52 protein-coding genes (1 of these 52 cut by a window edge) are annotated in these 56,680 nt (G+C 70.4%); 9 read left to right on the top strand and 43 right to left on the bottom strand.

Annotated elements, in window-relative coordinates:
• Positions 1-73: 73 nt before the first annotated feature.
• From AC0HS0_RS13660 to rpsP, 4 genes are read right to left on the bottom strand one after another with little or no spacing between them, the layout of a single operon-like run.
• On the bottom strand, positions 74-469 hold the full coding sequence (locus AC0HS0_RS13660) for a hypothetical protein (protein WP_472964601.1): 396 nt from the start codon (positions 467-469) through the stop codon (positions 74-76).
• 4 nt (positions 470-473) lie between these two features.
• Positions 474-1,142 carry a ribosome maturation factor RimM gene (gene rimM, locus AC0HS0_RS13665; RefSeq protein ID WP_472964602.1) on the bottom strand — a complete coding sequence of 223 codons (669 nt, stop codon included), beginning with the start codon at positions 1,140-1,142 and terminating at the stop codon, positions 474-476.
• A 1-nt stretch (position 1,143) separates the two neighbouring features.
• A complete protein-coding gene (locus AC0HS0_RS13670; RefSeq protein ID WP_055920003.1) occupies positions 1,144-1,374 on the bottom strand; it encodes an RNA-binding protein in 231 nt (76 codons plus the stop codon).
• Between the two features lie 4 nt (positions 1,375-1,378).
• The gene (gene rpsP / locus AC0HS0_RS13675) at positions 1,379-1,861 is read right to left on the bottom strand and encodes a 30S ribosomal protein S16 (RefSeq protein WP_472964603.1); all 483 of its coding nucleotides are present in this window, start codon (positions 1,859-1,861) and stop codon (positions 1,379-1,381) included.
• Positions 1,862-2,082: 221 nt separating this feature from the next.
• Here rpsP and AC0HS0_RS13680 point away from each other — a divergent pair, with 221 nt between their 5' ends.
• From AC0HS0_RS13680 to AC0HS0_RS13695, 4 genes are all read left to right on the top strand, one after another.
• Positions 2,083-3,234, top strand: coding sequence for a glutamate--cysteine ligase (locus tag AC0HS0_RS13680; protein ID WP_472964604.1), 1,152 nt, complete (start codon positions 2,083-2,085; stop codon positions 3,232-3,234).
• A 60-nt stretch (positions 3,235-3,294) separates the two neighbouring features.
• Positions 3,295-3,972, top strand: a complete 678-nt coding sequence (locus tag AC0HS0_RS13685) for an SGNH/GDSL hydrolase family protein (RefSeq protein ID WP_472964605.1) — start codon at positions 3,295-3,297, stop codon at positions 3,970-3,972.
• An 89-nt stretch (positions 3,973-4,061) separates the two neighbouring features.
• Complete coding sequence (locus AC0HS0_RS13690) at positions 4,062-4,718, top strand: SGNH/GDSL hydrolase family protein (protein WP_472964606.1); 657 nt, start codon at positions 4,062-4,064, stop codon at positions 4,716-4,718.
• Positions 4,719-4,794: 76 nt separating this feature from the next.
• Positions 4,795-5,487 (top strand): SGNH/GDSL hydrolase family protein, encoded by a 693-nt coding sequence (locus tag AC0HS0_RS13695; RefSeq protein WP_472964607.1) that lies wholly within the window; start codon positions 4,795-4,797, stop codon positions 5,485-5,487.
• Between the two features lie 16 nt (positions 5,488-5,503).
• On the opposite strand, the gene ffh is transcribed toward AC0HS0_RS13695, so the two are convergent.
• From ffh to ftsY, 3 genes are all read right to left on the bottom strand, one after another.
• Positions 5,504-7,072, bottom strand: coding sequence for a signal recognition particle protein (ffh, locus tag AC0HS0_RS13700; RefSeq protein WP_472964608.1), 1,569 nt, complete (start codon positions 7,070-7,072; stop codon positions 5,504-5,506).
• A gap of 68 nt (positions 7,073-7,140) precedes the next feature.
• Complete coding sequence (locus AC0HS0_RS13705; protein ID WP_472964609.1) at positions 7,141-7,641, bottom strand: DUF2004 domain-containing protein; 501 nt, start codon at positions 7,639-7,641, stop codon at positions 7,141-7,143.
• An 8-nt stretch (positions 7,642-7,649) separates the two neighbouring features.
• Entirely contained in the window at positions 7,650-8,525 is an 876-nt protein-coding gene (ftsY, locus tag AC0HS0_RS13710; protein WP_472964610.1) for a signal recognition particle-docking protein FtsY, read from the bottom strand.
• 30 nt (positions 8,526-8,555) lie between these two features.
• On the opposite strand from ftsY, the gene AC0HS0_RS13715 reads away from it, so the two are divergent.
• The gene (locus tag AC0HS0_RS13715) at positions 8,556-9,326 is read left to right on the top strand and encodes a CHAD domain-containing protein (protein WP_472964611.1); all 771 of its coding nucleotides are present in this window, start codon (positions 8,556-8,558) and stop codon (positions 9,324-9,326) included.
• Between the two features lie 43 nt (positions 9,327-9,369).
• On the opposite strand, the gene smc is transcribed toward AC0HS0_RS13715, so the two are convergent.
• The 6 genes from smc to AC0HS0_RS13745 form a co-directional block, all read right to left on the bottom strand.
• Positions 9,370-12,909, bottom strand: a complete 3,540-nt coding sequence (smc, locus tag AC0HS0_RS13720) for a chromosome segregation protein SMC (protein WP_472964612.1) — start codon at positions 12,907-12,909, stop codon at positions 9,370-9,372.
• 122 nt (positions 12,910-13,031) lie between these two features.
• Positions 13,032-13,745, bottom strand: a complete 714-nt coding sequence (locus AC0HS0_RS13725) for an ABC transporter ATP-binding protein (protein ID WP_472964613.1) — start codon at positions 13,743-13,745, stop codon at positions 13,032-13,034.
• Positions 13,732-14,646: an ABC transporter ATP-binding protein gene (locus AC0HS0_RS13730; RefSeq protein WP_472964614.1), complete on the bottom strand. Its 915-nt coding sequence runs from the start codon at positions 14,644-14,646 to the stop codon at positions 13,732-13,734. The genes AC0HS0_RS13725 and AC0HS0_RS13730 overlap by 14 nt, the downstream gene beginning before the upstream one ends.
• Positions 14,643-15,803 carry a branched-chain amino acid ABC transporter permease gene (locus AC0HS0_RS13735; RefSeq protein ID WP_472964615.1) on the bottom strand — a complete coding sequence of 387 codons (1,161 nt, stop codon included), beginning with the start codon at positions 15,801-15,803 and terminating at the stop codon, positions 14,643-14,645. Before AC0HS0_RS13735 ends, AC0HS0_RS13730 begins: the two co-directional genes overlap by 4 nt.
• Positions 15,800-16,810 (bottom strand): branched-chain amino acid ABC transporter permease, encoded by a 1,011-nt coding sequence (locus tag AC0HS0_RS13740; protein WP_472964616.1) that lies wholly within the window; start codon positions 16,808-16,810, stop codon positions 15,800-15,802. The genes AC0HS0_RS13735 and AC0HS0_RS13740 overlap by 4 nt, the downstream gene beginning before the upstream one ends.
• A 112-nt stretch (positions 16,811-16,922) precedes the next feature.
• Positions 16,923-18,143 (bottom strand): branched-chain amino acid ABC transporter substrate-binding protein, encoded by a 1,221-nt coding sequence (locus AC0HS0_RS13745; RefSeq protein ID WP_472964617.1) that lies wholly within the window; start codon positions 18,141-18,143, stop codon positions 16,923-16,925.
• A 182-nt stretch (positions 18,144-18,325) separates the two neighbouring features.
• Between AC0HS0_RS13745 and AC0HS0_RS13750 the strand changes: the two genes are divergently transcribed.
• Positions 18,326-19,420: a GNAT family N-acetyltransferase gene (locus AC0HS0_RS13750; RefSeq protein WP_472964618.1), complete on the top strand. Its 1,095-nt coding sequence runs from the start codon at positions 18,326-18,328 to the stop codon at positions 19,418-19,420.
• Between the two features lie 10 nt (positions 19,421-19,430).
• Here the strand turns inward: AC0HS0_RS13750 and AC0HS0_RS13755 are convergent, their stop codons facing one another.
• The 12 genes from AC0HS0_RS13755 to AC0HS0_RS13810 all read right to left on the bottom strand — a co-directional run bounded on the left by AC0HS0_RS13755 (position 19,431) and on the right by AC0HS0_RS13810 (position 30,726).
• A complete protein-coding gene (locus AC0HS0_RS13755; protein WP_472964619.1) occupies positions 19,431-19,721 on the bottom strand; it encodes a type II toxin-antitoxin system RelE/ParE family toxin in 291 nt (96 codons plus the stop codon).
• Positions 19,718-19,951: a type II toxin-antitoxin system ParD family antitoxin gene (locus AC0HS0_RS13760; RefSeq protein ID WP_472964620.1), complete on the bottom strand. Its 234-nt coding sequence runs from the start codon at positions 19,949-19,951 to the stop codon at positions 19,718-19,720. Before AC0HS0_RS13760 ends, AC0HS0_RS13755 begins: the two co-directional genes overlap by 4 nt.
• A gap of 27 nt (positions 19,952-19,978) precedes the next feature.
• Positions 19,979-20,890: a bifunctional DNA-formamidopyrimidine glycosylase/DNA-(apurinic or apyrimidinic site) lyase gene (gene mutM, locus AC0HS0_RS13765; RefSeq protein WP_472964621.1), complete on the bottom strand. Its 912-nt coding sequence runs from the start codon at positions 20,888-20,890 to the stop codon at positions 19,979-19,981.
• Positions 20,868-21,581, bottom strand: coding sequence for a ribonuclease III (rnc, locus tag AC0HS0_RS13770; RefSeq protein WP_472964622.1), 714 nt, complete (start codon positions 21,579-21,581; stop codon positions 20,868-20,870). The genes mutM and rnc overlap by 23 nt, the downstream gene beginning before the upstream one ends.
• Before the next feature lie 28 nt (positions 21,582-21,609).
• Positions 21,610-21,813: a 50S ribosomal protein L32 gene (gene rpmF / locus AC0HS0_RS13775; RefSeq protein WP_055919953.1), complete on the bottom strand. Its 204-nt coding sequence runs from the start codon at positions 21,811-21,813 to the stop codon at positions 21,610-21,612.
• A gap of 2 nt (positions 21,814-21,815) precedes the next feature.
• Positions 21,816-22,340: a YceD family protein gene (locus AC0HS0_RS13780; protein WP_472964991.1), complete on the bottom strand. Its 525-nt coding sequence runs from the start codon at positions 22,338-22,340 to the stop codon at positions 21,816-21,818.
• Positions 22,341-22,399: 59 nt separating this feature from the next.
• The gene (locus tag AC0HS0_RS13785) at positions 22,400-24,706 is read right to left on the bottom strand and encodes a transglutaminase TgpA family protein (RefSeq protein ID WP_472964623.1); all 2,307 of its coding nucleotides are present in this window, start codon (positions 24,704-24,706) and stop codon (positions 22,400-22,402) included.
• Entirely contained in the window at positions 24,654-25,964 is a 1,311-nt protein-coding gene (locus AC0HS0_RS13790; RefSeq protein ID WP_472964624.1) for a DUF58 domain-containing protein, read from the bottom strand. Before AC0HS0_RS13790 ends, AC0HS0_RS13785 begins: the two co-directional genes overlap by 53 nt.
• Before the next feature lie 32 nt (positions 25,965-25,996).
• Complete coding sequence (locus AC0HS0_RS13795) at positions 25,997-27,091, bottom strand: AAA family ATPase (protein WP_472964625.1); 1,095 nt, start codon at positions 27,089-27,091, stop codon at positions 25,997-25,999.
• Positions 27,092-27,104: 13 nt separating this feature from the next.
• Positions 27,105-27,587, bottom strand: a complete 483-nt coding sequence (coaD, locus tag AC0HS0_RS13800) for a pantetheine-phosphate adenylyltransferase (protein WP_472964626.1) — start codon at positions 27,585-27,587, stop codon at positions 27,105-27,107.
• 119 nt (positions 27,588-27,706) lie between these two features.
• Positions 27,707-29,920, bottom strand: coding sequence for an ATP-dependent DNA helicase RecG (locus AC0HS0_RS13805; RefSeq protein WP_472964627.1), 2,214 nt, complete (start codon positions 29,918-29,920; stop codon positions 27,707-27,709).
• The gene (locus AC0HS0_RS13810) at positions 29,917-30,726 is read right to left on the bottom strand and encodes a hypothetical protein (RefSeq protein ID WP_472964628.1); all 810 of its coding nucleotides are present in this window, start codon (positions 30,724-30,726) and stop codon (positions 29,917-29,919) included. Before AC0HS0_RS13810 ends, AC0HS0_RS13805 begins: the two co-directional genes overlap by 4 nt.
• Positions 30,727-30,809: 83 nt before the next feature.
• Between AC0HS0_RS13810 and rsmD the strand changes: the two genes are divergently transcribed.
• Complete coding sequence (rsmD, locus tag AC0HS0_RS13815) at positions 30,810-31,427, top strand: 16S rRNA (guanine(966)-N(2))-methyltransferase RsmD (protein WP_472964629.1); 618 nt, start codon at positions 30,810-30,812, stop codon at positions 31,425-31,427.
• A gap of 92 nt (positions 31,428-31,519) precedes the next feature.
• Here the strand turns inward: rsmD and thiL are convergent, their stop codons facing one another.
• On the bottom strand, positions 31,520-32,515 hold the full coding sequence (gene thiL, locus AC0HS0_RS13820) for a thiamine-phosphate kinase (RefSeq protein WP_472964630.1): 996 nt from the start codon (positions 32,513-32,515) through the stop codon (positions 31,520-31,522).
• Positions 32,516-32,541: 26 nt separating this feature from the next.
• Here thiL and AC0HS0_RS13825 point away from each other — a divergent pair, with 26 nt between their 5' ends.
• A complete protein-coding gene (locus AC0HS0_RS13825) occupies positions 32,542-33,105 on the top strand; it encodes a DUF3515 family protein (RefSeq protein ID WP_472964631.1) in 564 nt (187 codons plus the stop codon).
• A gap of 1 nt (position 33,106) precedes the next feature.
• Here the strand turns inward: AC0HS0_RS13825 and AC0HS0_RS13830 are convergent, their stop codons facing one another.
• The 16 genes from AC0HS0_RS13830 to AC0HS0_RS13905 form a co-directional block, all read right to left on the bottom strand.
• Positions 33,107-34,204 carry a D-alanine--D-alanine ligase family protein gene (locus AC0HS0_RS13830; protein WP_472964632.1) on the bottom strand — a complete coding sequence of 366 codons (1,098 nt, stop codon included), beginning with the start codon at positions 34,202-34,204 and terminating at the stop codon, positions 33,107-33,109.
• Entirely contained in the window at positions 34,101-35,258 is a 1,158-nt protein-coding gene (locus tag AC0HS0_RS13835) for an NAD(P)H-dependent glycerol-3-phosphate dehydrogenase (protein ID WP_472964633.1), read from the bottom strand. The genes AC0HS0_RS13830 and AC0HS0_RS13835 overlap by 104 nt, the downstream gene beginning before the upstream one ends.
• Positions 35,251-36,030: a lysophospholipid acyltransferase family protein gene (locus tag AC0HS0_RS13840; RefSeq protein ID WP_472964992.1), complete on the bottom strand. Its 780-nt coding sequence runs from the start codon at positions 36,028-36,030 to the stop codon at positions 35,251-35,253. Before AC0HS0_RS13840 ends, AC0HS0_RS13835 begins: the two co-directional genes overlap by 8 nt.
• Positions 36,031-36,100: 70 nt before the next feature.
• The gene (gene murA / locus AC0HS0_RS13845; protein ID WP_472964634.1) at positions 36,101-37,471 is read right to left on the bottom strand and encodes a UDP-N-acetylglucosamine 1-carboxyvinyltransferase; all 1,371 of its coding nucleotides are present in this window, start codon (positions 37,469-37,471) and stop codon (positions 36,101-36,103) included.
• Positions 37,468-38,067, bottom strand: a complete 600-nt coding sequence (gene leuD, locus AC0HS0_RS13850) for a 3-isopropylmalate dehydratase small subunit (protein WP_472964635.1) — start codon at positions 38,065-38,067, stop codon at positions 37,468-37,470. Before leuD ends, murA begins: the two co-directional genes overlap by 4 nt.
• Positions 38,067-39,551 carry a 3-isopropylmalate dehydratase large subunit gene (leuC, locus tag AC0HS0_RS13855; protein WP_472964636.1) on the bottom strand — a complete coding sequence of 495 codons (1,485 nt, stop codon included), beginning with the start codon at positions 39,549-39,551 and terminating at the stop codon, positions 38,067-38,069. Before leuC ends, leuD begins: the two co-directional genes overlap by 1 nt.
• A 183-nt stretch (positions 39,552-39,734) precedes the next feature.
• Positions 39,735-40,262 carry an FHA domain-containing protein gene (locus AC0HS0_RS13860; RefSeq protein WP_472964637.1) on the bottom strand — a complete coding sequence of 176 codons (528 nt, stop codon included), beginning with the start codon at positions 40,260-40,262 and terminating at the stop codon, positions 39,735-39,737.
• 31 nt (positions 40,263-40,293) lie between these two features.
• Positions 40,294-42,639: a transglutaminase domain-containing protein gene (locus tag AC0HS0_RS13865; protein ID WP_472964638.1), complete on the bottom strand. Its 2,346-nt coding sequence runs from the start codon at positions 42,637-42,639 to the stop codon at positions 40,294-40,296.
• Complete coding sequence (locus tag AC0HS0_RS13870; protein WP_472964639.1) at positions 42,636-43,958, bottom strand: DUF58 domain-containing protein; 1,323 nt, start codon at positions 43,956-43,958, stop codon at positions 42,636-42,638. The genes AC0HS0_RS13865 and AC0HS0_RS13870 overlap by 4 nt, the downstream gene beginning before the upstream one ends.
• On the bottom strand, positions 43,955-44,917 hold the full coding sequence (locus AC0HS0_RS13875; protein WP_472964993.1) for an AAA family ATPase: 963 nt from the start codon (positions 44,915-44,917) through the stop codon (positions 43,955-43,957). The genes AC0HS0_RS13870 and AC0HS0_RS13875 overlap by 4 nt, the downstream gene beginning before the upstream one ends.
• Positions 44,918-44,972: 55 nt before the next feature.
• Positions 44,973-50,228, bottom strand: a complete 5,256-nt coding sequence (locus AC0HS0_RS13880; RefSeq protein WP_472964640.1) for an Ig-like domain-containing protein — start codon at positions 50,226-50,228, stop codon at positions 44,973-44,975.
• A 145-nt stretch (positions 50,229-50,373) separates the two neighbouring features.
• Entirely contained in the window at positions 50,374-51,084 is a 711-nt protein-coding gene (locus AC0HS0_RS13885) for a hypothetical protein (RefSeq protein WP_472964641.1), read from the bottom strand.
• Positions 51,081-52,742: a protein kinase domain-containing protein gene (locus AC0HS0_RS13890; RefSeq protein WP_472964642.1), complete on the bottom strand. Its 1,662-nt coding sequence runs from the start codon at positions 52,740-52,742 to the stop codon at positions 51,081-51,083. The genes AC0HS0_RS13885 and AC0HS0_RS13890 overlap by 4 nt, the downstream gene beginning before the upstream one ends.
• Positions 52,739-53,953 (bottom strand): FHA domain-containing protein, encoded by a 1,215-nt coding sequence (locus AC0HS0_RS13895; RefSeq protein ID WP_472964643.1) that lies wholly within the window; start codon positions 53,951-53,953, stop codon positions 52,739-52,741. The genes AC0HS0_RS13890 and AC0HS0_RS13895 overlap by 4 nt, the downstream gene beginning before the upstream one ends.
• Positions 53,954-53,960: 7 nt before the next feature.
• Positions 53,961-54,770 (bottom strand): PP2C family protein-serine/threonine phosphatase, encoded by an 810-nt coding sequence (locus AC0HS0_RS13900; protein ID WP_472964644.1) that lies wholly within the window; start codon positions 54,768-54,770, stop codon positions 53,961-53,963.
• The gene (locus tag AC0HS0_RS13905) at positions 54,767-55,873 is read right to left on the bottom strand and encodes a TerC family protein (protein ID WP_472964994.1); all 1,107 of its coding nucleotides are present in this window, start codon (positions 55,871-55,873) and stop codon (positions 54,767-54,769) included. Before AC0HS0_RS13905 ends, AC0HS0_RS13900 begins: the two co-directional genes overlap by 4 nt.
• Positions 55,874-56,057: 184 nt before the next feature.
• Here AC0HS0_RS13905 and AC0HS0_RS13910 point away from each other — a divergent pair, with 184 nt between their 5' ends.
• Entirely contained in the window at positions 56,058-56,270 is a 213-nt protein-coding gene (locus AC0HS0_RS13910; protein ID WP_472964645.1) for a KTSC domain-containing protein, read from the top strand.
• 10 nt (positions 56,271-56,280) lie between these two features.
• On the opposite strand, the gene AC0HS0_RS13915 is transcribed toward AC0HS0_RS13910, so the two are convergent.
• Positions 56,281-56,680, bottom strand: partial view of a VOC family protein gene (locus AC0HS0_RS13915; protein WP_472964646.1) — the 3' portion only. It continues 89 nt past the right edge of the window; 400 of the gene's 489 nt are visible here — the last part of the coding sequence; its start codon lies off the right edge, out of view — the gene reads right to left on this strand; its stop codon occupies positions 56,281-56,283.

Genomic DNA, 56,680 nt, shown 5'->3' on the forward strand with positions numbered 1-56,680 from the left:
AACTCCCACTCTGGCCCGGAGGTTCTCGCTATGTCACGGATGCCAGATCAAACAACGTCCCTGGGCACTACAGCTAGGAGCGCAGGAGGTCCGCGCCCGTACGCAGCGCGACCGGTGCGCCGGCATACCGCTCGGCGACGTCGGTCACGAGCGCGTCGCCGTGGAGGACCGTGAGCGCGACGTACTCGGCGGCGAAGGTGTCCGCCCAGCCGAGCTCGCCGGCGAGGCGCCACGCCGTCTTGCGGAGGACGCGGTCGCCCAGCAGCCGGACCGGCAGCCGGTCGACCGCGGCGAGGAGGGCGCGGGCCGAACGCTCCTCGCGGGCGCCGGAGCGGACGTCGCGATGCAACGCCGCCAGCACCTCCGAGCGCAGCAGCGTCGGCGCGAAGAGCGTGTCGCCGGACGCGGGGACGTAACCGGCCTCCGCGAGCTCGATGGCTGCGGAGGCGTCGATCACATAGGCGGTCACTGCGTCAGCCTTCGCCGTTCTCGGGCCCTGGGTCGGGTTCGGACGACGTGTCATCCGGCTCGCCTGCGTCTTGAGCCGCCGAGGCGGGCTCGTCGTCGTCCGGGAGCTCTTCGAAGAGTCCGGCGGGAGGCGTGAGCGTGACGGTGCCGGCGGCCAGGTCGACCTCCGGCACGATCGCCGAGACGAACGGCACGAGGACCTCGCCGTCGGGCGTGCGCACGACCAGCAGATCCTGTGCGGGCAGATGGTCGACACGAGCGATCGTCCCGACCTCGACGCCATCGCGGCGCGCGCTGAGCCCGACCAACTGGTGGTCGTACCAGGCGTCCTCCTCTTCGGGGAGCTGACGGACGTCCTGACTCACCCACAGGATCGCTTTGACGAGCGTCTCCGCCTCGGTGCGGTCGTCCACGCCGACGAAGAACGCGACGGGATGACCGTTGTACCAGCGGAGCTCGCTGAGCTCGAGGGTCTTGCCGTGCCACTTGGAGGCTGTGGGCACCTGGAGGGTGAAGACCGCTCCCGGCACGAACCGGCGCTCCGGCTCGTCCGTGTAGAGCTCGACCTTGATCGCGCCTTTGAGGCCGTGCGCCTTGGTCAGCCGGCCGACGCGGAGCTCGGTCTGATCCGGCCGCGGAGCGACCTCCTTGCGGGGCAGCTTGTGCTCGGCCACCTCAGTCGTCGACGACGTCGACGCGGACGCGTCGGCCGTCGGCCAGCGCGGCCACGAGAGTGCGGAGCGCTTTGGCCGTGCGGCCGGAGCGGCCGATGACCCGGCCGAGGTCCTCGGGGTTCACGCGAACCTCGAGGACCTCGCCACGCGGGGAGCCCTTGGCCACCACATGCACGTCGTCCGGGTGGTCGACGATGCCTTTGACCAGGTGCGTGAGCGCGGGTGCGAGCAAGGTGTTACGCCTTCTCGCCGTCGGCCTCAGCGGCCTCTTCGGTGATCTCTTCGGCCTCGGCGACGACCTCGGCCTCTTCGGCCTCCTCGGCCTCGACCTCGGCCTCGACGACGGCCTCCGCCTTCGCGGCGGTCTCGTCCTTCTTCGGCTTGAGGACCGGCTTCTTCTTGTCGTCGGCGACGAAGCCGACCTTCTCGTCGGCGGTCTTCACAGTCGAGACGGCGTTCTTGTCACCCTTGAACTTGCCCCAGTCGCCGGTGAGCTTGAGGAGCACGAGCACCTGCTCGGACGGCTGGGCGCCGACGCTGAGCCAGTACTGCGCGCGGTCGGAGTCGACCTCGATGCGCGAGGGCTCCTCGGTCGGGTGGTACAGACCGATCTCCTCGATGACGCGACCGTCGCGCTTGGTGCGCGAGTCGGCGACGACGATGCGGTAGTACGGAGCGCGGATCTTGCCGAGGCGCTTCAGACGGATTTTGACAGCCACAATTCTCCTGTGTTGACGTCCGGGACCCCGCGGGGCTCCGGTGGATTCGTTGTCGAACTGACTGCCGTGGGCGTGGGGGCACACGCGGCAGGAGGTCTATTGTTCGTCCGAAGTGCCGGATAGAGGGTCGGGCACGTCGAACTCAACTAGATATTCTGTCAGAAAAGCGCCCGCAAGTAACAATCGGCACAGTGAATTAACGGACGGATGGGACCACCCGGATGCAGATCCACTTCGCAGAGTCCGAGCGCTCGACCGTCGGGATCGAGTGGGAGCTTGCGCTCGTCGACGCCTCCAGCGGCGATCTGGTGCAGATCGCGGACGATGTCCTGCGCGAGCTCGGCACTGCCGACGGTCGGGAGCACCCGCAGATCACCCACGAGCTGCTGCTGAACACCGTGGAGCTGGTCAGCCGCGTGCACCGCACGGTGCCGGCCGCGATCACCGACCTCCAGGAGCTGCTGGCGCTCACCCGGGAGGTCACCGATCCTCTCGGCGTCGAGCTGATGTGCGCGGGGACGCATCCTTTCGCGCAGTGGTTCGACCAGAAGATCACGCCCAACGAACGCTACGACCGACTCCTCGACCGCACGCAGTGGTGGGGCAGGCAGATGATGATCTGGGGCATCCACGTGCACGTCGGCATCGACGAGCGCGACAAAGCCCTGCCGATCGTCAACGGCCTCCTGACCTACTACCCGCACCTGCAGGCGCTGAGCGCGTCGAGCCCGTACTGGGCGGGCGCGCGCACCGGCTACGCGTCGAATCGCGCGCTGATGTTCCAGCAGCTCCCCACTGCGGGCCTCCCCTGGCAGTTCGGAACCTGGGCCAACTACGAGGAGTACGTGCAGGACCTGGTCACGACGGGCGTCGTCGAGGACCACAGCGAGGTCCGCTGGGACATCCGGCCCTCGCCGAAGTGGGGAACCGTCGAGATGCGTGCGTGCGACGGTCTCTCGACCGCCGACGAGGTGGGTGCGGTCGCAGCCCTCATCCACTGCCTCACGGATCGGATGTCGGGCGATCTCGACGAGGGCGTCGAACCGGTGACCCTGCAACCGTGGTTCGTGCGCGAGAACAAGTGGCGCGCCGCACGGTACGGCCTCGACGCCGAGATCATCGTCGCGCCGGACGGCTCAGAGCGGCTCGTGAGCGACTGCCTCCTCGAGCTGGTCGACGAGCTCGGCGAGACGGCGGAGCGGCTCGGCTGCGCCGACGAGCTCGCGACCGTGGCCGACGTGCTCGTCACCGGCGCGAGCTATCAGCGCCAGCTCGCCGTCGCCGAGGCGAACGGCGGCAGCCTGCAGGCCGTCGTGAGCTCGCTCACGCACGAGCTGCGCAGCGGACTCGACCGCACCTCGCACCTCCCCTAGCACAGCCGCCTCATAAGGCCGCAGAGGGCATCCATAGACTCCTGCTTTAGGCTCGAAGACATGCTCCACCACCGGCCCCTCGCCACAGCGGCGACCGCCCTGGCAGCCCTGCTGCTCGGGACGCTCGCCCTCAGCGGCTGCGCCTCCGCCGCCGGTCCCGCAGTGAATCTGGGCTCCGCAGTCACCGGCGGACAGCATCCCGTCGTCGCGATCGTCGGCGACTCGATCGAGTCGGGGATGGGCTTGGAGCCCTTCGAGGCATGGCCGGCCCTCGTGGCGGTCGACCGGCGCTGGGGTCTGGAGAACTTCAGCGAGCCGGGCGCCGGGTTCGTCGCGGTGGGCTCGAGCGATCAGAGCTTCGACGGACAGATCGACCAGGCCATCGCCGCGAAGGCGGACGTGGTGCTGATCGGCGCGTCCGACAACGACCTCGGACAGGACACCGCCTCCGTCGCCAAGGCGATGGCCGCGGCCGTCGAACGCTTGAGCGACGCCCTTCCGAAGGCGCATCTCGTCGGATACAACGCGCTCACGGGCGAAGCCAGCGACCGCGACCTCGCGCCGCTGAACGACGCCTTGCGCACCGCGATCACGGCGGCCGGCGGCAAGTGGATCGATCTCGGCCAGCCGTACCGCGGCCAGACCGGCCTCGTGCAGGACGACGGCGAGCATCCCACGCTCGAAGGGCAGCAGGCGATCGCCTCGGAGTTCCTCTCGCGGATCGACGGACTGGTCTGATGCACGGTTCGACCCGGCGCGGCGGCCGCGTCCGACTCGCCGCGACTGCGGTCGTCGCTTCGACGCTCCTCCTGTTGAGCGGATGCGCGATGACCTCGATCGACTCCCGCGCCAGCTCCACGCCGTCGGCGACGGCCTCCTCGCGCCCCCACGCGACCACGACGGGGATGCCGTCGGCCGTGGTGATCGGCGACTCGATCGCGATCGGCTGGAACGTCCCTGCCGACGACGCGTGGCCGCTCATCGCCGCCGACCGGCTCGGCTGGAACCTGACCGACCTCGCCGAAGGCGGCGCCGGCTTCACCAAGCCCGGGGTCGACACCCACGACTTCGACGACCAGGTGAGCGCGGCGATCCGGCTGCGTCCTCAGATCGTCATCATCGCGGCGACGATCAACGACGCCGCGACGGCGAAGGCTGCGCCGGGCACGGTGAAGACCGCGACCCAGGCTGCGGTCGATCGGCTTTCGAACGCGCTTCCTGACACGACGATCATCGGAATGGGCGCGGTCTGGGGCGCGACGGCGGCCCCACCCGTCTCCAGCGTGATGGACGACGCTCTCAAGAACGCCGTCCTCGGAGCGGGCGGTCACTGGCTAGCCATGGGCCAGACCTTCTTCGGACGTGCCGACCTCATGCAGACGGACGGCATCCACCCGAACGCAGCGGGACAGACCCTGCTGGGCAAGGCGGTCGCGGACGCGATCGCGAAGGCCGGAATCGAGCCGGGACGCGCCTCCGAGTGACCTCGGACGGCGTGCTGCGACACGCCCGGGAGATGCACACAGCTATCTGTCAGTATCCACGGTCTACCCTCACTCCGTGCCCACCCGTTCCCGCCTGATCGCGCTCGTCGCGGTCGCTGCCGCCGCGATCGCTCTGGCCGGCTGCTCCGCCGCCGCCCCTGCGCGTCCCGTCGCGGCCGTCGGCACTCCCGCCGCTGCCCCCGCGGATCACGCGAAACCGCAGGTGATCGCCATCGGCGACTCGATCGCGTTCGGCAAGGGCGTCCTCCCCGACGAGGCGTGGCCCGCGCTCGTCGCCGCGCAGCACGGCTGGGCCCTGACGAACCTGGCCGTGTCCGGATCCGGATTCGTCAAGCCCGGCTGGAACGGCGACACCTACCGCGACCAGGTCGACACGGCGCTGGGACTGCACCCCGACTACATCCTCATCGCCGCGACGCGGAACGACCGCGAGCAGAGCGCTGCGCTGGTCGCCTCGTCGGCCGACGAGCTGCTCGGTGAGCTCCACGACACCTTCCCGCGGGCCCGCATCATCGGCATCACGACCGTCTGGGGCGCTGACGCGCCGCCCGCGACCGTCGCGACCGTCAACGGTATCGTCGAGAAAGCCGTGACCGACGTCGGGGGCACGTTCCTCGACATCGGCTATCCACTCGCCGGACACCCCGAGCTGGTGCAGGCCGACGGCATCCACCCGAACGCGGCGGGCGAACGCATCGTCGCGAAGACGATCGAGGATCGTCTGGCGCCGCTCGGCGTGACCTCCTAGACGGCCGACGCCGAGCTCAGCGGCCCATGAAGCGCTGCAGCGCGGCCAGTTCCTCCTCGGAGGGGCCGCCCGGGGCGCCCTTGCCGCCGCCCACACCGAAACCGCTGCCCGCGGGCGCGCCCGCGGCACCCGGCTTGACCCCGGAGGCGAGAGCGGCGTTCTCGGCCGCACGCTTGGCCGGGTTGCCCGACCGGGAGCCCTTCTTCTTGGGCTGCTGCTTGCCTCGGCCCGCATAGCCGGCGCCGGGGATCGGCCCCATGCCCGGGACGTTCGGGACGCCGCCCTTGGCGACGGTCTTCATCATCTTGGCCGCCTGCTCGAACCGGTTGACGAGCTGGTTCACCTCGGTGACCGTGGTTCCGGAGCCCTTCGCGATGCGCAGCCGGCGTGAGCCGTTGAGCAGCTTCGGGGTGGTGCGCTCGGCCTTGGTCATCGACTGGATGATGGCCTCGGTGCGGACGATCTCGCGCTCGTCGAAGTTGTCGAGCTGCTGCTTCATCTGCCCGGCGCCGGGGAGCATGCCCATCATCTTCTTGATGGAGCCCATGTTGCGCAGCTGCTGCATCTGCTTGAGGAAGTCGTCGAGCGTGAAGCTGTCGGTCGCGAACTTCTCCGCGACCTTGCGCGCCTCGTCTTCATCGAAGGCCTGCTGCGCCTGCTCGATCAGGGTGAGGATGTCACCGAGGTCGAGGATGCGGGAGGCCATGCGGTCGGGGTGGAACGGCTCGAAGTCGTCCAGACCCTCACCCGTGGAGGCGAAGATGATCGGGCGGCCGGTGATCGACGCGACGGAGAGCGCCGCGCCGCCGCGGGCGTCGCCGTCGAGCTTGGAGAGCACCACGCCGGTGAAGTCCACGCCGTCCTGGAACGCCTTGGCCGTCGCGACCGCGTCCTGACCGATCATGGCGTCGATCACGAACAGGACCTCGTCGGGCTCCGTCGCCTTGCGGATGTCGGCGGCCTGCTTCATGAGCTCGGCGTCCACACCCAGACGACCGGCGGTGTCGATGACCACCGTGTCGTACTGCTTGGTCTCGGCGAACTTGAGCGCGTCCTTTGCGACCGTGACGGGATTGCCGACGCCGTTGCCGGGCTCCGGGGCGAACACCGGGACGCCGGCCTGCTCGCCGACGATCTGGAGCTGCGTGACGGCGTTGGGCCGCTGGAGGTCGGCAGCGACCAGGAGCGGGGTATGGCCGTCTTTCGCCAGCCACTTGCCGAGCTTGCCCGCGAGCGTGGTCTTGCCCGCACCCTGCAGACCGGCGAGCATGATGACCGTCGGCGGCTTCTTGGCGAACTGCAGTCGGCGCTGCTGGCCGCCGAGGATGCCGACGAGCTCCTCGTTGACGATCTGCACGACCTGCTGGGCCGGGTTGAGCGCCTTGTTGACCTCGTCCGACAGGGCGCGTTCGCGCACCTTTCCCGTGAAGTCCTTGACGACGTCGAGGGCGACATCCGCGTCGAGAAGCGCGCGGCGGATCTCGCGCACCGTGCCGTCCACGTCGGACGGCGTGAGCTTGCCCTTGGTGCGGAGGTTCTTGAAGGTGTCCGTAAGACGGTCGGACAGCGAGCCGAAAGTAGCCATGATCCGACAAGTCTATCGGGCCTGGCCGGGCGGCCGCCGAGGGACGCCCGTCTGTTGCCGGGTGCCGGTCAGCTCTGGGTGTCGACCGCGACGACGTCGCCGCGCACGTCGAACGACACGGTCAGGATCGCGTCGGTCTCGTCCGGGCTGATGGAGTAGTCGAACGTCGCGAAGACCTCGTCCTCCCCCGCCTGATCGGCCTGGACCGTCACGGCGAGCAGCTGCAGCGACCGCAGCACGTCGATCGCGATGTCGCCCGAGTTGTAGACCAGCAGGTCGAGGAGCGACTCCCCCAGCTTGTCCACGTGCTCGTCGATGTAGCTGGTCGTCGCCGACTGCCGCGAGCTCAGCTCGGCGATCAGCGCGTCGCGCGCCCGCGCGTCGAAGCCTTCGAGCGCCTGGATCAGTGCCGCGGCCGCGTCGAGCGCGTACTCGCCCACCGCCGGCTCGTCGTCGGCGAGGAGTTCGACCTCCACCGCCTGGTCGGCGAGCTCGACCGTGTCGCTCCAGGCGAGGCCACCCGACGCGGTCTCGTCGATGACGCCGAAGTAGTCGTGCTCGATGGCCATGCCGACCCCTATCCGACCAGTTGCTGCGCGAACACGTGCGGCGTGAAGCCGGTGAGGTCGTTGATGCCCTCGCCCTGGCCGATGAGCTTGATCGGGAGGCCGGTGCGCTCCTGCACGGCGAGGACGAAGCCGCCCTTGGCCGAGCCATCGAGCTTGGTCAGGACCAGCCCGGTCACTCCGGCGTGCTCGAGAAAGGCCTCGGCCTGTGCAAGCCCGTTCTGCCCGGTGGTCGCGTCGAGGACCAGGAGCACCTCCGCGATCGGCGCCTGCTTCTCGACCACGCGCTTGATCTTGGAGAGCTCGTCCATCAGACCGCCTTTGGTCTGGAGGCGGCCCGCGGTGTCGATGATGACGATCTCGGTGCCGTCGTGCTTCGCCTTCTCGACCGTCTGGAACGCCACCGAGGCCGGATCCTGGCCCTGCTGCTGCGGCCGGACGATGTCGGCGCCCGCGCGTTCGGCCCACGTGGCCAGTTGCTCGACCGCGGCGGCTCGGAAGGTGTCGGCGGCGCCGACGACGACCGAGCGGTCGTAGGTACGCAGGAACTTCGCGAACTTGCCGATGGTCGTCGTCTTACCGACGCCGTTGACGCCGACGACCAGCACGATCGCCGGCCGCTCGCTCAGCTTCAGCGTGGTGTCGAGCTTCGAGAGCCGCTCCTCCATCGTCTCGCGCAGCATGCGCTGGAGGTCGGCCGGGTCGGTGGTGTGGTACCGGTCGACCTTGGCGCGCAGGTCGTCGACGACCGCCTCGGTGACGTCGGGACCGAAGTCGGCGGTGATGAGCGCAGCCTCCAGATCGTCCCAGGTGGTCTCGTCGATGGTCTTCTTGGCGAACAGCCCCCGGAGGGCGCCCGACAGTGACCAGGGAGTGCGATCTGCCATGACACTCAGACTAGTTGGTACTGTGGCGGCATGTTCTCCCTCGTGGCGGTGTCGGCCGAGCTCGCCGAGCAGCTCGTCGAGATCGAGAGCGACGGGGAGGACGCCGTGCACCAGGCGCGGACACGCGTGCGGCGGCTCCGCAGCATCCTGCGGGTCTACCGCGCGGCGTTCGACCGCGATGCGGAGGTCCGGCTGCGCTCACGGCTCAAGGCGCTGGGCAACCGCTTGGGCGCGGTGCGCGACCTGGAGGTGCGGGCGGACGCGCTCGAGGACCTGCTCGAAGCCGACGACGAGGTCGAAGTGGTGGACGCGGTGTCCGCCGAAGTCGCCCAGGCCCGCGCGGCGCACGAGCGCGCCCTGGCCTCGCTCATCGGCCACCTGCACGGCCGGACCGTACGGGTGCTCCTGGCCGACCTCCAGGTGTTCGCGGCCGACCCGCCCCTGAGCGCGAATGGCCGTTCGCACGCCGACCGGGTCACGACCCGCGGCCTGCAGAAGGCGGTCGCGAAGGCGCATCGCCGCCACGGTGACAGCCTGGAGGAGCGGCACGCCCTGCGCAAGGCGGCACGGAAGGTCCGCTACGCGGCCGAGGCGGTCGCCGACGACCTCGGTCGCGACGCCGTTCGGCTCGCGGCGGCGGCCGAGGCGGTGCAGGACGCGCTCGGCGACAACCGGGACGCCCTCCTGCTCGCCGCGCACCTGCGCGAGAACGGGCACATCGGTCTCGCCATGCGCTGCGAACGTCGGGCGGCGGAGGCCCTCGACGGGCTCGACGCCAAGCTGGCGGCCGTCGAGCTGTAGCCGGCCGACGCTGCGGACGACCAGCGCTGCGGCCGACCAGCGCTTACGCCGACGCCTTCTCCTGAGCGACGCGCTGCCCGACGACCGCTGACACGCCGTCCTGGCGCATCGAGACGCCGTAGAGGGCGTCGGCGATCTCCATCGTGCGCTTCTGGTGCGTGATCACGATGAGCTGGCTGTTCTCGCGGAGGTCCTCGAAGATCGTCAGCAGACGGCCCAGGTTGGCGTCGTCGAGCGCAGCCTCCACCTCGTCCATGATGTAGAACGGGCTGGGCCGCGCCTTGAAGATGGCGATGAGCAGGGCGACGGCGGCGAGCGAACGCTCCCCGCCCGACAGCAGCGAGAGGCGCTCGATCTTCTTGCCGGCCGGCTTGACCGAGACCTCGATGCCCGTGGTGAGGAGGTCGTCCGGGTTCGTCAGGGCGATGTGGCCGGAGCCACCGGGGAACAGGATCGGGAACACGCGCTCGAACGCCGCCTCGGTGTCCGCGAACGCCGACTCGAAGATGGTCTGCATCTTCTCGTCGATCTCCTCGATGATCGTCACGAGGTCTTTGCGCGTGTTGGTGAGGTCGGTCAGCTGCTCGGTGAGGAACTTGTGCCGCTGCTCCAGCGCGGCGAACTCCTCCAGCGCCAGCGGGTTGACCCGGCCGAGCTGGGCGAGCTTGCGCTCGGCCGTCGCGAGGCGCTTCTGCTGCTGCTCGCGGACGAACCGGTCGCCCTGCGGCTCCTCGCCTGCCTCATCGGAGTCGGGTCGTTCGACGGGGATCAGCACGTCCGGCCCGTACTCCGCCACCAGTACGTCCTCCACGAGCCCCAGCTCGCTGCCCGCGCGCTCCAGCAGGCTCGACAGGTGCAGCTTCTTCTCGTAGATCTGCAGCTCGAGACCGTGGACGGCCTCGGTGATCGTGTGCAGACGATCCCGGAGGGCGGCCTCCTCGCGGCGCACGGTCGCGAGCTCCTCGTTCTGGCTCGCCCGCTGCGCCTCCGCCGTCGCCAGTTCGAGGCGCGCCTGCGCCACCGACCGGTCGGCGGAGGCCAGGACCGCGGGCAGCGCGTCGACGACGCCCTGCGCGGCGTCGAGCTGACGGCGCCGGATGACGGCCCGGCGGGCGGCCTCCTCCGCCGCGGCCCGTTCGGCTTCGAGCCGGCGGGCGAGAGCCTCACCGCGGGCCTGCTCCGCGCGCACGCGCTCCTTGGCCGTCTCGACTCCCAGCCGGGACTCGACCTCGGCCTCGCGGGCGGCGTCCAGTTCGAGCGAGAGCGCGTCGCGCGCCGACACGTCCAGGATCGGCCGCGGCCGCGAGCGGGCGACCTCCAGCTCGGATTTCGCGGACTCGGCGGCCGACTCGGCCTCGGCGACCCGCTCGGCCGCCTGCTCGAGCGCACGGCTCAGACGGTCGAACTCCGCCTCGGCGGCCTCCGACTGCACCCGCAGCCGGTTCAGCTGCTCGGTCTGAGCGGCGAGCTTCGCGTCGAACTCGCGCAGGGCGGAGAGGGCGGCCTGCGACTGCTCCTTGGCGACCTGGACGACCCCGCGCTGCTCGGCCAGCGCGAACCGCGCCCGATCGATGAGGGAGGTCACCTCGTCGAGCCGCTCCTGGGCGGCATCCCGTTCGGCGAAGAGCTCGATGCGGCTCTGCTTGGCGCCGGAGCCGCCGCGCAGCACGAAGTCGGTCAGCACGTCGCCCGAGCGCGTGATGAGCGTGACGGGGCCGCCGAGCCCTCGACTCCGGAAGGTGTCTGCCGCCGCCCGCGCGGCCTCCAGGTCGTCGGCGATCGCGGTGAACGCGAGGAGGCCCAGGACCCCGGAGGGCGCGTCGACCACCGAGCGGGCCGGAACGACCCCGGCGACGCCACCGAGGTCGACCTCCGGCGCCCCAGCGTCGGCGACCACGACCTCCACCCGGCCGAGATCGTCGGCGGCCGCGTGGGCGACAGCGTCGAACGCGCTTCCTCTGCTCTCGGCGAGCACCGCGTCCGCCAGAGTTCCGAGGGCTGCCGCGATCGGGGCCTCGAACCCGGGGTGCACGCGCAAGTGCTCGGCTACGAGCCCGCGCACGCCCGCCAGCCGAGCGGCCACCAGGGCGGCCGAGCCGTCCTTCTGGTCGAGCGCGAGCGACAGTGCCGAGGTGCGGGCCGCGAGGGCGTCGCGTTCGCGCTCCAGGGCGTGCAGATCGTCGCGCAGCTTCTCGATCAACCCCTCGGCCTCGAACACATCGGCCTGGGCGAGCTCGTATGCCTCGTCGAGGCTGCCCTCGCCCGGGTCGGCGATCTCGGCGTCGGCCTCGCGGGCGGCCAGCTCGGAGAGCGCTTTCTCGCGCCGCTCGGTCGCGGCGTCGAGCGCGTTCTGCTGACGCAGGACCTCGCCGCGCACCGCCGCCAGCCGCTGAGCCGCGGCCTCCGCCTGGCCGTTCAGTTTGCTGATCTCCAGATCGTGCTTGGAGACCAGGGCGCTCTGCGCGGCGATCTCCTCGTCCACCGAGTCCAGCCGGGCACGGGCGCCGCGGGTGGCGGCCTGGGCGGCCTGCCACGCGATCTCGGCCTCGGCCACGGCCGCCCGGAGGCGCTCGACCTCGTCGGCGGCGTCCTGCACCATCTGCGGGCTGACCCGCGGGCCGTCCTCCGTCGCCTCGGACTGGCTCCCGAGGAGCGCCAGGCGCTGCGTGGCCAGCGTGTAGAGGCTCCGGAGCCGGTCCTGCGCCTGCTCGAGCGCGAAGGCCGTGCTGCGCGCGACATCGACGGCGTCGCCGACCTGCGCCTGCTCCAGGCGCGCGCGGCGCAACTGCTTCTGCTCCAGCTGCTCCTGCAGCACGATCTGCTCGCTGTGGCGCTCCGTCTCCGTTCGCGTGTGGTCGTCGAGCGACCGGCGGAGCGCGACGACGTCGTCGGCGAGAAGACGCGCCCGGGCGTCGCGGACGACCGCGGCGATGGACTGCGCCTCGCGCGCGATCTCGGCCTGGTGACCGAGCGGCTTCAGCTGCCGGCGCACCTCGCCGGCGAGGTCGCTCAGGCGGGTCAGGTTGGTCTGCATGGCCTCCAGCTTGCGGAGGGTCTTCTCTTTGCGGCGGCGGTGCTTGAGGATGCCGGCGGCCTCCTCGATGAAGCCCCGGCGCTCCTCCGGCGTGGCGCGCAGCACGGCGTCGAGCTGCCCCTGCCCGACGATGACGTGCATCTCGCGGCCCAGACCCGAGTCGCTCAGCAGCTCCTGCACGTCGAGCAGGCGGCACGACTGCCCGTTGATCGCGTACTCGCTCCCGCCGTTGCGGAAGAGGGTGCGCGAGATCGTGACCTCGGTGTACTCGATCGGGAGGGCGCCGTCGGAGTTGTCGATCGTCAGCTGCACCTCGGCGCGGCCGAGCGGACCGCGGGTGGAGGTGCCGGCGAAGATGACGTCCTCCATCTTGCCGCCGCGAAGCGTCTTGGCGCCCTGCTCGCCCATGACCCAGGCGAGAGCGTCGACCACGTTCGACTTGCCGGACCCGTTCGGGCCGACGACGCAGGTGACGCCCGGCTCGAAGGCGAAAGTCGTCGGCGTGGCGAACGACTTGAAGCCCTTGAGCGTCAGACTCTTCAGATACACGCAGGTGAATCTACCCGACCCCCGTGCACTCGCCCGTTCCCCCTGCCGCCGAGCACAGGAAAAGTGCGCCGTTCCGGGTGGGATCGGCGCACTTTCCCGTGTGCTCGGCGGCGGAAGGCCGCTCAGCCTACGCCGAGGTAGGCCTCCTTGATGGCGGGGTCGGCGAGGAGCTCGCGACCGGTGCCCGCGCGTGTGATGCTCCCGGTCTCCAGCACGAACGCGCGGTTGGCGCGAGCGAGCGCCTGGTTGGCGTTCTGCTCGACCAGCAGCACAGTGGTGCCTTGCTTGTTGATCTCCGTGATGATCGAGAAGATCTGCCGGATGAACTGCGGAGCGAGCCCCATCGAGGGCTCGTCGAGCAGCAGCAGGCGCGGGTTCGACATCAGCGCGCGACCGATGGCGAGCATCTGCTGCTCACCGCCGGACATCGTGCCGCCGACCTGCGTCTTGCGCTCGGCCAGCCGGGGGAACAGCGAGAAGACGCGCTCGAAGTCCGGTCCCATGTTGGAGCGGTCCTTGCGGCCGAACGCCCCCATGTCGAGGTTCTCCATCACGGTCATGCCCGGGAAGATCCCGCGGCCCTCCGGAGCCTGCGAGATGCCCCGGATCACCCGGATGTGCGCCTTCATCTTGGTGATGTCCTGGCCGTCGAACAGGATGGAGCCCTTCGACGGGTTCAGGATGCCCGAGATCGTCTTCATCGTGGTCGACTTGCCCGCGCCGTTCGCGCCGATGAGGCTGACGATCTCGCCCTCCTCCACGGAGAACGACATGTCGTGGATCGCCTCGATGCGTCCGTAGGAGACGCTGATGTTCTTCAGTTCAAGCAACGTCATCTTCGGGCTCCCCCAGGTAGGCGGCGATCACGCGGGGGTCGTTGCGGATCTCCTGCGGCACGTCGTCGGCCAGCTTGCGGCCGAACTCGAGCACCACGATGCGATCCGTCACGCCCATGACCAGCTTCATGTCGTGTTCGATGAGGAGGACGGTGTATCCGTCGGCGCGGATGGTCCGGATGAGGTCCATCAGGTCCTCCTTCTCCGCCGGGTTGAAGCCGGCGGCCGGCTCGTCGAGGCAGAGCACCTTGGGATCGGTCGCGAGGGCGCGCGCGATCTCCAGGCGACGCTGGGAGCCGTACGGCAGCGACCGCGAGAGGTCGGCCGCGTGGTCGGCGATGCCCACGAACTCGAGCAGGGCCATCCCGCGCTCGATGGCGGACTTCTCCTCCCTCGTGTGACGTGGAAGCCGCAGCAGCGCGCCGGGGACCGACGTCCTGTGCCGCGCGTCGAGGCCGACGACGACGTTCTCCAGCGCCGTCATCTCGCCGAACAGGCGGATGTTCTGGAACGTGCGCGCCAGACCCAGCCGCGTGATCTTGTGCTGCTTCTGGCCCTTGATCGACTGGCCCTCCAGCAGCACGTCGCCGCTGGTGGGCTTGTAGACGCCGGTCATCGCGTTGAAGCACGTCGTCTTGCCCGCGCCGTTCGGCCCGATCAGGCCGAGGATCTCGCCGCGGCGGATGTCGAACGACACGTCGTCGAGCGCGAGGAGCCCGCCGAACTTCACGGTGAGGTTGCGCACCTCCACGATGTTCTCGCCGACCTCGACCGCGATCTCGCGGTCGGGGGCCGCCGCCTCCGCGACGTCCAGGTCGACTCCAGCGGCCTCGAGCTCCTCTTCGTTGGCGCCGAGGGCGGGCTCTTCCTCCGGGATCCCGGTGGTGTTCTGGTCGCTCATCGTGCGCCTCCCTTCGCCGCCTGGGCCACTCTGTTGTACGCGTGCCTGCCGTACGCCAGCAGCTTCTGGCGCGCGGGGAACAGGCCCTGCGACCGGAAGATCATGATCAGCACGAGGGCGATGCCGAAGATCAGGTACTTGTAGTCGGCGATCGCGGTGAACCGCAGCGGGATGTAGGCGACGATCGCGCCACCGATCATGGCGCCGACCTTGTTGCCGGCGCCGCCGAGCACGACGGCCGCGAGGAACAGGATCGAGGTCTGCACGTCGAACTTCTGGTTGTTCACGAAGCCGACCTGACCGGCGAACAGCGCGCCGGAGAGACCGCCGACGCCGGCGCCGATCGCGAACGCCCACACCTTGTACTTGAAGGTGGGCACGCCCATGATCTCGGCGGCGTCCTCGTCCTCGCGGATGGCGATCCACGCGCGGCCCACGCGGCTGCGCTCCAGGTTGCCGACCAGCAGCAGGATCACGATGATGATCGTCACCGTGAGCCAATACCAGGGCACGCCGTTGGAATTCGAGAAGATCGGGATCCCCTTGGCGGTCTCTCCCGGCGGGTGTCCGACGTTCTGGAAGCCGACCTGACCCTTCATCGCCGGGATGATCGTGGCGAGGATGCGCACGATCTCACCGAAGCCGAGCGTGACGATCGCCAGGTAGTCGCCACGGAGGCGGAGCGTCGGCACACCCAGGATCACGCCGAACGTCATCGTGACCGCCATGGCGACCGGGATCGTCCACAGGTACGGGATCTTGAGGAACGGCGAGTCCGGGCTGGTCAGCATCGCCGCGGTGTACGAGCCCACCGCGAAGAAGGCGACATAGCCGAGGTCGAGGAGGCCGGCGTAGCCGACCACGACGTTCAGGCCGATCGCGATCAGACCGTAGGTCGCCATCGCGAAGCAGGCGAGCGGCCAGTCGTTGCCGGGCTCGGTCGACAGCGGGAAGAAGTTCAGGTACGGCAGCGCGTACGCCAGGGCGACGACGATGAGCAGCCACGCCCACTGCACGGCGCGCGGGAGCGCGTTCCACCGATCGCGGAGCGGCTGGAGGAAGCCGGTGCGCCTGCGGGCGCGCGCGGCCTCCATTGCGTCGTCGACCTGCTCCCCCCGGCCGTCGGGGAGGACCTTGGGGCCTTCTGTCATGCTCATGCGCGGCTCCTTCCGAGGGAGGTGCCGAGAATTCCGGTCGGCTTGACCAGCAGCACGAGGACGAGGACGACGAAGGCGACGACGTCTGTCCACTGCGAGTCGCCGAGCAGGATCTGGCCGTAGTTGCCGATGATGCCCAGCAGGAGGCCTCCGAGGAGGGCGCCGCGCACGTTGCCGATACCGCCGAGGACGGCCGCGGCGAACGCCTTGACGCCGAGCACGAAGCCGCCGTTGTAGATCACGCCGGAGGGCACCAGCATCACGTAGAACAGTGCAGCGGCGCCCGCGAGGATACCGCCGGTGATGAAGGTGATCTGGATGATCCGCTCCTTGTTCACGCCCATGAGCGTGGCCGTGTCAGCGTCCTGCGCGACCGCGCGGATGCCGCGGCCGGTGCGGGTGCGGCGGATGAACCAGTCGGTCGCGATCATCAGGATCACCGAGGCGACCACGATGATGATCTGCTGGCTGTTCACGATCGTCCCGAACACGTCGAACACCGGCTTGGGGATGAACATCGTCACCGCCGGCTCCGCGTTCGCGCCCCGGATCAGGAAGATCAGGTACTGGATCGTGAACGAGGCGCCGATCGCCGTGATGAGGAACACGAGGCGAGGCGCGTTCCGTTTTCGCAGCGGACGGTAGGCGACCCGTTCCAGCACCCAGGCGGTGAAGGCCGACGCCGCCATGCCGACGAGCAGGGCGAGCAGGAGGTCGCCGACGATCGCCGCCGGGCTCAGGTTGGGGGCGCTCGGGCCGAAGCCGAGCGAGGTGAGGGTGATGACCACGCCGTACGCACCGACGATGAAGACCTCGGAGTGCGCGAAGTTGATCAGGTTCAGCACGCCGTAGACGAGCGTGTAGCCGACGGCGATCAGGCCGTAGATGGCGCCGAAGGTGAGGCCGTCGAAGGTGGCGCTCCAGAAGTTCTGGACGAGCGCGTTGACGTCGAAGTTGATCCACGAGTTGTCGAGGACGGGATGGACGAGGAGGAGGGTTTCGAGCATTCGAACTTCCAGGGTTCAGTGCCGGATCGTCATTGGTCCGGCTCAGTTCTAGTGAGAGTCGAAACAAAGGTGCCGCGGGCCACGGTGGCCCGCGGCACCTTCGTGTGTCGCGTTATCCGATGGTGCCGATCGGAACGATCTTGCCGCTCTCGACCTTGTAGCCGTAGACGGTCGGCGCCTGGAGCTCACCGGTGGAGTCCCACTTGTAGTGCTTGCTCAGGCCGTCGGCGTCGTAGTTCTTGACCCAGTCGACCAGGTCGGCGCGGGTCGTCTTGCCCTTGTCGATACCGGCGAGCAGCACCGTGGTGGCGTCGTAGCCCTCGATCGAGTACGTGCCGGGCTCGGCGCTCGCGAGCTTCTTGTAGTCCGACTCGAAGGTCGGGATCAGCTCGCCCGGGATGCAGGGGCAGGTGAAGTACGCGTTGCTGGACGCGTCGCCGGCCAGCTTGATGAACTGGTCGTCCTTCACGCCGTCGGGGCCGACGAACGTGCCCGTGTAGCCCTTGTTCACCAGCTGCTGGTCGAACGGAGCGCCCTCGGCGTAGTAGCCCGAGTAGTAGACCGCGTCCGGCTTGGCGTTGATGATCTTCGAGATCACGGCCGAGAAGTCCTTCTGGCCGGTGGTCACCTTGTCGGTGCCGACGAGCGCGTCGCCGAGCGCCTTCGAGGTGGTCGTGCCGAGGCCGATGCCGTAGTCGGAGTCGTCCTGGACCAGGTAGACCTTCTTGGCCTTCAGCTTGTCGGTCAGGAACTTCGCCGCCGCGGGGCCCTGCACCGCGTCGTTGCCCAGGCCGCGGAAGAAGGTCTTCCAGCCGTTCTGGGTCAGACCCGGGTTGGTCGCCGACGGGGTGATGTGGACGAGGCCCTGCTGCTCGAAGATGTTGCCGGTCGCCTTCGACTCGCCGGAGAACGGCAGGCCGACGACACCGATGATGTCGGCCTCGTTGACCGCCTGGGTGACCGGGCCGGTCGCCTTGTTCGGGTCGCCCTCGGTGTCGAACTTCTTGAAGGCGATCTGGCAGCCCTTGTTCGACGCGTTGTGCTGGTCGATGGCGAGCTGCACACCGTTGTAGATGTTGATGCCGAGCTGGGCGTTGGGGCCGGTCTCGGCGCCGACGTAGGCGATGGTCAGACCCGAGGGGCAGGTGGCTTTGCCGTCGCCCGCGGGGAGCACCGCGTCCTTGGGGGTGTCCACGGAGGTGATCGCCGGGATGTTCACCTTCGAGTTGGAGCTGGTGGAGCCTCCTGTGGACGGCTGGTTGGCACAGCCCACGAGGAGCAGTGCGACTGACGCTGCAACAGCCGCACCGATCGTGACTTTCTTTCCTAGCATCTTCTGCCTCTCGACGTGAATCCGTGTCGAACGCGGCGTGATTGCCTCGTCGCACCACGAATATGTGTGCTGAGACTACATGCGCCGCAAGCATTTGCACCCGACATTTGCGCCCAGATTTACACGATCGAAACCAAACCGGCCCCTGCCCTTCCCTGGGATCTGAAAGCAGGTTATGGTGAGTGGTTCGACATCGGGAGGTGGCGGTGCGCATCGAGCGGCTGACTCCTCCTCCTGCACTCGGAACGCCGGAGTCCGCGACGTTCGAAGAGCTGGTCGGTGTGCTGAACGGGATCAGCGTCGCCCTCTGGCAGACCGATGACTTCGTCGAGACCGCCGACGAGGCGCTCGCGTCGTTCCGTGCGCAGGAGTACCAGGAGAAGATCCTGCTCGTCGCGATCGAGGACGGCGTGGTCGTCGGGCGAGTCCAGGCGGACTTCCCACTCGACGAGAACGCCGAGACCGTCTCGCTGCTGGTCGACGTGGCCCCGGCGGCCCGTGGGCGCGGAATAGGCACCGCCCTGCTGGCTGCGGGTGAAGAGCTGGCGGCCGAGGGCGGGCGGCGCGTCGTGAGCGCGTACACCGAGCATCCGGCCCGAACCCTCGGCGACAGTGTTTCCGTCGTCCGCGCGCCGTCCGGCGCGGCCGGTCTCCCTTCCGAGTCGCCGGACGTGCGCTTCGCCCTGCGGCGCGGCTTCCGGCTCGGCCAGGTCGAGCGGTCGAGCGAACTGCTGCTCCCGCTCCCCCGGGCCCGGGAGGCCGGACTGGCGAGCACCGCCGCCTCGGCGACCGGGTACCGCGCGGTCTCGTGGCTGGGGCATGCCCCCGACGACCTGCTCGAACGGTTCGCAGCGCTCAAGGCGCGGATGACGATCGACGTGCCGCAGAGCGGCATCGCGCTCGACCGGGAGGAGTGGACGGGCGAACGCGTCCGCGCCCAGGAGCGCGAACTGGAAGCGCGCGGCGAGCCGCTTCTGGTCACCGCGGCGCAGCACATCGGCTCGGGCGAGCTCGCCGCGTACACCGAGATCGCGGTGCCCGCCGACGGTGACAAGGCCGAGCAGTACGACACCCTCGTCGCCGTCCCGCACCGGGGTCACCGGCTCGGCACGCTGGTCAAGCTGCAGAACATCCACGAGCTCGCGGACCACGCCCCCCACATCACGCGGCTGCTGACCTGGAACGCCGACGAGAACGTGCCGATGCTCGCGATCAACCGCGCCTTCGGGTTCCGGCTGCACGCGTTGACGGGGCACTGGCAGAAGACGCTGGACTAGGGCGTGCCATTCACAGGTGCCGTGTTGGATCCATCCGCTGATGAAGGATGCGGATGACGTCGACGCCGCCGCCCGTCGCCCGGTAGAAGATCAGATGGCTCCCGATGACGTATCGCCGATACCCGGAGCGCATCTCGTCGCAGGGCAGGCCACGGTCGGGAAACGCTGCGATGCGCTCGATCGCGGCACGGAGTTCCATCACGTACGTCTCTGCCTGCCGTGCGTCCCAGTTCTCCTGCGTGAAGTCCCAGATCGACCCGAGGTCGCCTTGCGCCGCCGGTGTGAGCCGATACCCGCTCACGACTTCTTCGCGGTGATGAACGCATCGAAGTCGAAGGCCTCCGGCTCGCCGCTCGCTTCACCGGCGACCAGCGCCGCCCGCAGAGCGGCCATCTGCGCCTCCTGGTCCTCAAGCAGACGCAGGCCGGCCCGCACGACCTCGCTCGCGGATCGGTAGCGGCCGGTCGCCACTTCGTGCGCAAGAAAGCCCGCGAAGTGGTCGTCGAGGCTGATCGAGGTGTTCATCGCCATAACGACGAGGTTACCAACTATTGGTATTCAGCGCAGCCGCTGGCAGTGCGGGCAGAAGTGCGACGAGCGGTTCATGAAGCGCTCACGCACGATCGGCGTGCCGCAGCGCGGGCACGGCTTGCCGTCCTGGCCGTAGGCGTTGAGGCTGTGCGAGAAGTAGCCCGAATTGCCGTTCACGTTGACGTACTGGGCGTCGAAGCTCGTGCCGCCTTCGGCCAGCGCCTTGTCGAGCACGTGCCGCACCTCCGACAGCAGAGTCCGCGCCTTCGCGCGGCTCAGCGACGACGCGGGCTGCTCGTAGTGGATGCGAGCCGCCCAGAGCGCCTCGTCCGCGTAGATGTTCCCGATCCCGCTGACGACCGTCTGGTCGAGGAGGACGCGCTTGATCCCGCTCCTCCGGCGCGCGAGGGCGGCAGCGAACGCCGCGTCGTCGAACGCGGGATCGAGCGGGTCGCGGGCGATGTGCGCGACCTGGGTCGGGAGAAGCGCCTCGTCGGTGCCGAGACCGGCCGGAGCGCCGTCCGCCGTCGGCACGAGGCTGTCGACGGCCATCGAACCGAAGATCCGCTGGTCCACGAAGTGCACCCACAGCTCGCGGTGGTCGCCGGGCAAGGTCGCGGGTGTCTCGATGTGGAGGCGGATGCGCAGCAGGCCGGCCTCCTCGAACCCTGGTTCGCGGAGCAGGATCTGCCCGCTCATGCCCAGGTGCGCCACGATCGCGCGGCGCGGAGCGCCCTGCAGCGGGATCCAGAGGAACTTGCCGCGGCGGGCGGGGGTCTGCATGACCCGGCCGGTCAGCAGAGCCTCGAACGTGCCGGTGAGCGGATCGTGCCGCTTCAGCGACCGCTGCTCGAAGACCTCGACGCCGAGGATGGTCGCACCCGTGACCGCCGGCGCCAGACCGGCGCGGACGACCTCAACCTCGGGGAGCTCGGGCACGGCGGCGGGTCAGCTCGGTCCAGGCGTTGAGCGCGGCGGCCATCTCGGCCTGCTTCTTGCTCGTCCCCTCGCCCGTGGCGGTCACGAGGTCGCCGACCGAGACGGTGGCGTGGAAGGTCTTGGAGTGATCCGGCCCGGAGTTCGTCACCGAGTAGACCGGGAGGCCCGCGCCGCGATGGGCGGCGGCCTCCTGGAGGCTGGTCTTCGGGTCCATGGCGGCGCCGAACCGATCCGGGTCGGCCAGCAGGGGGTCGATGAGCCGGAGAACCAGGGCCGTCGCCTCCTCCCCGCCCACGTCCAGATACGCGGCGCCGATCAGCGCCTCGACGGTGTCGGCCAGGATGGATGCCTTGTCGCGGCCTCCGCTCTGGTTCTCACCGCGCCCCAGGCGCAGGTACTCGCCGAGGCCGATGCCACGGGCGACCTCCGCCAGCGCGACCGAGCTCACCAGGCTGGCCCGGCGCTTAGCGAGCTCGCCCTCGTCGAGGTCGGGGTTCTCGCGGAACAGCTTGACCGTCACGGCCTGCCCGAGGATCGAGTCGCCCAGGAACTCCAGGCGCTCGTTGTTGGGGATGCCGCCGTGCTCGTACGCGTAGGAACGATGCGTCAGCGCAAGCTCGAGAAGCTCGGGGTCGATATCGGCCCCGAGCTTCTCGATGAGCGCGGTGCGGTCAGAGTTCTCGCCGATCATCGGTGCTCGTCTGACCTCGGAACGCTGATCAGACGTCGGCGACCTTGCGGCCCTTGTACTCCATGAACAGCGCGGTGCCCGCGGAGTCCTCGACGACCTTGGCACGGTGCGGGAGGCTGTAGACGACCTTGCCGTTCTCGATCGACTTGACGAGCGTGGGGACCTCGGCCTTCCACTGCGAACGACGGGCGTGGGTGTTGGCGCGAGACTGCTTCCGCTTCGGAACGGCCATGACTATCTCTCTTCTCCAGCCCCGGCGGCCGGGGCGTTGTTGCTGGTGGACTCGGTGTCGGAAGCCTGGAACGCCGCGAGCGCGGACCAGCGAGGATCGATGGTCTCGTTCGGCTTGCGGTCCGGTACATCCGCCAGCCTCTCCCCGGTCTCTGGATCGAGACCCGGGCAGTCCGGCCGGCACACCGGCTGAAACGGCAGTGACAGCACCACCGCATCCCTGATCAGAGGTTCAAGATCCACGTGGTCGTCGTGAACCTCATAATCAAAAGCTTCCGTAGAAGGATACGCGAAAAGTTCCTGGAAATCGACTTCGACAGGCTGCTCGATGTCGATCAGGCACCGCCCGCAGACGCCGGTCGCGGTGGTCTCGGCCTCCGCCGTGACCAGGATGCCCTCGTGCATCGACTCCAACCGGAGGTCGACGTCGATGGTCGCGCCCTCCGGTACGGAGAGCAATCCCTCGCCCAGTCTGTCGGCGACGGGGATGGCGATACGCTGCTCCCGCATCTCGCCGGGGCGCCGCATGAGATCGTACACATTGACGCGGTACGGGCTGTTTCTGAAGGTGCTCACGATCGGCTATTTTACGCGGCTCCCCCGACGCTCGCAGGCGACCGCCAGCCCGCTGGCAGCAACGACACAGGAATCAGCGCGGCCTTGAGGCGCACGCCCCGGCCCGCCCGGGCTTCGAGCGCGTCGATCACCACCCGGAGGTCGTCGGCGAGCCCGACGGCGACGGCGCGCGTGGGAGGCCCGAAGGCGTCGCGTTCGCGGACGTCGAGCAGCCTCAGCACGGCCTCCTCCCCCGGCGTCCCTGCGACGGCGGCGGCGATCCGGTGCGCGAAGACGCGCGGCGTCTCCGTGTCCGGCGCGGACCAGCCGAGGTCGCGGGCGGTGTCGCGCAGTTCGTCCCAGACGATCGTCGCGCCGCCCCACGACTCGCCGAGCCGTCTCAGCCGCGACCGTCTTCGCATCCGGCGGAGGACGGCGGGGGTGAGCAGGACGGCGACGACCAGCAGGGCGACGCCGAGACCGGAGAGCACCGGCTGCAACGGCGACGGCGGCGTGGTGCCCGCCGCTCCCGCGACGTTCGCGGGGTCGGTCGGCACCACCTTGCGCGGGGCCGAGGACGCGCCGGGCGCGGAGGTCGGAGCGGCCTGGTCCGGCAGCGCGTTGGGACGCGTGTAGCTCGGGATGGTGCCGCGGCCGACCGTCGGCTCGAACGGTACCCAGCCGACGCCGGCGAAGTACAGCTCCGGCCAGGCGTGGAGGTCGTCGCTGGTCACGGTGTACACCCCGGGGCTGTTCGCCGTCCCGCCGGAGGACGTGCCGGGCAGGTAGCCCTCCGCCACCCGCGCCGGGATGCCGAGGGTCCGCGCCATCAGGGCCATCGCGGACGCGAAGTGGACGCAGTAGCCGCTCTTGACCTCCAGGAACCTGGCGATCACCCGCGCGCCGTCGCCGTCGTAGCCCTGCTTGAGCGGGGTCTGCGTCGAGTACACGAAACCGTTGTCGCGGAAGTAGTCCTGGAGCGCGACGGCCTTGTCGTACTCCGAGACCGAGCCCGCTGTGGCCGCCAGCGCCGTCTGCGCGATGATGGCCGGCGTGTTCGGCGGGAGGAACAGGTCGCGCTCCACGTCGGCCGGGACGAAGCCTCCCGCCGCCTTCAGCTGATCGGCGGTCGGCGCCAGGAGGAGGCTCGTGGCCTGATACTTCTGCCCCTGCGTCGTGACGTTGATGCCGCCGAGCGTCAGGTCGTCCGGATCCCATGACCAGGTGCCGTTCAGGCCCTTCACCGACTGGACGGGGGCGGGGACCGGCAGCCAGCGGCTGGTCATGTCGTCGATCTCCACAGACGTCGTGAACTTGGTGCTCTTGACGCTGTCCGACAGCCCGGCGACAGGCCCGATCGCGACGCCGTTGGAGAGCCGCTTGGTGTCGCGCTCCCGATGCTTCCAGACCGAACCGGTGAACTGGTCGAGCGACGCGAGCTTGAGGTACTGGCCGGTCGGCGCGTTGGTCGTGTAGGTCAGGGCGCGCACGGCCGCAGGTCGGCGCAGGTCCTTGCCGAGATCGATCAGTGGGGTCACGGTGCCGCCGATGGAGATGCCTCCCGCGGTGAAGGAGGTCGCGCCGCCCTTGTCGAATCCGGGTGCCGTTCCGGCCAGGAGCATGGCCACGACCACGGCGGCGGCGCCGATGGAGATCGAGGCCGCCGGGCGCGGCGCTCCCGGCCGTCTCGTCCGCACATCGGAGCGCAGCAGCCACAGGAACGCGACAGCGGACGCCGCGAGCGCGGTCGGGTCGAGCCCGTCGCCCAGGAGCGCCCCCGGCACGACCAGCACGACGACGACGGCGACGGCCGTGTACGCGGGTGCACGGAACGCGACCGCGAGAGCGTCGAGCACGATCGCGATGACGCAGGCGCCGCCGATCACCAGGAACAGGAACTCCGGCAGGCTCTCGGCCGGCGTGCCCTGCTGGTAGATCGAGAGCATCGCCTGCTGCAGGTACCCGCCCCAGCGTTGCACCGTCGCCGCCGTGGGGATCAGGCCGAGCAGGCCCGTGCCGTTGCCGAACCCGAGCGTCATGATCATCGCGGCGAGCACCAGCAGAAGCAGCGGGACGATCCTCCGGTGAACCCCGATGGATCGCAGACCCGCGCCGGCGACGAGGAGGAACGAGCTCGTCAGCATGAGGCCGAACCACCAGGTGGGCCCCTGGATCAACCCGACGAGGGCGATGCTCACTGCGAGCACCTGGAGCACGAGCGCGCCCGTGAGGCGCCAATAGGCCTGTCGGCGCCGCACCCCCGCCATCCCGAGGGAGACGGCCTCGCTAACCATGGCCGACCACCGCCCGCTGGCGGTCGAGCGCGCGCTGCCAGACATCGGCGGGATCGTCGCCGGCCGAGAAGCCGACGCACAGCCACCCGGCGTCGGCCAGCACCTCCTCGGCCTCCGGCGACGCCCCCTCACCGAGGAAGGCGACGGCCGGGTCACCCATGCCGCGCAGCGCGGCGAGCGCACCGAGTTCTGGGGTGCCGTCGAGGAGGACGGCGAAGATCGGGACGGCGCGTCCGGCGCGGCGAAGACCCGATGCGAGTTCTGCGACCGCATCGTCGCGGAGGTCGGGCCCTGCCTCGACCGCGGCGAGGTCGGCGAGCAGCAGTCGGTCGGCCGTGCCCCGGTCGTACGTCGGCGTCACCGAGCCGAGGGTCCCCGTCCGGCCGGCCCCGCTGCGGCCGGAGAGCTGGCGCGGCGCGGTCTCGACGACGCTGAGCACGAAGCCTTCGTCGAGCAGGTGTATTCCGACGGACGCGACCAGCTCGACCAGCGTCTCGAAGAGCGGGTCGCCGCTGTCGGACGAGAGCTGCTGCAGCGGCGACCGGCTCGTGAGACGGGTGTCCATCAGGAGCCAGGCCTCGGGATTGCTGCGCTGCTCCTCCTGCCGCACCATGAGCTTGTCGTGGCGCGCGGTGGCCCGCCAGTGCACCCGGCGCAGCGGGTCGCCCGGCCGGTACTCGCGCGCGATCAGCTCGTCGGCGCTCGGGATGCTGTGGCGCTGGAGCTCGTGCTCCGCGCCTTCGCTGTGGGCGACGTCCAGCTCGCCGCTCGAGAGCGGGACGACGCGTGGCGTCACGAGGAACTGCCTCGGCTGACCCACCGTGTATTCCGCGTATGCGACGCCGAACGGGTCGGTGCGGCTCACGATCAGCGGCCCGACGGGGTGCGATCCGCGTCTCAGCGCGACGACGTCCTGACGCAGCACGACCGTGTCGCGGCCGTGGGTGACGTTGACCTGGTGCGCGCCGAGCCGCGGGAAGGGCGCCGACGCCTGCACGACGACACCCGACGGCGCGAACTCGCGCCAGCGGGCCGGCGGGCTCGGCCGGGTCGCCTGGTTGCGCGCCGTCGTGACGATGGTCGCCTCCTCTCCCACGGCGACGACGTCCGGGTGGAAGCTGCGGGCGACCGTCAGCCGCGGGCGGTCGATGGTCACCGAGATCATCGCCGCCAGGGGCAGCACGGTGAGGAAGACGCCGACGAACAGCACGTCGGTGCGGCCGAAGAACGCGGACGCCGCCAACGCGACGACACCCACGGCGCCGAAGGTCCAGCCGCGCGCGGTGGGACGCGGCCTTCTCACGGGCGACGATGCCCCGGCGCGCCCCCGCACGACTACTCCCTGCCTGTGGAGGGCGCGCCCGTCGAGGCGGAGCTCGTCCCGGCCCCGATCGCCCCCGACCCGACCGGCACCGGCGTCGCGGCGACGATACGACGGACGATGTCGGCGATCACAGGCGCGCTCTCATGGTGGTGGCCGAGAGCCCGGCTCGTCGGCAGCAGCCGGTGACCGAGCACCGGGACCGCCAGCGCGTCGATGTCGTCCGGCAGCACGAAGTCGCGGCCGTCGAGCGCCGCCATGGCCTTCGCCGCCCTCACCAGCTGCAGCGTCGCACGCGGGCTGGCGCCGAGCCGGAGGTCGCGGTCCTCCCTGGTCGCGCGGACCAGGTCGACCGCGTACTGCTTGACCGGAGCGGAGGCGTAAACGGCGCGTGCCGTCGTCATCATCGACCGCAACTGCTCGGAGGTGACCACGGGCCCGATGCGCGAGAGCGGGCTGGAGGTGTCGCGGGTCGTCAGCATGGCGAGCTCGGAGCCCTCGTCGGGGTACCCCATGGCGATGCGGGCCATGAACCGGTCGCGCTGCGCCTCCGGGAGGGCGTAGGTGCCCTCCATCTCGACCGGATTCTGGGTCGCGACGACGATGAACGGCGCCGCGAGCGGATACGTGGAGCCGTCCACCGTGACCTGGCGCTCCTCCATGCACTCGAGGAGGGCCGACTGGGTCTTCGGGCTCGCGCGGTTGATCTCGTCGCCGATCACGATGTTCGCGAAGACCGCGCCCGGCTTGAACTCGAAGCGTCGTTCCGCCTGGTTGTACACGGAGACACCGGTGACGTCGCTCGGCAGCAGGTCGGGCGTGAACTGGATGCGGCTGACCGAGCAGTCCACCGACTTGGCCAGCGACTTCGCCAGCACGGTCTTGCCGACGCCGGGCACGTCCTCGATCAGGAGGTGGCCCTCCGCCAGCAGCACGACCAGGGCCGTCTGCACGGCGTCGTGCTTGCCGTCGATGACGGACTCCACATTGGTGGTGATCTGCTCCGCGGCGCGTCTCAGCTCGTCCAGGTCCATCCCCGGCGCGGGCAGGCCCACCTCCTCCGGGGCCACCGAGGTCTCTGTGGGCTGACGCGTCGCGTAACTGTTCATCTCTCCACCCGGGTCATGTGGTTGACAGCAGTTCTGAGACGGCGGGCGGCACGTAGGGGCTCACGTCCCCGCCGAGGGAGGCCACCTGGCGCACGAGGGAGCTCGAGACGTGCGCGTTGGCCGGGTCGGGTAACAGGAAGACGGTCTCGACCGCCGCGAGGTGACGGTTCACGATCGCCATCGGCGTCTCGTAGGCCACGTCGACCTGCGAGCGGATGCCCTTGACGAGCACGTCGGCACCGACGTCGGTGCAGTAGTCGACGAGGAGCCCGACCGACCACGAGGCGACGACGATCCGTCCGCCGATCCCCGCGTCGTCGATCGACCGCTCGATCAGCGCGACGCGTTGAGCGATGGGCAACAGGGCCGACTTGTCGGGGTTGTGGACGACGAGCACGTGCACTTCGTCCCAGAGTCGCGCGGCCCGCTCGATGACGTCGAGGTGCCCGAGAGTGACCGGGTCGAACGATCCAGGGACTACGGCGATCCTGTTCATAGGGCACCAGACTATCCCGCGATTCCCGGCATTTCGTTGTGAATCCGTTATCTTCACAGCGCAGCGTGTTGCGTGGCCCTGCGGATCGGCGGAAGGCCCGTCCGGCCGCCGACAGGCGGTCAGGACTTGCCGAGGAACGCGCGCTCCGACTCGTCCAGGCGACGCGAGAGCGCCGCCGCGAGAGCCGGGTGCGCGGCGAGGCCACCGTCGTCGAGCGTCTCCGCCGCAGCGACCCGCGCCTCGGAGATCAGCTCGCCGTCGGAGACGACGCGCAGCAGCTTCAGCGAGGAGCGGCCTCCGGACTGCCTGCTGCCGAGCACGTCGCCCTCCCGTCGCAGCTCGAGGTCGACGTTGGCCAGCTCGAAGCCGTCGAGTGTGGCGGCTACGGCGTCGACGCGCTGCCGTGCGAGCGACCCCTCCTCCGCGTGCGTGACCAGGAGACAGAGACCGGGCACACCGCCGCGCCCGACCCGGCCGCGCAGCTGGTGCAGCTGCGACACGCCGAACCGGTCGGCGTCGAGCACGATCATCGCCGAGGCGTTGGGCACGTTCACGCCGACCTCGATCACGGTCGTCGCGATCAGCAGGTCGATGTCGCCCGCGGCGAACGCGCGCATCACGGCGTCCTTCTCGTCGGAGGCCAGCCGGCCGTGCAGCACGCCGACGCGAGTCTGCGCGAAGAGCGGATCGGCGCGCACCTGCGCGGACACCGACTCGACGTTCGCGGTGGGGCGCGGCGGTCCCGCCTCGCCGTCGACCGGGTCATCCGGCGCCTCCTCACCATCGTCCTCCGCCTCCTTGGGGCTGATCGCCGGGCAGACGACGAAGACCTGGCGGCCGCGCCCGATCTCCTCGGAGGCCCGCTCCCAGATGCGGCGCTCCCAGCCCGGGCGATCGGCCAGCGGCACGACGAAGCTCTCGATGCCCTGGCGGCCGGCCGGCAGCTGGGCGATCGTCGACACCTCCAGGTCGCCGAACACCGTCATCGCCACCGTGCGCGGGATGGGCGTCGCCGTCAGCACCAGCACGTGCGGAGGCGTGCCGCCCTTCGCGCGCAGCGCCTCCCGCTGCTCGACGCCGAAGCGGTGCTGCTCGTCGACCACGACCAGGCCGAGGTCGTAGAAGCCCACCGCGTCGCCCAGCAGCGCATGGGTGCCGACCACGATCCGCGACTGTCCGCTCACCGTCCGCAGCAGGGCGCGCTTGCGCTCGGCCGTCGACAGCTGGCCGGTGACGAGCGTCGGCATGAGCTCGGCCGACAAATCGGGGCCGAGCATCTCGGCGATCGAGCGCAGATGCTGGGCGGCGAGCACCTCCGTCGGCGCGAGCAGAGCGGACTGGCCGCCGCTGTCGGCCACGGCGAGCATGGCCCGCAGGGCGACCAGGGTCTTGCCGGAGCCGACCTCGCCCTGAACGAGCCGGTGCATCGGTTCGGCGGCCGCGAGATCCTGCGCGACCTCCCGGCCGACAAGGGCCTGGTCGTCGGTCAGGGTGAACGGCAGCACGGCGTCGAAGCGTTCGAGCAGCCCGCCGGGAACGGCCTTCCGCGGCGTCGCCGCGACCGTGCGGGCCTCCGCCCGCTGCTGCAGCAGGGCCGCCTGAAGCACGAAGGCCTCCTGGAAGCGGAGCGCGTCGCGGGCTCTCTGCCACTGCGCGGTCTTCTGCGGGCGGTGGATGCCTTCGAGAGCGTCGCGGAAGCCCAGGAGGCCTCGCTCGGCGACGATCGACGCAGGCACCGGGTCGGGGCACGGACCCAGCGCGTCCAGCGCCAGGCCGACGGCCTTCTGCACCTGCCAGCTGGCCACGGCCCCGGTCGCCGGATAGATCGGGATGGGGGTCTGCGCCCACTCCTTCGCCGCGGCACTCCCCGGGGCGACCGCGTTCTCGGCGTCCTGCTCGAACAGCTCGTAGTCGGGGTGGGCGAGCTGGAGGGCGCCCCGGTACGCGGACACCTTGCCGGCGAAGATCCCTCGCACGCCGGGCACGAGCTCCCGCGACCGCCAGGCCTGGTTGAAGAACGTCAGCGTGAGGATGCCCTCACCGTCGGAGATCTTGACCTCCAGGATGGAGCCGCGGCGGGCGCGCATCGGCCGCTCCTGCACGCGCAGGACCTCGGCGATGATCGTGACGTTCTCGTCGAGCGGCAGATTCGCCAGGGCGGTGAGCTCTCCACGGGTCGCGTAACGGCGCGGATAGTGCGCGAGCAGGTCGGCGACGGTGCGCATCCCGAACGCCTTCTCGAAAGCCGAGGCGGTGCGACCGCCGAGCACGCCGGTGAGCCGGGAGTCGAGCGAGACGACGCCGTCTGCGGCCGGGGCGGTGCTGGAGGTCATGGTTCGATCGTAGGGGCGGCCTCCGTCGCCGTCTCGCGCGCCGCGTCGTGCTCGGCTTCCCGTGCGGCCGCCCGGGCGTGCTCCTCGACCTCGGTCAGGGCCGCGAGCTCGGCCTCCACCTCGGTCTCGCCCGGGCGCTCGGCGGCGAGCCTGCGCTGGATGCCGAGGGCCTCCTGCCAGCGCCCGACCTCGCGGAGCGCGCGCGCGAGCGACCATTGAGCCGCGAACTGCTGGTCGAGGGTGCCGTACCGATCGGCGACCTCCAGCGCGGCTTCGAACTCGCCGACCGCGGCGTTCGCTTCGCCAGCGTCGAAGAGGGCCCAGCCGCGGTTGTTGTGCAGTGCGACACCCCACCGCAGCGTGCGGGGGTCGGTGATGGACTGGAGCTCGGCGAGACCTTCCTCCGTCCACTGCTCTGAGCGGAGCGGGTCGGCGATGCCCAGCATGTGCGCCGCGTCGACCGCGAGGAAACCCTCCCCCTCGCGACGCGCGGCGAGCAGCGCCTCCTCGAGCAGCGGTACGGCCTCGTCGACGCGTCCGGCGGTGTTGCGCAGCCGGCCGCGCTCCAGGAGGATGCGCACGGCGAGCGTGCCGACGGCGGGTTCGAGGGAATCGAGCAGCCCCTCCGCTTCGGCGAACCGGCCCTGCAGACCGAACGCGCGGGCGCGCTGCGTCTCCAGTTCGGCACGCACCAGTTCGGAGCGGTCGGGTTCGGCGGCGGCGATCGCGAAGCGTTCGGCGGATGCGATCGGGTCGTCATACCGCCACAGGGCGTCGAGTTCCGCCTGCTGGAGGCGTTCGTCCATCCTCCTATTGTGCTGACGGCGGCACGGCACCGCTAGGGCATGACCGCAGCGCCCTCGAACACATGCCCTAGGCTCGGAGGGCTATGACCCGAATCGTCTCCGGTTTCGCCGGTTCGCTCGCGCTGCTCGTTCCCAAGAGCGGCACCCGGCCGACGAGCGACCGCGTCAGGGAGGCCGTGTTCTCCGGGCTGGACGCGCGCGACGCCGTGCGGGGCGCGCACGTCCTCGATCTCTTCGCGGGCTCGGGCGCACTGGGGCTGGAGGCAGCCAGCCGTGGCGCTTCGCGCGTCGTGCTGGTGGAGAAGTCGTCGGCCGCTGCGGCGATCTGCCGTCGCAACGCGGAGGCTGTCGTGCGCGCGGCTCCGAAGGACGCCCGCCCGACCGTCGACGTTCGGGCGACCGCTGTCCAGCCGTATCTGTCGGCCGCGTCGGCATCCGCGGCCCGCTTCGACCTCGTCTTCGTCGACCCGCCCTACGACCTCCCGGACGCCGAGCTGCTGGGCGCGCTGACCGCGCTCGTGCCGCTTCTGGCCGAGGACGCCGTGGTGTGCGTCGAGCGCAGCACGCGCGACGGTGTGCCGACCGTGCCGGACGGGCTCGTGCTCGACCGCACGCGCGCGTACGGCGAGACCGCCGTGCACTACCTGTCGCCGTCGGCAACGGAGGACTTCGGGGCCTCCGCGCCGCCGGAACGCGGCTGACGGAGGACATGCGGGTGGTTTCGCGCCGGCACTCCTCCCCTGACCGCTCGTGACTGGTCTCAGGAGGCAGATCTCCTCCGCCGGCGACGCCGTCAGCCGGCGACGCCGTCCCACTCCTGGTACGGGTCCCAGCCTCCGCGCTCGTCGAAGGGGCGACCGCCGACGAGCAGGCCGGCACCGGCACGCACCACACCGACCGGGCGGAAACCGCCGGGGAGGACGGTTCCCGCCGGGAAGCAGGCCAGGAGGCCGTGATCCTCTCCCCCGGTCAGCGCCGTGACCGGGTCGTCGCCCAAGGCGCCCGGATCGATCTCGAGGGCGACGCCGCTCGCCTCAGCGACGCGCCGCGCGTCGAGCGCGAGTCCGTCGCTCAGGTCGAGCATCGCCGTCGCGCCGGCGTCCGCCGCGAGCGGTCCGTCGGCGATGGGAGGCCGCGGCCGCAGCTGGGCGTCGATCAGCTCGGGATGCGCGGCGAGCACCCGGGCGAAAGCCTCGGGGTCGGGCGCGCCCTCGTCGTCCACAGCCTCCGCGAAGAGCAGCCCGAGTCCGGTGGCGGCCGCCCCGAGGCGCCCCGAGACGGCGACCACGTCGCCTGGTCGCGCGCCGCTCCGGAGGACGGGGGTCCGGCCCTCCAGATCGCCGAACGCCGTCACCGCGATCGTGAGCGTGTCGGACACCGACAGATCCCCTCCCACGACACCGCATCCCGGCGCGAGGGCGGCGCAGGCGGCGCGGAGACCGTCGGCGAACGACTCCAGGGAGGCGACCGGGAACCACGGCGGCGCGGCGATCGCGACGACCAGTGCGGTCGGCACGGCGCCCATCGCCGCGACGTCGGACAGGTTGGTCGCCGCGGCCTTCCAGCCGAGGTCCTCCGGCGACGACCACGCCAGCCGGAAGTCCGGTCCGTGCACCATCATGTCGGTCGTGACGACGTAGCGGCCGTCGGGCGCCGCGAGCACGGCGGCGTCATCGCCAGGGCCGACGAGAGTCGCGCTCGATTCCGGAAGCCGCGGGAAGATGCGCTTCAACGCCTCCCGCTCGGACACCGCCGCGACCGTGTCGGCCGGGCTCCCAGAATCCACCATGACTCCCAACGGTAGCCTGAATCCTGATGTCCGCACGCCGCTCACCCCGCCGCTCTCCCCGACAGGTCGTTCTGGCCCTCACGATCGCCGCCGCCGCCCTCGCATTGACGGGCTGCGCGCCGACGGTCTCACTCGATCCGGGAGCCGACGCGAACGACCCCGGCTGCGCCGAGATCTCCGTGCGGCTGCCCGACTCGGTCGCCGACAAGGACCGGCGGCAGACCGACGCGCAGGCCACCGGCGCCTGGGGCGACCCCGCCGCGGTGCTGCTGCGCTGCGGTGTTCCACCCCTCGGACCCACCACCAAGCCATGCGTCGACGTGAACGGGATCGACTGGGTGCTGATGTCGGACCCGGCCGCCAAGCAGGTCGTCTACCAGACGTTCGGGCGCACGCCGGCCACGGAGGTCGTGATCGACCACGTGTCCGGCGCCTCCGACGCCGCCGTACTGCCGGAGTTCGCCTCGGCCATCGGGACCGTCAAACAGACCGAGAAGTGCCTGTCGACGCTCGACACGTCCCTCACGCCGCCGACAGCCACGCCGACGCCGACCCCGACACCGACACCGACGCCGACACCGACGCGCTGAGTCAGGCCGCCGCGCGCGCCACCGCGACCTGGATGAGCTCGTCGATCAGGTGTGGGTACGACAGGCCCGACTCCTGCCAGCAGCGCGGGAACATCGAGATCGGGGTGAAGCCCGGCATCGTGTTGATCTCGTTGACGACGAAACCCTCCGGCGTGAGGAAGAAGTCCACGCGGGCGAGTCCCTCCCCGCCGATCGCGTCGAACGCGCGCACGCCGAGGTCGCGCATCTCGGCGAGCTCGGCGTCGGTCAGCGCCGCCGGACAGACCAGCTCGATGCCGGGGGCGTCGAGGTACTTTGCCGCGAAGTCGTAGAAGTCGCGGCCGGTGATCACGATCTCGCCCGCGACGGAGGCGCGGGTCGGCTCTCCGGGGCGGCCGCCCAGCACGGCGATCTCCACTTCGCGGCCGGCGAGGGACGACTCGATCAGCACGCGGTCGTCCTCGCCCAGCGCCGTGTCGATCGCCGCAGGGAGGTCGTCCCACGACGACACCTTCGACACGCCGACGCTCGACCCGGCGCGGGCGGGCTTCACGAACGCGGGGAGGCCGAGGGCCTCCGCGGACGCGCGCACCGCGTCAGGTCGCGTGCGCCACTGGTAGGCGGTCACGGTCTCCCAGGGTGCGACGGGGATGCCGGCCTGCTGAAGCACCGTCTTGGTGAAGTGCTTGTCCATCCCGAGCGCACTCGCGAGAACGCCGCTGCCGACGTACGGCAGGCCGACCAGCTCGAGCATGCCCTGAACGGTGCCGTCCTCCCCCCACGGGCCGTGGAGGATCGGGAAGACGACATCCACACGACCCAGCGACGACATAGTGCCGTCGGCGGCCACCACGGACAGCTCGCGGGAGGCGACAGAATCGGGCCACACGATGCGCGACCCGTTGTCTTCGACCTGCGGGAGCGCCTCGGCGTTCAGGGCGAAACGGGCGGCATCGTCCGGCTGCAGCGTGAACGCGCCCTCGTGGGTGATGCCGACGGGGATGACGTCGTACCGGTCACGATCGATCGCCGCCAGTACTCCCGCCGCCGTCGCGCAGCTGATCGAATGCTCGCTTGAGCGACCTCCAAACAGAAGTGCGACTACGACCTTGTCCGTCATCCGTTGTCCTTTCTCCCTGCGGTTCGTCATCGTCGGTGGTGAGGTGCGGCGCGATGTCCTTCGGGTCGAGCGTGCCGGCGAGCACCTGACTCACCTGCCGGACGATCGGCATGTCCACCCCGCGCTCCTCGGCGAGCCGGAGGATCGGCGCCACCGACGCGAGGCCCTCCGCGGTCTGGTTCATCTGCTTCACCACGTCGTTGAAGCTGTAGCCCTGGCCGAGCAGGCGGCCTGCCGTGTTGTTGCGGCTGAGGGGCGATTCGCACGTCGCGATCAGGTCGCCGAGGCCGGCCAGCCCGGAGAGCGTCGGCGCCTCCGCGCCGTAGGCGACCGCGAAGTCGGTCATCTCGACCAGGCCGCGCGTGATGATCGAGGCCTTGGTGTTCTCGCCGTAGCCGACGCCGTCGACGATCCCGATCGCGACCGCGATCAGGTTCTTCAGCACGCCGCCGAACTCCGTGCCGATCACGTCGGTGTTCACGAAGCTGCGGAAGTAGCGGTTGGTGGCAGCCATCGCGACGGCCTGCGCCGTCTCCAGGCTGGCCGACGACACCACGGCCGCGGTCGGCTGTTCGCGAGCGATCTCGAGCGCGAGGTTGGGGCCGGAGGCGACGGCGATGCGGTCCTCCTCGACCGGGAGGCCCTGCGCTATCACCTCGCTCATGCGCAGTCCGGTGCCCTTCTCGACGCCCTTCATCAGGCTGACCACGATCGTCGACGGACCGAGGTGCGGCGCGATCGCGTCGAGGTTCGAGCGCAGCGTCTGGCTCGGGATCGACACGAAAACCTGCTCGGCCCCGCGCATCGCCTCGGCGAGGTGGGAGGTCGCGCGCAGCTGGCGCGGCAGGTTGATGCCCTCGAGGTAGTCGCTGTTGCGCTTGACCTCGTTGATCTCGCGGGCCAGCTCCGGACGCCGTGCCCAGAGCACCACCTCGTTGCCGCCGTCGGCGAGGATCTTGGCGAACGTCGTGCCCCAGCTGCCGGCGCCGAGAACGGCGATCCGGCGCTGGGGCGTGGTCGATCGTCTGGCCGCGTGGGCCTTCCTGTCAGCCATCGAAGCGGCCGGTCTCCTTCTGATTGTGCGCCGACGGGTCCCACCGGTTCTCTGGGGCCTTCTCGTCACGCAGGTCGGCCAGCAGTGCGGTGATCGCATTCATGATGACGTCGGTCGCCTCGGTCAGCGTCGCCTGGTCGAGGCTGCGCCCGCGGAACGCCGACAGGTCGACGGGGTCGCCGACTTTCACCAGGATGGTCTTGCGCGGGAAGAAGCTGATCTTCTTGGCGTACCGGGCCATCACCTGCTGGGTGCCCCAGTGCGCCATCGGGATGACGGGGAGGTCGTGCTCCAGCGCCATCCGGGCGGCGCCGGTCTTGCCGCGCATCGGCCACATGTCGGGGTCGCGCGTCAGCGAGCCCTCCGGGTAGATGACGACGACTTTGCCGTCGTCGATGATCTTCTGCGCCTCGTCGAGCGGGGCGGCGCTCCGGCCCGACCCGCCACGCGCCACCGGCACCTGACCGGACTTGCGCAGGAACCAGCCGACGACGGGGACCCGGAAGAGGCTCTCCTTGGCGAGGAAGCGCGGCAGCCGGCCGAGCTTCCAGACCACCATGCCCACCATGACCGGGTCGATCTCGCTGTAGTGGTTCGGCGAGATGATGTACGCGCCGTGCCGCGGCAGCTTGTCGCCGTCCGTGATCCGGAAGCGGGCGATCAGGCTGCCGAGCGGCACGATGAGCCCGGCGAGGACCCAGAAGATCGACGGCCTGGCCTTCTCGGACCGCTGATGCCGGGACTGCGCGCGGGACTCGGCCTGCGCGGGCACGGCGGAGTTCGCGGGCTCTTCTGGATTCACGGATTCTTCGGGATGGGGCACCGTCCCATTATCGCGGGCATCAGCCCTCGAGGACGAAGTCCGCTCCGAGCAGCTGCAGCTTGGTGATGAATCTCTCGTACCCGCGGCTGATGATGCCGACGTTGCTGACGGTCGAGCGGCCCTCGGCGGTCAGAGCCGCGATGAGGTGGCTGAATCCGCCGCGCAGGTCGGGGATCTCGATGTCGGCGCCCTTCAGGTCGACCGGGCCCATGATGACCGCGGAGTGGTTGAAGTTGCGCTGGCCGAAGCGGCAGGCGTGGCCGCCGAGGCACTCCTTGTGCACCTGGATCTTCGCGCCCATGTCGATGAGTGCGTCGACGAAGCCGAAACGCTGCTCGTAGACGGTCTCGTGCACGATGGAGACGCCGTTCGCCTTGGCGAGGGCGACCACGAGCGGCTGCTGCCAGTCGGTCATGAAGCCCGGGTGCACGTCGGTCTCGATGACGACCGGCTTGAGCTCGCCTCCCGGGTGGAAGAAGCGGATGCCGTCGTCGTGGATCTCGAACGCGCCGCCGACCTTGCGGAAGACGTTGAGGAAGGTGAGCATCTCGGGCTGCCTGGCGCCGCCGACGTAGATGTCGCCGCCGGTCGCGAGGGCCGCGGCAGCCCAGCTGGCGGCCTCGTTGCGGTCGAACAGCGCGGTGTGGCTGTAGCCGACCAGCTTGTCGACGCCCTCGATGCGGATCACGCGGTCGGTGTCGACCGAGATGATCGCGCCCATCTTCTGGAGCACGTTGATGAGGTCCATGATCTCGGGCTCGATCGCCGCGCCCTTGAGCTCGGTGATCCCCTCGGCCCGGACGGCCGTGAGCAGGACCTGCTCGGTGGCGCCGACGCTCGGATACGGGAGCTCGAGCTTGGCGCCGTGGAGGCCCTCCGGAGCCGACATCCGGATGCCGCTCGGGAGCTTGTCGACGACGGCGCCGAACTTGCGGAGCACCTCGAGGTGGTAGTCGATCGGACGGTCGCCGATGCGGCAGCCGCCCAGGTCGGGGATGAACGCCTCGCCCAGCCGGTGCAGCAGCGGGCCGCAGAACAGGATCGGGATGCGGCTCGAGCCGGCGTGCGCGTCGATGTCGGCCATGTGGGCCGACTCGACGGCGCTCGGGTCGAGCAGCAGCTCGCCCTCCTCCGCGCCGTCGGTCACCTTGACGCCGTGCACCTCGAGGAGGCCGCGGACGACCCGCACATCGCTGATGTCGGGGACGTTCCGCAGCACGCTCGGGCCTTCGCCCAGCAGGGCGGCGACCATGGCCTTCGTGACGAAGTTCTTGGCGCCGCGCACCTCGATGCGGCCCCGCAGGGGGATGCCGCCGTTGATGGTGATGCGGTCGGCCGTGAGGCCGACGTGTGCGCCGGCCGCCTGAGCGTCCTGAAGAAGAGAGTTCAAAGTTTCACCGGGAGGGTCTTGGGCCGCCAGCTGGCGCGTGCGGCTTCGAATTCGGAGATGCGCGCCTCGTCGCGCAGGGTCAGAGCGATGTCGTCCAACCCTTCGAGCAAACGCCAGCGAGTGTAGTCGTCGATGTCGAAAGACACCTGCACTTCACCGATGGTCGCAGTCTTGGCAACCAGATCGACGGTCGCCGATATTCCCGGATCGGCCTCGATGGCCGCCCAGAGACGCTCGGCGTCCTCGTCGGAGATGATTCCTGTGAGAAGGCCCTGCTTTCCGGAGTTGCCCCGGAAGATGTCCGCGAACCGCGGGCTGAGCACGACCCGGAAGCCGTAGTCGCGCAGCGCCCAGACGGCGTGCTCGCGGGAGGATCCCGTGCCGAAGTCGGAGCCGGCGACGAGGACGCTCGCGCCCTGGTAGGCCTCCTGGTTCAGGATGAACTCCGGGTCTTTGCGCCACTCGTGGAAGAGGGCGTCGTCGAATCCGGTCTTGGTCACGCGCTTGAGGAAGACCGCGGGGATGATCTGGTCGGTGTCGACGTTGGACCGGCGGAACGGAATGGCCACTCCGGTGACGGTCTCGAACTTCTCCATCAGGCGCCCACCTTCTCTCCCGTGCGGCCCGCGCCGTCCGGATCGTTCGCGTCGTCGTGGTCGAGGTCCCACGGGCTCGAGAGCGTGCCGCGGATAGCCGTGGCGGCCGCGACCAGCGGCGACACCAGGTGCGTGCGTCCGCCCTTGCCCTGCCGGCCCTCGAAGTTGCGGTTCGAGGTGGAGGCGCAGCGCTCCCCCGGTGCGAGCTGGTCGGGGTTCATGCCCAGGCACATCGAGCAGCCGGCGAACCGCCATTCGGCGCCGAACTCCTCGACGATCTTGTCGATGCCCTCCGCCTCGGCCTCGATGCGCACGCGCGCACTGCCCGGGACGACCATCACCCGCACCCCGTCGGCCTTCTTCCGGCCTTTGATGACGGAGGCGAAGGCCCGCAGGTCTTCGATGCGGCTGTTGGTGCACGAGCCCATGAACACGGCGTCGACCGGGATGCTCTTCATCGGCGTGCCCGGCGTCAGGTCCATGTACTCCAGCGCCCGTTCGGCAGCCGCGCGTGCGTTCGGCTCGGCGATCGCCGCGGGGTCGGGCACCGCCTGGCTGAGCGAGACGCCCTGGCCCGGGTTGGTGCCCCAGGTCACGAACGGCTCGATCTCGTCGGCGTCGAGGTAGACCTCCGCGTCGAAGACCGCGTCGTCGTCGGTGCCCAGCGTGTTCCAGTACGCGACGGCGTCGTCCCAGTCCGCGCCCTCCGGAGCGTGCGGACGGCCCTTCAGATACGCGTAGGTGGTCTCGTCGGGCGCGACCATGCCCGCGCGGGCTCCGGCCTCGATCGACATGTTGCAGATCGTCATCCGGCCCTCCATCGAGAGCGCGCGGATGGCACTGCCGCGGTATTCGAGCACGTAACCCTGCCCGCCGCCGGTGCCGATCTTGGCGATCACCGCCAGGATGATGTCTTTGGCCGTCACACCGGGCCGCAGCTCGCCCTCGACGGTGATGGCCATCGTCTTGAAGGCCTTGAGCGGCAGCGTCTGGGTGGCGAGCACATGCTCCACCTCGCTGGTGCCGATGCCGAACGCCATCGCTCCGAACGCGCCGTGCGTCGAGGTGTGCGAGTCGCCGCAGACGACCGTGATGCCCGGCATGGTGAGACCGAGCTGCGGGCCGACGACGTGCACGATGCCCTGCTCGACGTCGCCGAGCGAGTGCAGGCGCACTCCGAACTCTTCCGCGTTCCTGCGCAGCGTCTCGATCTGGGTGCGGCTGGTGAGGTCGGCGATCGGGCGGTCGATGCCGATGGTCGGCGTGTTGTGGTCTTCGGTGGCGATGGTGAGGTCGGGGCGGCGGACAGGTCGTCCGGCCATCCGCAGGCCGTCGAACGCCTGCGGGCTGGTGACTTCGTGGACCAGGTGGAGGTCGATGTAGATCAGGTCGGGCGTGCCGTCCTCGCCCTTCACCACCAGGTGGTCGCGCCACACCTTCTCCGCCAGCGTCAGCGGGGTGTGCTCGGGGGATTGCGTCGTCATCTCGGTGTACTCCTTGAGCTTTCGTTTACGGATCAGCCGTCGACGGACCCCGCGGCGAGGGTGGCCGTCATCCCGATCAGATACGGGAACTAGGACTCGCCGCGGCGGCTAAGGAGGAGAAGACCCGCGAACACGGATTCAGGTTATCACCCGAGCAAGGGCGGACCCGCAGGCGCACCGCGGTCAGGACCGCTCGACGCGGAGCCGGAGGTCGCCGAGCAGCAGCGTCCCTCCGCTCTCTGCGCGGCCCTCGGTTCCGGGCGGAACGCGGAGGGCGTCGCCCGCCGGCGTCACGACCGTTACGCCGTTCGTGGAATGCAGGTCGGTGACGACGAGCGCGTCTCCGGCCGCCGTGACGGCCGCGTGGGTCTTCGACACGGTGGAGGTCGGGTCGTCCAGCGCGACCAGCTCGGCCGGCCCGGGATGCACGGCGGCCGAGGGGTTCCGGCCGAGCAGCAGCGTCGCGGTGACGGGGATGCGCCGGCCGCCCGGAGTGGTGAGCCGCCACACGGGCGCGGTCACCGGAGGCCCGGCTGCCGGGGCCGTCGGCGCCACGAACGACGGCAGTGACGACAGCGACGACAGCGGCGCGGGCTCGGGCTCGACTCGCGCCCGCTCGGTGTCGTCGTCCGTCCGGCGCTCCGGGATCAGGCCGGGAGGCGGCACGATGAATCCGGGTCTGTCGTGCGCGGTGCCGTCTGGAGTCCCCACACGCCCACTCTACGGACTGCGGCGTGCGGCGCTAGCGGGAGGCCCGCCTCCGGTAGCGGAACGCCGCCAGCCGTGCGCGCAGGCCGCCCGCTGCCGCTGTAGCGCCGTCGACAGCGTCGTCGGCGGCCGTCCAGGCCTGCCGCGCCCGCTCCTCCGACACCTCGCTGCCATCGAAGACCGCGGCGTCGACGTGCCGCGCGAGGGTCGCGAGCCCAGCGGAGGGAACGGCCAGCCCCTGGCTCGCCGACTGGTCCTCGAGTGCGGCCGCCGTCTGCAGCCGGGTCGCACGGGAAGGCACTTCGAGGCCCAGCTCGGCGTAGCGGTCCGACAGCTCCTCCCAGGCGCCGGCCGCCCGGCGATCGGGCGGTCCCGTCGTCTCGCGGAATCGCCGCCGCCTCCTCTTCGCCAGCCCGATCAGCACGAGCGGCACGAAATACAGCAGCATCGGGATCCCGACGACGCCGAGCGCCACCCACGCCCAGGCCGGGATCTCGAAGCGGGCGCCGGGCGCCTTCTTGTCGTTGTCTTTCGTCTTGACCGGCGTGAGCAACTCGTCGGAACGCGGATCGGCCGGTGGGGGCTGCCGCACCTGAGGTTGTGGCTCCAACTTCGGTTTGGTGGTCTGGTTCTTCGGCGCGTCGGTCTTGGTCGGCGTCGGGTAGAACGGCACCCAGCCCACGCCCTCGAACGGCACCTCCACCCAGGCGGTGACGTCGTCGCCCGTGACCGTGGTCGTCGCGGCGACGCTCTTGGGCGCGAAGCCCATGACCACCCGGGCCGGATAGCCGAGCCGACGCGCCATCAGTGCGAAAACGCCGGCGTACTGCTCCTGATCGCCCACCATCGGCGACGTGCTCAGCAGGTCGGTCATCCGGTCCGCGCCCTCTCCTGCACGGGACGGCACGGGGTCCGACGCCCGCCCGTGGCTGAGGTAGCCGAGCGACTTGAGTGACCGCTCGATGTTGCGGAGCTTCTGGATGGCGGTGTTCGCCGAGCCGGCGTACTCCTCGGCCTTGGCCGAGACGACGTCCGGCACGTTGTCGACCGGCGGCAGGACCACCCGCGCCGGCGGCGCTTTCGCGAGCTGCTGGTCGTTCGGGATCCGTTGCGCAGTGGCCTCCACCGTGTAGCGCAGGCCTGAGCGCACGCCGCTGGTCACGGCGCTGGTGCCCGTCGCGGTGTTCACGCGGACGGTCTCTGCCGGGTCCTGTCCGGTGTGCGCGTCGAAGCCGAGCCGGTCGAGATAGCCGAGCGTCGGGAGCCATACGTCCGAGTAGCCGAGGATGTCGATCGTCGCGGAGCTCGTCGACCCCGGCGTGAAGAGCGCCGGCCGAGGGATGGAGCTTCCGAGCAGCTCGAACGCGCCGGAGGCCCCCGCCTGGGACCCGGGCGCGGTGACCGTCCAGACCACACCGTCGTAGCTGTCCATCGTGGCGAGCCGGATGACCTGGCCCTTCTGGAGGCCCTCGACCGTGAACAGCTTCGTCTTCTGGAGGTCCTTCGTGTATTTGCGGAAGCCGGCCAGCGGGCTCGGGTAGTCCAGCGGATCGAACGGCGGAGTGACCTCGTCGCGCACGACGAGCCGGGAGGCCGCCGCCGGGGCGAGGAGTGAGCCCGCCAGGGCACCCACGACGAGCGCGCCGACGACGACCACGACTCCGCTCAGGAACCGGGTGCGGCGCACGCCCGTTCCGGCGTTCAGCTGCCCTCGGCTGCCCGCGCGGCGCCAGGCGAGCCAGACGAGCGCGATCACCGCGAAGAGCACTCCGCGCACTCCGGCGAAGTACGCGTCGCGCGTGCCGAGCAGGATGCCCGCGAGGAACAGCAGGACCGGACCGATCAGGAGCACGGAGGTCCGGCCGACGGGGGTTCCCGCCTGCGACGTGCCTGGCCGTGTCCCGCGCTTCGCCGCCGGCAGCCAGCGCACGGCCAGTGTGACCGAGACCAGGGCCACCAGCCAGCCCGCGAAGTACGGGACGACCGCGACGTACGGCGGCGCCTCCAGCGGTGCTCGCAGGGTCACCGCGTCGCTCCAGCCGAACACCGGCCCGACGGCGAGCCCGGACAGGCTGTCGAGCGACGGGAGCACGCCGTACATCGCGAGACCGGGCAGGGCGAGAGCCGTGCCCAGCAGGAAGTATGCGGCCAGCGCGATGACGACGGTCACCGGCACGGACAGGCGGAACAGCCTCCCGAGCACGGCCACCGCTCCCCCGACGACGATGCCGCCGATCGCCGCCGGGAGGAAGGCGAAGTGCCCGAACGCCGGCTCGAAGCCGGCCACGGCGATCAGGCTGAGCGCGACGACGACGGCGACATCCACCCAGGTCGTCCGGCCCAGACTTTCGACGCGGCCGACGCGGCCGGCGGCGCTCATCGGCGCGCCCGTCGCAGGAGGGCCGGCAGCTCGTCGAGCCGGCCGAGGACGATCAGAAGCGTGCTGCCCAGGCGCGTGACCCGGGGCTCCGCCGTCTCGTCCACGCGGATCGTGAGGGTCTCGGTGTCGGAGGACCAGAGCGCGGCGGCGGCGCGCAGTTCCGCGGGTGTCGCCTGCGAGCCGACGATGGTGACCGCGAGGCTCGGGACGGCACGGCGGAGCGTCGCCTGGCGGAGGAACTCCCGAACGCCACGGCCCGATTCGACGAGTTGGAGCCGGCACGAGTCGTCCAGGAACGCAGTCGGGGTCGAGACCCGCAGCTCGGCGCCCTGCGCGATCGCGTCGATACCGGTGTCCTCGCGGATCACGTGCGAGCCGAGGGACGCGAACACCGAGACCGCGAGCTCGAACTCGTCGTCGGAGGCGAACCGCGAACGCTCGGCGTCGAGTGCCAGCAGGAGCTGCGAGCGTCGCGACTCCTGGTATTGCCGGACCATCAGCTGACCGGTCCGGGCCGACGTGCGCCAGTGCACGTTGCGGATGTCGTCGCCCGCTTCATACGTGCGCAGCGCGTGGAAGGCCAGGTCGGAGTCGGTGATGACCTTCGTCGCCTGCCCTTCGAGGTCGCGGACCAGACCGCGTGCGGTGGCGGCCAGGCGGACGGTCCGCGGGTGCACGAACAGCTCCACCTGGTCCGTCCAGCGCGTGGTCCTGCGCAGGAGGCCCAGCTGGTCTCCGCGCACGGAGAGCGCGGGGCCGGCGAGGATGAGCGCGCGCCGGGCGGTGGGCACGGCGAACAGCTCCTCGACCTCCGCGTCGGGAGCGAGGCGCGGCACGGTGAAGACGGCGGTGCCCTCGCCGACCGGCAGCTCCATGCGGGTGGGGAGCACCGGCCGCTGCCCGCTGTTGCGGACCGTCAACCGCCCGTAGGCCCGATCGCCGGCGACCACCCGGCGCGGCGAGAGCTCCACGCCGACCGCGTAGGTGGAGCGGCCGACGGCGAATGCGACAGCCAGCAGGACGGCGGCCAGGAGCGTCGCGCCGAGGAAGGCGAACTCCGCCCAGCCGAACGCGAGCACGACGACCAGCGAGACGGCGCCGGCGACCAGGACCACCCAGCCGAGCGCGCTCACCGTGTCGGTCACGCTCGCGATCCGCGCCAGCGCGCTCCGGGCGGCCGGGGTCGCCGGTGCGACCAGACGTCTCCCGGCCGCGAGGAGCTGGACTCCGGCGATGCGGGCCTGCGCACTGCCGCGCCTCGCCGGCGCAGCGCTCCGTCGGCCTCGCTCTCCGGCGCCCGACGCGGTCTGAGCGGTCATGCTGCCCGGTAGGCGGGCGGTGTCGCCGCCGCGACCGACCGCGCCACGATGTCGGAGGCGCTCACCCCGGCGAACTCCGATTCGGGGTCGACGATGATGCGGTGCGCGAGCACGGGTTGCGCCAGCTCCCGGATGTCGTCGGGGGTCACATAGGTCCGACCGGCGGCGATCGCCCAGGTCTTCGCCGCACGGGCCAGGGCGAGCGCGCCGCGGATGCTGACGCCGAGCGCCGCGTCCTTGTCGTCGCGGGTGGCCGTGACGATCTCGCTGAGGTAGCCCATCACGGAGGCGTCGGCGTGCACCTCCGAGGCGAGCTGCGCGAGCGTCGTGATCGAGTCGGCCGCGATGATCGGATGGACGGCGGAGGCGCGCGAACGGTTCGAGGAGTCCAGCAGCAGGTCGACGGTGGTCGCGTGGTCGGGGTAGCCGAGCGACGTCTTGACGAGGAACCGGTCGAGCTGGGCCTCCGGGAGCGAGTAGGTGCCCGACTGCTCGACCGGGTTCTGCGTCGCGATCACCAGGAACGGCGAGCCGACCGGGTGGCCCACGCCGTCGACCGTGACGACGGCCTCCTCCATCACCTCCAGAAGGGCGGACTGGGTCTTCGGGCTGGCGCGGTTGATCTCGTCGGCCAGCACGACCGAGGCGAAGATCGGGCCGCGGTGGAACTCGAACCGGCCGGTCGACTGGTCGTAGATGGTCACACCGGTCACATCCGACGGCAGCAGATCGGGAGTGAACTGGATGCGCGACTGCGTGCCCTCGATCGTGTTCGCGAGCGCCTTCGCGAGAACGGTCTTGCCGGTGCCGGGCACGTCCTCGAGCAGGACGTGACCTCCGGAGAGCATGGCGGCGACGACGAGCCGGATCGTCTCCTCCTTGCCGAGGATCGCCTTGTCGATGTTCGCGACGAGCTGCGCGAACGCGCCGGCGAACCAGTCCGCCTGTTCCTGGGTCACTGCCACGGGATCCGTCCTTCTGTTCGTTGTCCGTTCGGGGAGGTGCGCCGGTCGGTCACGGTGACCAGTCCTGAACGCTGCTCTGCACGCCGTTCACGACGACGTAGGCGCCCTTGTAGCCGCAGTACGGCTGCTGGCCGTCGGCCGCGCCCCGGTAGTGCGCATAGCCGTTTCCGTCGGTGGAGATCGTCGGCGCCCACAGCGTGCCTCCGTTGCAATGCACCTGCATCTGGAAGGTGCGGTTCGCCGGGAAGGCGTGCAGCGTCACGTCGTAGGTGAAGCTGTGCGCATAGCCCGGCTCCTTGTTGCCCTGAGCGAGATCGAGCGACGGCTGCGGCTTCGGCTTGTTCTCGATCTGCGTCGAGCCGGAGGTGCTGGGCGGCCCCTGCTTCCCACTGCCGTCGTTCACCGCGAAGACCTGGAAGGAGTACGTCCCTGCTCCCTGACCACCGACCGAGGCGCTCGTCCCGGTCGTGGTCTTCCAGGAGTCTCCACTCAACTTGTAGTGGTAAACCACCGCGCCGCCGCCGGTGCCGCTCGGGTCGCGCAGGGCATTCCAGCTCATCGTGACCGTCGCGGGTGCGTACCCGTCGTTCGAGATCTTCAGGCCACCCACGGCGGTAGGCGTCCCATAGGGCGTGACCGCCGCGCTCTGCGCCGAGACCGGCCCCCAGCCGTCCGCATTGTGAGCGCGCACGGCGAATCGGTACGCCTTGCCGTTGGTGAGGCCGCTGATCTCGACGCGGCCGAGGGTCCCGACCGTGACGGTGCTCTCTCCGCCGCTGACCTCGTAGGAGTCGATGGGCTTGCCGTTGTCGGCGGGAGCCGCGATGGTCACGCCCGCCTTGCCGTCGCCTGCGCTGGGGCTCGAGGGCGCGGGCGGCTTGCCCGGAATGTCGTGGACGGTCACCCGGTACTGCCCGATGGCCGAAGCCGTCCGCTTGGGGTCCTTCGTCGCGTCCTCGACGTGGTAGACGATGTTCACCGCGCCGATCGCCGCACCGGAGGCCGCGCTCACCGTGATGGTGCTCGCCGTGTGGGTGACCGTCACGCCCGCCGGGGCGCTCTGAGCCTGTGCGTCGGTGATCGTGAGCGGGGTTCCGGGGAACGGATTGACCCACGCGGAGTCGGAAGCGAGACTGCTCGAGGTCCCCGAGGTGCCGCGTTTCAGCTCCGCCGTCTGCGGCGGGTTCTTCTGCGTCGCGATCGGGCGGGACGAGCTGACCACCTGCACGTTCACGGTTCCCGTGATCGTCTTGGCGCCCGAGCTGATGGTCACCGTCACCGCGGTGGACTCCCCCGGCTGCACGCCCAGCGGCGCCGACAGCGAGAGCGTCGACCCGTTGAGCGCGACGGCGACCTTCGTGTTCGACCACCGCGGATTCGCATAGCTGAGCTTGGCGAGGATGGCCGGGTTCGGGTGGAAACTCGATGCCCGCAGGTCGACGGCGAGCGGAGCCTCCCCGGCTTCGATCTTCTCGGTCGGCGAGGTGAAGGTCGGGGCGACATCCGACTGCTCGGGGTCGCCCACCGTCAGGGGCAGCACGAGCGTCGTGATCCGGTCGGTGGAGGCGCCGGCGTCCCGGCCGTCGTCGACCTTGAACGTGATCGCCGCGGGGCCGCGGTAGTCCTTCGCCGCGGCGAAGGTCAGCGTGTCCTCACCGCCGTACGACGACGCGCCGGAGCTGTTGGTCGCGCTGACCCCGGAGGCTCCAGTGAGCTTCACGCCGCGGCCCGACGGCACCGTGAGGATGTCGGACAGCTTCCAGCTCTTCGACCCGTTCATCGGCACGATCTGCTGCGGGAGGCCGTCCGCGATGCGCGGCGGCGCCGTGGCGTCTCCCTTGGGCGGGACGATGATGAACGCGTCGCCGCTGAGCCCGGTGACCCGGTCGGTCACGGAGTACGCGATCGCCATCCGGCGCTCGCCGGGACGCACCGTCACGGTCCCGTCGTTGCCGACGTCCGCGGCGGAGGCGTTCGCTCCGGTCACCGCGACCTGCAGGTCGCCGACGAGTCCGGAGGGGTTGGTCGCTCCGGAGAGGGCGTTCACCTTCACGGTCTGCTTGTTCGAGACGGCGTCCGCCTCCAGGACGTGGTCGACCGCGGTCGGCGGCACGTCCTTCGCGTCCGGTGTCACCGTCAGCTGGACGAAGGCGCTCGCGACGCCGCCCTGCCCGTTCGTGATCTGGTATCGGACGATGTACGACCCCTCGCGTTGCGGCGCCTTGACCAGCACGATCTTGCCGTGCACGGAGGCCACGAGCCCCTGATCCACCTGCAGGAGCTTCTTCTGCAGCGCGATGGCGTAGCCGTTGGGGTCGGAGTCGTTGTCGAGCACCGGCACCGCGATGGTCCTGCCCGGCTTGACCTGCACCGGGTCGTCGACCGCGATCGGCGGCCGGACCTGGCCCGGTCGCGGGATGACGCCGATGGTGACGGTGCCGGTGGCGCTCTTGCCGTAGGTGTCCTTCACCGTATAGGTGAAGGTGTCGGTGCCCGCGGAGTCGGGGTACGCCTCGTAGGTGAAGGCCGTGCTGGAGGTGTCGGCGATCCGGCCGAGGGTCGGCTGGCTGCCGAGGCCGGCAAGCACGACCGAGTCGCCGTCCGGGTCGATGCCGTCGAGCGGGACCTCCACCGGCACTGACGAGCCCGCGAACGCGCGCACGGTGAGCGGCTGCGGCTGCGGAGCGCGGTCGGAGCCCTTGTCCGGCGCCGTCACGACGAACGTCGCCGTGGCCTGCGCCCTCTGGCCGTACTTGTCGGTGATCCCGTACACGACGCTGTACTGCCCGGGCGTCGTCGGCGCCTGGTAGCGGACCGTCGTGCCGCTGACGAAGGCCGTGGCCCCCTTGCCCGCGGCGGAGGTGTCGCGCAGTTCGGGGTCGAGCGAGAACGGCGCGTTGTCGGGCGAGGAGTCGTTGTCGAGTACCGAGGCGGTCACCACGTCGCCCGCCCGCACGGTCACCGTGTCGTCCACCGCCACCGGAGGCTGATGGACGACGAGCGGCGGGACCGGCACCACCGTGATGCCCGCCGTCGACTCGTGCACGCCGTCCGAGACGACGTACTGCAGCTGGACCTGCCGGGTCAGCACCGTGGGAGCGGTGATCTTGACGATCGCGTTGTCGAGCACCTCCACGTGGAGGTCCTGCGCACCCGCGCCGGCCGTCAGCTCGCGAACGACGAGCACCCGTCCGGAGGGCGACACGTCGTTGTCGAGCACCGCGACGGAGGTCGGCTCGCCCGGCCGGACGAACGCGCGGTCGGCCACCGCGACGGGCGGCGCGTCGGAGGCGCCCTGCTCGGCCACGTCGAAGCGGACGATCCCCGTCGTGGTCTTCGGCCCCGCCCCGAGCGTGTACTCGGCGTAGTACTCGCCCGCCGCACTCGTCTTCAGTGTGATCGTGCCCCGCGCGGCGTCGGCGGTGACCTGCGCGCCCGAACCCTGCAGGGTCGCGCCGACGAGGGCGAGCGGCTCGCCCGACGGCGACTGGTCGTTGTCCAGCGGGTGCACCACGATCGGGCGGCCGGTGAAGCCGGAGCCGAAGTCCGGCACGGCCACGGGATCCAGCGTGCCCGCCGGCTTCACCGTCACGATGAGGCTCCCCGTCGCCGACGCGCGGCCGTCCGAGACTGTGACGCGGACCTCCTTCGACCCCGCCTGGCCCGTCTTGCTGGTGAAGGTCACGTCGCCGTCCGGTTTGAACCGCACGTCGTCCTCCGTGGTGGAGGTCGCCGACACGAGCGAGAGCTCGTCGCCGTCCGGGTCCTGCCAGTCGTTCAGCACGTTGTAGGTGACCGACTGGCCGACCTCCGTCTGTGCCGCGCTCGATCGCGTGGAGGCGGGAGGGTCGTTCTGCGCGTCCTGATGGATCGTCGCGTTCACGTTCGCCGCGGCGGTACCGCCCCGGCCGTCGTCGATCGAATACCGGAACGAGACAGTGCCGCTCACACCGGTCTTCGGCGTGAATTGGACAGCCCGGCCGCCCTCCACCAGCGTGAGCTGCCCCTGGTCGGCCGGGATCGCCGAGACCTGCGTGATGGTCAGCACGTCCCCGTCCGGGTCGGTGTCGTTGGCGAGCACGTGCAGCACGGTCGATCGGCCCGGGCGCACCCCGAACGCGTCGTCCAGGGCCGTGGGCGGCCGGTTCGCCGACGTGCGCTGTGCGAGGGTGTCGGCGAACGACTGCACCACCGGCTTCTCCTCGCCGGTGTCGCCCTGGACCGTCGTGTCGTTCGGCTTGAGCTGTGCCCAGTTCTGCACCAGCCGCATATTCGACGAGACGACCCACGCGTTCCCGTCGCGGAGGTTGTTGAGCGCGATCACGCCGTGATTGACCCGGAACGCCAGATCGTCGCCGGTCACCGGCTCCGCGATGCCGAGGGAGATCGGCTTCTTGCCGTCGCACGCGTAGAGGTAGCGGGCGGATCCCGCCCACGCGCCGTAGGAGCACCCGGCGAGCCGCACGGGCGCGGACACGGCGCTCGCGCCGCCGGCGGACGTCGCCCCAGCGGGCGTCGAGACGACGGCGCCGCCTCCGAGCGGAACCGTGAGCAGGCTGCTCGCCGTCGCGACGAGCGCCGACGCGTCGTCCTGCCCCGGTTGCTGGAGGCGCAGCCCCTTCGCCGGGAGGTCCACGACCGTCCCCGATCCCGTGACGAGCTGGTCGGCCTGCGTGTCCAGCAGCACCGGCTGGTCGCCGACCGCGGAGAGCTGGAAGGACCCGGGGACCGCGAACGGCGCCGAGCTCGCGGCGGCACCGGGGTGATCGACGGTGATCAGTCGCTGATTCTTCGGCGCGGCCACGAAGGTCTTCCCCGACTTCGCGACGACGAGCTTCGTGCCCGCACCGACGTTCGCCGTCGGCCGGGTCTTCGACTTGTCGAAGTCGAGCCGGCCGGACGCGTCGAGCACCCAGAGCGATCCCGTGGGCGAGAGCACCGAGAAGGTCGAGCCGCCGTAGCCGACTTGCGAGCCCTCCGGCACCTGGATCCGACCGCCCAGGGAGACGAACGCCGGGTCGATCCGGTCGACGGTGCCGTGCGGCAGGTCGGTGAGGAAGTAGGACGTGCCGTCCTGCAGCACATCCAGTTCGGCGGACGACCCGGTCACCGCAGCGTCGAGCTCGTCGATCTGGTGGTTGAGGCGCCCGCCGAGCAGGCGCTCTCCGTTCGTCACCCAGACGTCGCGAGTGTCCAGCTCGACCGCGTTGGTCGGGAATCCACGGTGCAGCACGGCGATGGTGATCGGGACTCCGGCGACGACGGCGACGGCGACTGCGATCGCGAGACTCTTGCGCTTCCGCATCCACGTGCTAAACGAAGCCAAGACTCTGCTATCCCCCGGGGCCGGCTGTGGTATCCATTTCGACTGAAACGCAAGTCACGCTAGCACGACCCCCGAAAGGGAGAGGAATGGGGAGCACTCCCCATCCGGACGGTGCGCGCGCTGCTCAGCTGTTCCCAGATTCCGCCGGACCACTGGCATCGTCAAGGAGCGGGAGGTCCTCGATCCCGACGAGGCGGGTGGTCACCGCGTACTCCACCAGCCGGGCCCGACGGTTGGTCGCGAGCTTGCCGCGGCCTCCCCGCAGCCCCGCTACACCCAGCCGGTCGAGCTTGTCGCAGACGTTGTCGAGCTTGCGGTTGAACGTCGTCATGCTCCACCCCAGGCGCTCGGCCGCCTCCGCAGAGCTCGGAATGCTGCCCCGGCCGGGAACGGACTGCGTCAGCACGCCTTCGGCGAGGGCGACGATCAGCTGACGCTGGCTGGTCGTGAGCGTGACGGGCAGGACCGTCGTCGACCCGCCGGAGCCGTCAACAGCTACCGAGGTGTTGAAGTAATCCGCGTCGCTGCTGATGGTGAAGTCGTAGGTGGTCGCGCCCGCGCTGAACATGACGTGCAGAGTCTGGAAGACGATGGGGAGCTTCGCCCCCGGCGCGAGCCAGGCCTGCATCGTGCCGGACGCGTCGGTGACCGTCGCCGTCAGCAGCGTCCCGACGTTGCTGAGCCACCACATCCCGAAGTCGTTGGTGATGCTGAGGAAGCGGCGGTGCAGATAGGGGTTGTCGTCGATCGACAGGTCGGACTCACGCCCGATGCCGAAGTCGGCGCCCTCCCCGACCGGGTACTCCTCGCCGCAGAACTCGACCGTGAGCGTCATGCGGAGCACGCCTTCAGCGGCTCGGACGTGCGCCCGGAGCGCACGGTGGTGACATCCACGCAGACCGGGACGCCCGGCGTCAGACCGGTGAGCGTGACCGTCGGCTGGGCGGTGACGGTCGGCGGGTCCGTCGTGCCGTCGCGCACCCAGGTGTACTGGTCGCCATCCTTCGGCGACACGGTCTTCCAGACGATCGTCGCCGACGTTCCGGCGGCGTCGCGCTTCGCCGACACCAGCGTCGGCGCCGGGACGGTCGTCACGGCGATCGTGCCATCGTCGCCGCCCTGCGGGCTCGTCGACGGTGCGGAGGGAGCGAGCGCGTTCGACACGATCGCCGCTCCGATCCCGAGCACGACCACCGCGGCCGCGGCGCCTGCGATCCACGCGACGAGCCTCGGGCGACGGGCCTGCAGAGAGACCGGAGCCTCGGCTTCGCCCTCCTGCGTCGGCGGCGACTCGACAGCCGCGGGACGCAGCACGGTGCTCTCCACCGGCGCCGCGGCAGCGACCGTGGGCACGACGCCGCGGATGCGCGTCGACTCGGCCGCCGTTCCGTGCTCGTGCGGCTGTTCCGTCGAGGTGGACGGCGCGGACGTGTCAGGGCCGCGAACGCTGCTCGGCTCCGGCCGCGGCGCGTCGGGCTGGGCCACCACGGTCGCCACCGACCGTGCACGGGTCGCCTCGGCGGCGTCGGGCCCCTCCGGAGCGGCGACGCCCTCGTTCGAGAGGTGGAGGTTGGGCACGTCGATGCTGGTGGGCGCCAGTCCGAGCTCGAGCTCGACCCGCTGCAGGGCCCGCGCGAACTCGACAGCCGAGGCGTACCGGTTCTCGCGTCGCGCCGCCATCCCCGTGCGCAGCACGGTCGTCAGCGACGGAGGCAGGTCGGGCCTGTCGAGCGGCGAGATCATCCCGCGCTCGATGCGGCCGATGAGGTCGAGCGTGCCGTTCGACCGGCCCGGCACCTCGAACGGCGTCCGTCCGGCCAGCAGCGTGTGCAAGGTCGCGGCGAGCGAGAAGATGTCGCTGCGGACGTCGGGATCCGGGTCGTCGGCGAACATCTCGGGAGGCGACCACGGCACGCTCAGCCCCACCGAACGGCTCTCGCTCGTGGAGGTGTCCGCGCCTCCCCGCCGCAACTCCGACAGCGTCGTCGTGTGCACAGGCAGCTCCTCCAGAGCGGAGGCGATGCCGAAGTCTGTGAGCGCCGGCCAGCCGAAGGCGTTCGTCAGCACGTTCGCCGGCTTGATGTCGCGGTGCAGGATCCCCGCATCGTGCGCCGTCGCCACCGCGCTCGAGAGCCGAACCCCGGTCCGCAGTGCGTCCTCGACCGGGATGCGCTCGCGCTTGAGGCGGTCGGCGAGCGACGGGCCGGAGCAGTACTCCATCACCAGGTACGGCCGGTCGTCGGGCGAGACGCCCGCATCGAAGATGGTGGCGATGAACGGGTGCGCCGACAGGCGCGCCATCACGTTGGCCTCGGTCACGAACCGCGCACGGGCGGCGGCGTCGACGCTGTCCGTCAGCAGCACCTTGACGGCGACGCTGCGCTTGGGCAGCTCCTGCTCGTAGAGGAACACATCGGAGAACCCTCCCGAACCGAGCAACCGGATGAAGTGGAGGCCGTTCAGCGCGGGCGGCGTCGACGCCATCCTCCTCATGCGCCCGCCTCGACGGTCAGAGTGGCGCCGCTGCCCAGGTCGACGACCGTGCCGGCGACCACCGTGGTCGGCTCGCCCGCGCGGAGCTTCTGCGGAGCCTTGCCCGGCAGCACGACGACCGTGCCGTTGCGGGAGTGCAGGTCGGTCACGACGACGGTGTCGCCCTCGACGGCGATGGCGACGTGCGAGCGCGAGATGTCCTCCTCGACGCCCGTCAGCGTGAGCGGCCGGGCGCCGGTGAGCGTCCGGAACGCGGACGCGCTCGGGGCCCGCCCCACGATCACCGGAGCCACGAGGTCTTCGCGGCGCCCGTCGGAGAGCACGACGCGGTAGCGGAGGCGCGGCGGCGCATCGCGATCGGCGCCGGAGGCGTCGGACGGGTCGACGGCCGTACGCTGCGGGAGGTCGCCGCTCAGCACGGTCAGCCCGTCGTGGTCGCCGACCGCCGCGGCCGACGGGAACGAGTCGGTGATGAAGCCGGGAAGGTCGATGCGCGCCGGCTCCTCCGGGGAGGCCTCCGGTCGCATCGCGGCCTCCTCGACGCCACGCATCATGGTCGCGCCGAACAGGTGGTCGTAACCGGTGTCGGCCGCCGGCGACGCATCATCCGGTGCGTCACCGGGAGGACTCCCGCGATCCGGTGCCTCCACCATCGTGGCCTCCGAGACGCTGGTCGGCTCGTCCAGTGGCTCCAGTGGCTCCAGCGGCTCCAGTGGCTCGAGAATCACCGGTTCGGTGATCCGGGATCGCCTCTCCGGCTCCCTGGCCGCTTGCGGCCGAGCCGGGGCGTCCTCTGTCTCGGTCGTGGTCCAGGCCAGCGCGCTCGCGCGGACGATGCCATCGGCGAGCGGGAACGTCTCGCCCGACGGCGAGCCGAGTGCGACCGCCGTCGCGTCTTCGAACTGCGTCTCGAGCCACGACGACACCGCGGCACGGAGGTCGCGCGTGCCGGCGCCGTCGGTGACCGTGGCGCTGAGCCCGCCGCGCACGGCGAGCAACGTCGTGTCGCCGCTGACGTCGAGGAGCCCGAATGCCGGAGTCCTGCTCAGCCCGTCCGCGATCAGTGCGTCCAGTGTCTCGGCGAATCCGATCCGGACGGCGTGGAGGTATCGCAGCAGCGGCTCACGCCCGGAGCGCTCGACGACGAGAGCGCGTTCCCCCGCCACGACGACCGCCCAGTCCCCTGCCGCCGCCTGCTGCACCTCGAACACGTGCTGCTTACTCCCTCGGCTGCGTGTCGTCGAACTCCCGGCCGGCGATCCTGTCGCGCGTGTCGACAGCGGCGGGAGCGTCATCCCCTGGTCTCGATTCAACCACGATCACTGTGACGTTGTCGTGTCCGCCCGCCGCGACGGCGGCCTCCACGAGCACCGCTGCCGGGTCATGCGGGTCACCGGCCAGGATCTCGGCGATGGTCTCGTCGCTCAGCTCGCGGGTGAGCCCGTCGGAGCAGATCAGGAAGGCCGGGACAGATTCCGCCGGCAGCAGCGAGCTGTCGGTGTCGACGAAGTCTTCGGCGCCGAGGGCACGCGTGATGACGTTGCGCTCGGGGTGCACCTCGGCCTGCTCCGGAGTGATGAGTCCCGCGTCGAGCAGTTCCTGCACGGCCGAGTGGTCGACGGTCAGGCGCTCGAGGCGGCGACCGTCCCAGCCGTAGACGCGCGAGTCGCCGACGTTGATCACCATCCACTCCTCGGCCGCGCGCTCGGGCACCCGCACGCGGACCACACCGGCGAGGGTCGTGCCGGCGACAGCGGCGCCGGTCTCCTCCGCGTCGGAGAGCGCACGCACGGCGGCGTTGGCCTCGTCGACGGCGGTGATCACCTCGTCGGGCGTGGGCGTGGTCCCGGCGACGAGCGTCCGCGCGAGGCTCTCGACGGCAGTGCGGCTCGCGACGTCGCCGCGCGCGTGGCCGCCCATCCCGTCCGCCACGACGAAGACCGGATCCTGCGAGAGATAGCTGTCTTCGTTGACCTGCCGTACCGCACCGATATCGGTGCGGGCGCTCACGTCGACGGCAGATGTCATGTGCGGGGGTCCTCCGTGCCGGTCTCGGCCGGCGTGGTCGCGGACGGCGCGGCCTCGGCCGTTGCCGTCTCGACGGTCGTGTCGTTCTCCGCGGCGTCGTCATCCCCGTGGATGGCGTCGGCGACGGTGCTGCCGCTCATGCGCAGCTTGACAAGACTAGCGACCGTTGCGACCGCCATGGCGCCGACGATCACAGCGAGGGAGGTCCAGGTGCTGATGTCGGGCGCCCATTCGATGTGCTCGCCGCCGTTGATGAACGGCAGCTCGTTCTCGTGCATCGCGTGGAAGACGAGCTTGACGCCGATGAACGCGAGGATGAACGCGATGCCGTACTTGAGATACACGAGCTTCTCGAGCAGGTGACCCAGGAGGAAGTACAGCTGGCGCAGGCCCATCAACGCGAACACGTTGGCGGTGAACACGATGAACGGGCTCTGGGTGATCCCGAAGATCGCGGGGATCGAGTCGAGCGCGAACAGCAGGTCGGTCGTGCCGAGTGCGAGGAAGACGATGATCAGCGGCGTGAACATGCGACGACCGTTCACCGTCGTTCGCAGCTTGTTGCCCTCGTACTGGTCGGAGACCTTCAGCCGCTTGCGCGCGAAGCGGATGAACCAGCTGTCGTTCTCCCCCTCGTCGTCGTGGCTGACGAATGCCTGGTTGATCGCCGTCCAGAGCAGGAAGGCTCCGAAGATGTAGAAGATCCAGCTGAAGCTCGCGATGAGGCTCGCGCCGAGCAGGATGAACACCCCGCGAAAGATCAGGGCGAGGATGATGCCCACCATGAGCACTTCCTGCTGGTACTTCCTGGGCACCGCGAACCGGCTCATGATGATGACGAACACGAACAGGTTGTCGATGCTCAGGCTGTACTCGGTGAGCCAGCCGGCGAGGAACTGTCCGGCATGCTCCGCGTCGCCGACCAGGAGCATCAGCAGCGCGAAGATCAGCGCCAGGGCGACGTAGAACGACACCCACAGCGCCGACTCCTTCGGGCTCGGGATGTGCGGCCGCTTGAAGACGATCAGCAGGTCGAAGGCGAGGACGAGCAGGAGGACGACGAAGCTGCCGACCTCGAACCAGAGGGGAAGAGCGAGTTCCAACGGGAGGACCTTTCGGAGGGCGTACATGACGGACCCGAAAGTCTCTCCCGCACTCGTCGGTGCCGCTGTGCCCGGGTTCAGACGAACCGTGATGACGTCCACAGCGCGGAGCCGTTCGGCCCCTTCGGGATACTCCCCTTCGCAGGCACCCAGTCTAACGGGTGCGAGGAGTATCGTCCGCGCCATGCGGCGGGTGGAATTCGACAGCACGGCGATCGTGTCGGCTGGTTACGACCCGGAGACGGCCGTGCTGGAGATCGAGTTCGCCGGTGGAGGTGTCTACCGCTACCGGCTGGTGCCGCCGCGCGTCTGGCGTGAGCTCCGAGAGGCGGAGTCGGCCGGCCGCTACTTCGCCGAGGTGATCCGCGACCGGTATCCCGAGGAGTGGATGCCGTGATCCGAGGGCTTCACGCCAGCGTCGCCGCCCACTCCGCCACGCGCCGCGCGCTCTCCTCCTCCGAGAGGTCCTCGACGCGGGTCATGATCGACCAGCGGACGCCGTACGGGTCTCGGATACTCGCGTAGCGGTCGCCGGAGACGAAGTCGGCGGCCGGTTCGCGGATGATCGCCCCGGCTGCCTCGGCCGCTTCGACGACGGCATCCACGTCGGGCACGTACAGGCCCAGCGAGTAGCAGTCATCGTCGCCTGCGGGCGGAGGCACCAGGTGGTAGTCGGGGATCGGCTCACCGAGCTGGAGCAGCCCGTGCCCGAAGTCGAGGACCGCGTGGGCGACGACGCCGCCCATCTCGGTGACGTCGACCACGCGGGCGCCGAACACGTCACGGTAGAAGCCGATGGCTTCGCGG

The sequence above is a fragment of the Leifsonia sp. PARNA 1/14 genome, from assembly GCF_055720965.1.

What these genes read in the sequence shown, in the direction of transcription:
- ftsY (WP_472964610.1), bottom strand. Translation starts at nt 8,525, where the DNA reads ATGGCAGATCGCACTCCCTGGTCACTGTCGGGCGCCCTCCGGGGGCTG.
- AC0HS0_RS13900 (WP_472964644.1), bottom strand. Translation starts at nt 54,770, where the DNA reads ATGACATCTGCCGTCGACGTGAGCGCCCGCACCGATATCGGTGCGGTA.
- AC0HS0_RS13810 (WP_472964628.1), bottom strand. Translation starts at nt 30,726, where the DNA reads ATGGACGAACGCCTCCAGCAGGCGGAACTCGACGCCCTGTGGCGGTAT.
- AC0HS0_RS13715 (WP_472964611.1), top strand. Translation starts at nt 8,556, where the DNA reads ATGTTCTCCCTCGTGGCGGTGTCGGCCGAGCTCGCCGAGCAGCTCGTC.
- AC0HS0_RS13830 (WP_472964632.1), bottom strand. Translation starts at nt 34,204, where the DNA reads ATGACGGACAAGGTCGTAGTCGCACTTCTGTTTGGAGGTCGCTCAAGC.
- thiL (WP_472964630.1), bottom strand. Translation starts at nt 32,515, where the DNA reads ATGGTGGATTCTGGGAGCCCGGCCGACACGGTCGCGGCGGTGTCCGAG.
- rsmD (WP_472964629.1), top strand. Translation starts at nt 30,810, where the DNA reads ATGACCCGAATCGTCTCCGGTTTCGCCGGTTCGCTCGCGCTGCTCGTT.
- AC0HS0_RS13825 (WP_472964631.1), top strand. Translation starts at nt 32,542, where the DNA reads ATGTCCGCACGCCGCTCACCCCGCCGCTCTCCCCGACAGGTCGTTCTG.
- AC0HS0_RS13795 (WP_472964625.1), bottom strand. Translation starts at nt 27,091, where the DNA reads ATGAACAGTTACGCGACGCGTCAGCCCACAGAGACCTCGGTGGCCCCG.
- AC0HS0_RS13685 (WP_472964605.1), top strand. Translation starts at nt 3,295, where the DNA reads ATGCTCCACCACCGGCCCCTCGCCACAGCGGCGACCGCCCTGGCAGCC.
- ffh (WP_472964608.1), bottom strand. Translation starts at nt 7,072, where the DNA reads ATGGCTACTTTCGGCTCGCTGTCCGACCGTCTTACGGACACCTTCAAG.
- leuD (WP_472964635.1), bottom strand. Translation starts at nt 38,067, where the DNA reads ATGGAGAAGTTCGAGACCGTCACCGGAGTGGCCATTCCGTTCCGCCGG.
- AC0HS0_RS13880 (WP_472964640.1), bottom strand. Translation starts at nt 50,228, where the DNA reads ATGCGGAAGCGCAAGAGTCTCGCGATCGCAGTCGCCGTCGCCGTCGTC.
- AC0HS0_RS13835 (WP_472964633.1), bottom strand. Translation starts at nt 35,258, where the DNA reads ATGGCTGACAGGAAGGCCCACGCGGCCAGACGATCGACCACGCCCCAG.
- AC0HS0_RS13890 (WP_472964642.1), bottom strand. Translation starts at nt 52,742, where the DNA reads ATGAGGAGGATGGCGTCGACGCCGCCCGCGCTGAACGGCCTCCACTTC.
- AC0HS0_RS13740 (WP_472964616.1), bottom strand. Translation starts at nt 16,810, where the DNA reads ATGCTCGAAACCCTCCTCCTCGTCCATCCCGTCCTCGACAACTCGTGG.
- AC0HS0_RS13870 (WP_472964639.1), bottom strand. Translation starts at nt 43,958, where the DNA reads ATGACCGCTCAGACCGCGTCGGGCGCCGGAGAGCGAGGCCGACGGAGC.
- rnc (WP_472964622.1), bottom strand. Translation starts at nt 21,581, where the DNA reads ATGATCGGCGAGAACTCTGACCGCACCGCGCTCATCGAGAAGCTCGGG.
- AC0HS0_RS13725 (WP_472964613.1), bottom strand. Translation starts at nt 13,745, where the DNA reads ATGACGTTGCTTGAACTGAAGAACATCAGCGTCTCCTACGGACGCATC.
- AC0HS0_RS13730 (WP_472964614.1), bottom strand. Translation starts at nt 14,646, where the DNA reads ATGAGCGACCAGAACACCACCGGGATCCCGGAGGAAGAGCCCGCCCTC.
- AC0HS0_RS13865 (WP_472964638.1), bottom strand. Translation starts at nt 42,639, where the DNA reads ATGAGCGCCGCCGGCCGCGTCGGCCGCGTCGAAAGTCTGGGCCGGACG.
- AC0HS0_RS13690 (WP_472964606.1), top strand. Translation starts at nt 4,062, where the DNA reads ATGACCTCGATCGACTCCCGCGCCAGCTCCACGCCGTCGGCGACGGCC.
- AC0HS0_RS13785 (WP_472964623.1), bottom strand. Translation starts at nt 24,706, where the DNA reads ATGTCTGGCAGCGCGCGCTCGACCGCCAGCGGGCGGTGGTCGGCCATG.
- AC0HS0_RS13805 (WP_472964627.1), bottom strand. Translation starts at nt 29,920, where the DNA reads ATGACCTCCAGCACCGCCCCGGCCGCAGACGGCGTCGTCTCGCTCGAC.
- leuC (WP_472964636.1), bottom strand. Translation starts at nt 39,551, where the DNA reads ATGACGACGCAATCCCCCGAGCACACCCCGCTGACGCTGGCGGAGAAG.
- AC0HS0_RS13885 (WP_472964641.1), bottom strand. Translation starts at nt 51,084, where the DNA reads ATGACGCTCACGGTCGAGTTCTGCGGCGAGGAGTACCCGGTCGGGGAG.
- AC0HS0_RS13680 (WP_472964604.1), top strand. Translation starts at nt 2,083, where the DNA reads ATGCAGATCCACTTCGCAGAGTCCGAGCGCTCGACCGTCGGGATCGAG.
- AC0HS0_RS13910 (WP_472964645.1), top strand. Translation starts at nt 56,058, where the DNA reads ATGCGGCGGGTGGAATTCGACAGCACGGCGATCGTGTCGGCTGGTTAC.
- rpmF (WP_055919953.1), bottom strand. Translation starts at nt 21,813, where the DNA reads ATGGCCGTTCCGAAGCGGAAGCAGTCTCGCGCCAACACCCACGCCCGT.
- AC0HS0_RS13705 (WP_472964609.1), bottom strand. Translation starts at nt 7,641, where the DNA reads ATGGCCATCGAGCACGACTACTTCGGCGTCATCGACGAGACCGCGTCG.
- coaD (WP_472964626.1), bottom strand. Translation starts at nt 27,587, where the DNA reads ATGAACAGGATCGCCGTAGTCCCTGGATCGTTCGACCCGGTCACTCTC.
- AC0HS0_RS13760 (WP_472964620.1), bottom strand. Translation starts at nt 19,951, where the DNA reads ATGGCGATGAACACCTCGATCAGCCTCGACGACCACTTCGCGGGCTTT.
- AC0HS0_RS13735 (WP_472964615.1), bottom strand. Translation starts at nt 15,803, where the DNA reads ATGAGCATGACAGAAGGCCCCAAGGTCCTCCCCGACGGCCGGGGGGAG.
- AC0HS0_RS13780 (WP_472964991.1), bottom strand. Translation starts at nt 22,340, where the DNA reads ATGCGGCGCCCCGGCGAGATGCGGGAGCAGCGTATCGCCATCCCCGTC.
- AC0HS0_RS13745 (WP_472964617.1), bottom strand. Translation starts at nt 18,143, where the DNA reads ATGCTAGGAAAGAAAGTCACGATCGGTGCGGCTGTTGCAGCGTCAGTC.